Source organism: Xanthomonas hawaiiensis, from assembly GCF_031834635.1.
Lineage (GTDB): Bacteria > Pseudomonadota > Gammaproteobacteria > Xanthomonadales > Xanthomonadaceae > Xanthomonas_A > Xanthomonas_A sacchari.
On the sequence record NZ_CP115873.1, the window covers coordinates 1404182 to 1460364 of the forward strand.

General features: G+C 69.9%; 50 protein-coding genes and 1 tRNA gene (2 of these 51 running past the window's edge). 33 read left to right on the forward strand and 18 right to left on the reverse strand.

Going from position 1 to position 56183, the window contains the following annotated elements; translation table 11 throughout:
• Positions 1–671, reverse strand: the 5' portion of a protein-coding gene (locus PG878_RS06195) for a DUF3011 domain-containing protein (RefSeq protein WP_209029581.1). Its footprint begins 280 nt before the window's first position; the window shows 671 of its 951 coding nt (coding positions 1–671); its start codon is at positions 669–671; its stop codon lies off the left edge, out of view.
• A 157-nt stretch (positions 672–828) separates the two neighbouring features.
• Here PG878_RS06195 and aspS point away from each other — a divergent pair, with 157 nt between their 5' ends.
• The 5 genes from aspS (at position 829) to PG878_RS06220 (ending at position 4475) form a co-directional block, all read left to right on the forward strand.
• Positions 829–2580, forward strand: coding sequence for an aspartate--tRNA ligase (gene aspS, locus PG878_RS06200; protein ID WP_209029582.1), 1752 nt, complete (start codon positions 829–831; stop codon positions 2578–2580).
• Between the two features lie 33 nt (positions 2581–2613).
• Positions 2614–2910: a DNA primase gene (locus tag PG878_RS06205; protein WP_209029583.1), complete on the forward strand. Its 297-nt coding sequence runs from the start codon at positions 2614–2616 to the stop codon at positions 2908–2910.
• Positions 2911–2913: 3 nt separating this feature from the next.
• Positions 2914–3432 carry a GNAT family N-acetyltransferase gene (locus tag PG878_RS06210; RefSeq protein ID WP_209029584.1) on the forward strand — a complete coding sequence of 173 codons (519 nt, stop codon included), beginning with the start codon at positions 2914–2916 and terminating at the stop codon, positions 3430–3432.
• A gap of 97 nt (positions 3433–3529) precedes the next feature.
• Positions 3530–3841, forward strand: coding sequence for an I78 family peptidase inhibitor (locus PG878_RS06215; RefSeq protein WP_244667391.1), 312 nt, complete (start codon positions 3530–3532; stop codon positions 3839–3841).
• Positions 3804–4475, forward strand: coding sequence for an esterase/lipase family protein (locus PG878_RS06220; RefSeq protein ID WP_209029585.1), 672 nt, complete (start codon positions 3804–3806; stop codon positions 4473–4475). The genes PG878_RS06215 and PG878_RS06220 overlap by 38 nt, the downstream gene beginning before the upstream one ends.
• Positions 4476–4569: 94 nt before the next feature.
• Here PG878_RS06220 and PG878_RS06225 read toward each other — a convergent pair whose 3' ends face one another.
• Positions 4570–5472: a hypothetical protein gene (locus tag PG878_RS06225; RefSeq protein WP_209029586.1), complete on the reverse strand. Its 903-nt coding sequence runs from the start codon at positions 5470–5472 to the stop codon at positions 4570–4572.
• Positions 5473–5751: 279 nt separating this feature from the next.
• Between PG878_RS06225 and PG878_RS06230 the strand changes: the two genes are divergently transcribed.
• The 16 genes from PG878_RS06230 to PG878_RS06305 all read left to right on the forward strand — a co-directional run bounded on the left by PG878_RS06230 (position 5752) and on the right by PG878_RS06305 (position 19300).
• A complete protein-coding gene (locus tag PG878_RS06230) occupies positions 5752–6486 on the forward strand; it encodes a YebC/PmpR family DNA-binding transcriptional regulator (protein ID WP_010344319.1) in 735 nt (244 codons plus the stop codon).
• Between the two features lie 82 nt (positions 6487–6568).
• On the forward strand, positions 6569–7171 hold the full coding sequence (gene ruvC, locus PG878_RS06235) for a crossover junction endodeoxyribonuclease RuvC (protein ID WP_244672433.1): 603 nt from the start codon (positions 6569–6571) through the stop codon (positions 7169–7171).
• A 124-nt stretch (positions 7172–7295) separates the two neighbouring features.
• Positions 7296–7880: a Holliday junction branch migration protein RuvA gene (ruvA, locus tag PG878_RS06240; protein WP_017907444.1), complete on the forward strand. Its 585-nt coding sequence runs from the start codon at positions 7296–7298 to the stop codon at positions 7878–7880.
• A gap of 59 nt (positions 7881–7939) precedes the next feature.
• Complete coding sequence (locus PG878_RS06245) at positions 7940–9853, forward strand: potassium transporter Kup (RefSeq protein WP_425510496.1); 1914 nt, start codon at positions 7940–7942, stop codon at positions 9851–9853.
• Between the two features lie 183 nt (positions 9854–10036).
• Entirely contained in the window at positions 10037–11074 is a 1038-nt protein-coding gene (ruvB, locus tag PG878_RS06250) for a Holliday junction branch migration DNA helicase RuvB (protein ID WP_209029587.1), read from the forward strand.
• Positions 11075–11113: 39 nt separating this feature from the next.
• Entirely contained in the window at positions 11114–11587 is a 474-nt protein-coding gene (gene ybgC, locus PG878_RS06255; RefSeq protein WP_209029588.1) for a tol-pal system-associated acyl-CoA thioesterase, read from the forward strand.
• The gene (tolQ, locus tag PG878_RS06260; protein ID WP_209029589.1) at positions 11584–12360 is read left to right on the forward strand and encodes a protein TolQ; all 777 of its coding nucleotides are present in this window, start codon (positions 11584–11586) and stop codon (positions 12358–12360) included. The genes ybgC and tolQ overlap by 4 nt, the downstream gene beginning before the upstream one ends.
• A 37-nt stretch (positions 12361–12397) precedes the next feature.
• On the forward strand, positions 12398–12835 hold the full coding sequence (gene tolR / locus PG878_RS06265) for a protein TolR (protein WP_209029590.1): 438 nt from the start codon (positions 12398–12400) through the stop codon (positions 12833–12835).
• On the forward strand, positions 12825–13826 hold the full coding sequence (gene tolA / locus PG878_RS06270; protein WP_244672434.1) for a cell envelope integrity protein TolA: 1002 nt from the start codon (positions 12825–12827) through the stop codon (positions 13824–13826). The genes tolR and tolA overlap by 11 nt, the downstream gene beginning before the upstream one ends.
• Before the next feature lie 171 nt (positions 13827–13997).
• Complete coding sequence (gene tolB, locus PG878_RS06275) at positions 13998–15317, forward strand: Tol-Pal system beta propeller repeat protein TolB (protein ID WP_010344310.1); 1320 nt, start codon at positions 13998–14000, stop codon at positions 15315–15317.
• Positions 15318–15385: 68 nt separating this feature from the next.
• Positions 15386–15904: a peptidoglycan-associated lipoprotein Pal gene (pal, locus tag PG878_RS06280; RefSeq protein ID WP_010344309.1), complete on the forward strand. Its 519-nt coding sequence runs from the start codon at positions 15386–15388 to the stop codon at positions 15902–15904.
• Between the two features lie 6 nt (positions 15905–15910).
• Entirely contained in the window at positions 15911–16738 is an 828-nt protein-coding gene (gene ybgF, locus PG878_RS06285; protein WP_209029591.1) for a tol-pal system protein YbgF, read from the forward strand.
• Between the two features lie 46 nt (positions 16739–16784).
• The gene (gene queE, locus PG878_RS06290) at positions 16785–17462 is read left to right on the forward strand and encodes a 7-carboxy-7-deazaguanine synthase QueE (protein WP_209029592.1); all 678 of its coding nucleotides are present in this window, start codon (positions 16785–16787) and stop codon (positions 17460–17462) included.
• Positions 17463–17645: 183 nt separating this feature from the next.
• Complete coding sequence (gene queC / locus PG878_RS06295) at positions 17646–18311, forward strand: 7-cyano-7-deazaguanine synthase QueC (RefSeq protein WP_209029593.1); 666 nt, start codon at positions 17646–17648, stop codon at positions 18309–18311.
• 64 nt (positions 18312–18375) lie between these two features.
• Positions 18376–18451 (forward strand) — tRNA-Lys (locus tag PG878_RS06300).
• Positions 18452–18946: 495 nt separating this feature from the next.
• On the forward strand, positions 18947–19300 hold the full coding sequence (locus PG878_RS06305) for a hypothetical protein (RefSeq protein ID WP_209029594.1): 354 nt from the start codon (positions 18947–18949) through the stop codon (positions 19298–19300).
• Between the two features lie 271 nt (positions 19301–19571).
• On the opposite strand, the gene PG878_RS06310 is transcribed toward PG878_RS06305, so the two are convergent.
• Positions 19572–20189, reverse strand: a complete 618-nt coding sequence (locus PG878_RS06310; protein WP_209029595.1) for a LysE/ArgO family amino acid transporter — start codon at positions 20187–20189, stop codon at positions 19572–19574.
• Positions 20190–20294: 105 nt separating this feature from the next.
• On the opposite strand from PG878_RS06310, the gene PG878_RS06315 reads away from it, so the two are divergent.
• Complete coding sequence (locus PG878_RS06315; protein WP_209029596.1) at positions 20295–21203, forward strand: LysR family transcriptional regulator ArgP; 909 nt, start codon at positions 20295–20297, stop codon at positions 21201–21203.
• A gap of 183 nt (positions 21204–21386) precedes the next feature.
• Here PG878_RS06315 and PG878_RS06320 read toward each other — a convergent pair whose 3' ends face one another.
• The 4 genes from PG878_RS06320 to PG878_RS06335 form a co-directional block, all read right to left on the reverse strand.
• Positions 21387–22013: a TetR/AcrR family transcriptional regulator gene (locus PG878_RS06320; protein ID WP_209029597.1), complete on the reverse strand. Its 627-nt coding sequence runs from the start codon at positions 22011–22013 to the stop codon at positions 21387–21389.
• A gap of 593 nt (positions 22014–22606) precedes the next feature.
• On the reverse strand, positions 22607–23101 hold the full coding sequence (locus tag PG878_RS06325; protein WP_209029598.1) for a hypothetical protein: 495 nt from the start codon (positions 23099–23101) through the stop codon (positions 22607–22609).
• 150 nt (positions 23102–23251) lie between these two features.
• The gene (recQ, locus tag PG878_RS06330) at positions 23252–25060 is read right to left on the reverse strand and encodes a DNA helicase RecQ (protein WP_209029599.1); all 1809 of its coding nucleotides are present in this window, start codon (positions 25058–25060) and stop codon (positions 23252–23254) included.
• 401 nt (positions 25061–25461) lie between these two features.
• Entirely contained in the window at positions 25462–26028 is a 567-nt protein-coding gene (locus PG878_RS06335; RefSeq protein ID WP_010344296.1) for a Dps family protein, read from the reverse strand.
• Between the two features lie 93 nt (positions 26029–26121).
• Here PG878_RS06335 and hrpA point away from each other — a divergent pair, with 93 nt between their 5' ends.
• Positions 26122–30255, forward strand: a complete 4134-nt coding sequence (hrpA, locus tag PG878_RS06340) for an ATP-dependent RNA helicase HrpA (protein WP_209029600.1) — start codon at positions 26122–26124, stop codon at positions 30253–30255.
• Between the two features lie 494 nt (positions 30256–30749).
• On the opposite strand, the gene PG878_RS06345 is transcribed toward hrpA, so the two are convergent.
• The 7 genes from PG878_RS06345 to pqqA form a co-directional block, all read right to left on the reverse strand.
• Entirely contained in the window at positions 30750–32519 is a 1770-nt protein-coding gene (locus PG878_RS06345) for a chloride channel protein (RefSeq protein WP_209029857.1), read from the reverse strand.
• 17 nt (positions 32520–32536) lie between these two features.
• The gene (locus tag PG878_RS06350; protein ID WP_209029601.1) at positions 32537–33049 is read right to left on the reverse strand and encodes a hypothetical protein; all 513 of its coding nucleotides are present in this window, start codon (positions 33047–33049) and stop codon (positions 32537–32539) included.
• Positions 33050–33146: 97 nt separating this feature from the next.
• Complete coding sequence (gene pqqE / locus PG878_RS06355) at positions 33147–34268, reverse strand: pyrroloquinoline quinone biosynthesis protein PqqE (protein ID WP_209029602.1); 1122 nt, start codon at positions 34266–34268, stop codon at positions 33147–33149.
• Positions 34265–34543 carry a pyrroloquinoline quinone biosynthesis peptide chaperone PqqD gene (pqqD, locus tag PG878_RS06360; RefSeq protein WP_209029603.1) on the reverse strand — a complete coding sequence of 93 codons (279 nt, stop codon included), beginning with the start codon at positions 34541–34543 and terminating at the stop codon, positions 34265–34267. Before pqqD ends, pqqE begins: the two co-directional genes overlap by 4 nt.
• Positions 34540–35286, reverse strand: coding sequence for a pyrroloquinoline-quinone synthase PqqC (gene pqqC / locus PG878_RS06365; protein WP_209029604.1), 747 nt, complete (start codon positions 35284–35286; stop codon positions 34540–34542). Before pqqC ends, pqqD begins: the two co-directional genes overlap by 4 nt.
• Positions 35287–35320: 34 nt before the next feature.
• Positions 35321–36220, reverse strand: coding sequence for a pyrroloquinoline quinone biosynthesis protein PqqB (pqqB, locus tag PG878_RS06370; RefSeq protein WP_209029605.1), 900 nt, complete (start codon positions 36218–36220; stop codon positions 35321–35323).
• Positions 36221–36284: 64 nt separating this feature from the next.
• Positions 36285–36446, reverse strand: a complete 162-nt coding sequence (gene pqqA / locus PG878_RS20830) for a pyrroloquinoline quinone precursor peptide PqqA (RefSeq protein ID WP_193312570.1) — start codon at positions 36444–36446, stop codon at positions 36285–36287.
• 179 nt (positions 36447–36625) lie between these two features.
• Here pqqA and PG878_RS06375 point away from each other — a divergent pair, with 179 nt between their 5' ends.
• Positions 36626–38782 (forward strand): RelA/SpoT family protein, encoded by a 2157-nt coding sequence (locus PG878_RS06375; protein ID WP_209029606.1) that lies wholly within the window; start codon positions 36626–36628, stop codon positions 38780–38782.
• Between the two features lie 227 nt (positions 38783–39009).
• Complete coding sequence (locus PG878_RS06380) at positions 39010–40422, forward strand: hypothetical protein (protein WP_209029858.1); 1413 nt, start codon at positions 39010–39012, stop codon at positions 40420–40422.
• A 230-nt stretch (positions 40423–40652) separates the two neighbouring features.
• On the opposite strand, the gene PG878_RS06385 is transcribed toward PG878_RS06380, so the two are convergent.
• Positions 40653–42749, reverse strand: a complete 2097-nt coding sequence (locus PG878_RS06385; RefSeq protein WP_209029607.1) for a glycosyltransferase — start codon at positions 42747–42749, stop codon at positions 40653–40655.
• Positions 42750–42842: 93 nt separating this feature from the next.
• Between PG878_RS06385 and mrcB the strand changes: the two genes are divergently transcribed.
• The 5 genes from mrcB (at position 42843) to PG878_RS06410 (ending at position 49675) form a co-directional block, all read left to right on the forward strand.
• On the forward strand, positions 42843–45275 hold the full coding sequence (gene mrcB / locus PG878_RS06390) for a penicillin-binding protein 1B (protein WP_209029608.1): 2433 nt from the start codon (positions 42843–42845) through the stop codon (positions 45273–45275).
• A 23-nt stretch (positions 45276–45298) separates the two neighbouring features.
• Positions 45299–45820: a tetratricopeptide repeat protein gene (locus PG878_RS06395; RefSeq protein ID WP_010343249.1), complete on the forward strand. Its 522-nt coding sequence runs from the start codon at positions 45299–45301 to the stop codon at positions 45818–45820.
• A gap of 162 nt (positions 45821–45982) precedes the next feature.
• Complete coding sequence (gene yoaA, locus PG878_RS06400; protein WP_209029609.1) at positions 45983–47992, forward strand: DNA repair helicase YoaA; 2010 nt, start codon at positions 45983–45985, stop codon at positions 47990–47992.
• A 61-nt stretch (positions 47993–48053) separates the two neighbouring features.
• On the forward strand, positions 48054–48758 hold the full coding sequence (gene tsaB, locus PG878_RS06405) for a tRNA (adenosine(37)-N6)-threonylcarbamoyltransferase complex dimerization subunit type 1 TsaB (protein WP_209029610.1): 705 nt from the start codon (positions 48054–48056) through the stop codon (positions 48756–48758).
• Positions 48755–49675, forward strand: coding sequence for an ADP-ribosylglycohydrolase family protein (locus PG878_RS06410; RefSeq protein ID WP_209029611.1), 921 nt, complete (start codon positions 48755–48757; stop codon positions 49673–49675). Before tsaB ends, PG878_RS06410 begins: the two co-directional genes overlap by 4 nt.
• Before the next feature lie 59 nt (positions 49676–49734).
• On the opposite strand, the gene PG878_RS06415 is transcribed toward PG878_RS06410, so the two are convergent.
• From PG878_RS06415 to gshB, 3 genes are all read right to left on the reverse strand, one after another.
• Positions 49735–52737 (reverse strand): TonB-dependent receptor, encoded by a 3003-nt coding sequence (locus PG878_RS06415; RefSeq protein WP_209029612.1) that lies wholly within the window; start codon positions 52735–52737, stop codon positions 49735–49737.
• A 391-nt stretch (positions 52738–53128) separates the two neighbouring features.
• Positions 53129–54010, reverse strand: a complete 882-nt coding sequence (locus PG878_RS06420) for an energy transducer TonB family protein (RefSeq protein ID WP_209029613.1) — start codon at positions 54008–54010, stop codon at positions 53129–53131.
• Complete coding sequence (gene gshB, locus PG878_RS06425; RefSeq protein ID WP_209029614.1) at positions 54007–54957, reverse strand: glutathione synthase; 951 nt, start codon at positions 54955–54957, stop codon at positions 54007–54009. The genes PG878_RS06420 and gshB overlap by 4 nt, the downstream gene beginning before the upstream one ends.
• Positions 54958–55199: 242 nt before the next feature.
• On the opposite strand from gshB, the gene pilG reads away from it, so the two are divergent.
• The 3 genes in view from pilG to PG878_RS06440 are tightly spaced (at most 17 nt apart) and all read left to right on the forward strand, a layout consistent with a single transcriptional unit that may run on beyond the window.
• Positions 55200–55601, forward strand: coding sequence for a twitching motility response regulator PilG (gene pilG / locus PG878_RS06430; RefSeq protein ID WP_003472648.1), 402 nt, complete (start codon positions 55200–55202; stop codon positions 55599–55601).
• 17 nt (positions 55602–55618) lie between these two features.
• Entirely contained in the window at positions 55619–55981 is a 363-nt protein-coding gene (locus tag PG878_RS06435; protein ID WP_209029615.1) for a response regulator, read from the forward strand.
• A gap of 1 nt (position 55982) precedes the next feature.
• A protein-coding gene (locus tag PG878_RS06440) for a chemotaxis protein CheW (protein WP_010343241.1) crosses the window boundary here: on the forward strand, positions 55983–56183 show its start. 330 nt of this gene lie beyond the right edge of the window; 201 of the gene's 531 nt are visible here — the first part of the coding sequence; the start codon lies at positions 55983–55985; its stop codon lies off the right edge, out of view.

Sequence of the window (56183 nt, forward strand, 5' to 3'; positions counted from 1 at the left end):
CCGTCGCGCGAGCCCCAGGTACGGCCCTCGATGCAGCGGGTGTCCGACAGCTGCCGCACCAGCATGGCGTTGCGCCAGCCGGTCGGGCAGATGCGCTGGCGCTGGTCCTGGCTTTCGCAGCGCACGGTGCCGGCCACGCCGCCACTGCCGCCGCCACCCCAGTTGCCGCCCGGAGCGCCGCGGCCTTCGACGAAGCGGCCGCGGCAGCCCTGGTCCACCCACACCACGCCGGGCGCCGAGCCCCAGGTGCGGCCTTCGATGCAGGGCGAGTCGGATAGCGTGCCGACCAATCGGGCGGGCCCGCGGAACGGCGTGGCGCATTGCTGGCGGCGGCGGTCGTTGCTGGAACAGGCGACGGTGCGGCCGTCGAAGCCCGGTTCCTGCCGCCAGCCGCCGCCGCTGCCGCGCAGCGAGGTGGCGATGTCCTGCTGGATGTTGCCGAATCCCCAGCCGCGGTCGATCTGGTCGAGGTAGAACTCGAGCTGGTCGTCGGGGATCTGCCGGCCGCGCGACTGGTCGGCGTATTCGCGCTCGATCACCCGGACCCGGCCGGGGACCGACAGTTGCCGCAGGTCCTGCGGGGCATAGGCGCGGGCGCTCTGGGCCGCTGCCGGGGCGCTGGACAGGGCCAGCGCGGCGATCACCAGCCAGGTGCCAAGGGGCTTCAACATGGGTTCTCTCCTCCCCGTGAATGGTGCGCGGACTATAGCCGTAGGCCAACTTAAGCCAGGATGAGTCATGCGCGATTTGCCCGGGCCGACGCGCCGCCGCAGAATACCGGGCTTGCCGGCGCCTTCTGCGCCGGCCGCCCCCTGTTTGGAGCTAGCGATGCGTACCCACTTCTGCGGCCTGGTCGACGAGACCCTGATCGGCCAAACCGTCACCCTGGCCGGCTGGACCGACGTGGCCCGCAACCTCGGCGGCGTGTGCTTCATCGACCTGCGCGATCACGAAGGCATCGTGCAGGTGATGGTGGAGCCGGAGAACGCAGACGTGTTCAAGGTCGCCGCCAGCCTCGGTTACGAGGACGTGCTGCAGGTCGAGGGCGTGGTGCGCGCGCGGCATGCGGTCAACGACAAGCTGCGCAGCGGCAAGGTCGAGGTGATCGCCACCGCCATCACCGTGCTTAACAAGGCCGCGCCGCTGCCGTTCCACGCGCACGAGAACCCGGGCGAGGAAACCCGCCTGAAGTACCGGTATCTGGACCTGCGCCGCCCCGAGATGCAGCGCATGCAGCGCACCCGCATCAAGCTGGTGCAGGCGCTGCGCCGTTACCTGGACGAGCGCGGCTTCCAGGACATCGAGACCCCGATCCTGACCAAGGCCACCCCGGAAGGCGCGCGCGACTTCCTGGTGCCGGCGCGCATGCACCCGGGCGAGTTCTACGCGCTGCCGCAGTCGCCGCAGCTGTTCAAGCAGATCCTGATGGTGGCCGGCTTCGACCGCTACTACCAGATCGCGCGCTGCTTCCGCGACGAGGCGCTGCGCGCCGACCGCCAGCTCGAGTTCACCCAGCTCGACATGGAGTTCGCCTTCGTGCGCGAGCGCGACGTGCAGGACTTCGTCGAGGCGATGGTCCGCGCCATCTTCAAGGAGGTGGTCGACGTCGACCTGGCCGCCGAATTCCCGCGCATGACCTGGGCCGAGGCCATGCGCCGCTACGGTTCGGACAAGCCGGACCTGCGCATCGCGCTGGAGCTGACCGACGTCGCCGAGCTGGTCAAGGACAGCGACTTCGCGGTGTTCAGCGCCGCGGCCGCCGATCCCGACGGCCGCGTCGCCGCGCTGCGCATTCCCGGCGGCGCCAGCCTCTCGCGCAAGCAGATCGACGAATACGCCGCGCACGCCGCCAAGTACGGCGCCAAGGGCCTGGCCTACGTCAAGATCGCCGACAGCGGCGAGATCAGCTCGCCGATCCAGAAATTCTTCGGCGAGGCCGCCTTCGCCGCGCTGCTCGCCCACGTCGGTGCCGGCAACGGCGACATCGTGTTCTTCGGCGCCGGCGCCTACGGCAAGGTCTCCGACTTCATGGGCGCGCTGCGCCTGAAGGCCGGCAAGGATTTCAATCTGGTCGCCGACGGCTGGCGTCCGCTGTGGGTCACCGATTTCCCGATGTTCGAGTGGGACGAGGAGGCGCAGCGCTACGTGGCCCTGCATCATCCGTTCACTGCGCCGGCCGTGGACGACATCGCGGAACTGCGCACCCACGCCAAGACCGCGGTGTCGCGCGGCTACGACATGGTGCTCAACGGCAACGAGATCGGCGGCGGTTCGATTCGTATCCACCGCCCGGACATGCAGAGCGCGGTGTTCGAACTGCTCGGCATCGGTGCCGAGGAAGCGCGCGCCAAGTTCGGCTTCCTGCTGGACGCGCTGAACTACGGCGCGCCGCCGCACGGCGGCATCGCCTTCGGCATCGACCGCATCGCCGCGCTGATGGCCGGCACCGAGTCGATCCGCGACGTGATCCCGTTCCCCAAGACCACCGGCGCGCAGGACCTGATGACCGATGCACCGTCGCCGATCGCCGACGCGCAGCTGGCCGAAGTGCACGTACAGGTGCGCCCGCAGGCGCAGTGATCCCTTTCTTCCAACCGTAGCGCAGGCCGACACATGAGCGAGACCGCATTCAATCTGGAGTGGGAAACCCTCGGCAACGAGGGCGCAGTGGACGCTATCGTCACCCAGCGCGCGCGCGTGTTCGGCGGCTGGCTGGTGCGCGCCGGCAGCGGCGCCAACGCACCGCTGGCGTTCGTACCGGACCCGGAAGGCCGTTGGGACGGCGAGGACTTCGGCGAGGACGATTACGAGTACGAGGAAGACGACGAGGAAGAAGAGGACGAGGAAGAAGGTGACGACGAGGACGACGGCGAAGAGGCCGACGCCGACGCCGCGCATCCGGCGCGCTGAGCCGTGCTGATTCGCCGCGCCACGCCGGACGATGCCGCGGCGGTCACCCGCATCGCCACGGCCACCTTCTGCGAAACCTTCGGCCATCTCTACCCTGCGCAGGACCTGCAGGCCTTCCTCGAGGAGGCCTATTCGATCGAGCGCGCGCAGGTGGTGCTGGCGCATCCGGACTACGCGATCTGGCTGGTCGAGCATGACGGCGCGGTGGTGGGACACGCCGCCGCCGGCCCCTGCGGCCTGCCGCATCCCGAGGTGACACCCGGAGACGGCGAACTGAAGCGGCTGTACCTGCTGCGCGCGCACCAGAACGGCGGCTGGGGCGGCCGCCTGTTCGACACCGCTCTGGCCTGGCTGGAGCGCGACGGCCCGCGCACCCTGTGGGTCGGCGTCTGGTCGGAGAACCTGGGCGCGCAGCGTTTCTACGCGCGCCATGGCTTCGAGAAGGTCGGCACCTACGAGTTCCCGGTGGGGCAGGTGCGCGATCTCGAATTCATCCTGCGTCGGCCGCCGCGCGCGGACTGACGCCTGCCGCCGGACGTCGTCCGGGCATGCCGCGTCGACACAGCGGCAACGAGCGCGCGCTACAGTGCTGGCCTGTCCAGCTTGAGGAGAGCGCGCCATGTTCCGACCGTGGATGGGAGTCGCCGCCGTGTTGCCGCTGCTGGCCGCGTGCGCGCCGCCGGCGAAGTTGCAGCCGGCCAGTGGCGGGCCGAGCGTGCAGGGCGATGGCCGCTGCAACGTCGAGGCCGTGGCCTGGGCGGTGGGCCAGGAGGCCACCCAGGCGACCATGAGCCGGGTCTGGAAGGAAAGCGGGGCCGGTGTGGTGCGGCCGATCGCGCCGGGCCAGGCGGTCACCCGCGACCTGCGCCTGGACCGGCTCAACGTGTTCCTGGATGGCAGCAATCACATCGTCCGCACCACCTGCGGTTGAGCCGCACGTGGCCGCCGCGCCGCAGGTGTTGTTGCTGCATGGCATCTGGAACGCGCGGCCGTGGCTGCTGCCGCTGGCGTTGCGCCTGCGCCGCGAGGGCTGGCGCGTCGCCAGCTTCGGCTATTCGACCGCGTTCGGCGGTGCCGAGGCCGCGCTGCCACGGCTGCATGCCCGTATCGAACGTATGGCCGCTGCAGGTCCGGTGGCGCTGGTCGGGCATAGCCTTGGTGGCCTGATCGCGTTGCAGGCCTTGCAGCAGGCGCCGGCGCTGCCGGTGACCCGGGTGGTGTGCCTGGGCAGCCCCTTGGCCGGCAGTGCCGCCGCGCGCGCCCTGGCGCAACGGCGGCTCGGGCGGGCGCTGGGTCGCAGCGCGGCGCTGTTGCAGCAGGGCGTGGTGCGTTGGGATGGGGTGGCCGAGGTCGGCATGATCGCCGGTACGGTGGCCCGCGGCCTCGGCGCGCGCTTTGCCGCGCTCGGCCCGGAGTCCGACGGCAGTGTGGCGCTGGCCGAGACCCGCGTGCCCGGCCTGGGCGATCACTGCCAGGTCCGCGCCAGCCACAGCGGCCTGCTGTTCTCGATGGAGGCCGCGCGGCAGACCGCCGCGTTCCTGCGCGATGGCCGCTTCGCTGCCTGAGCTGGTCGCGATATCGAGCGGCCTGCGTCGGCCGGCGCCGCGTCGCGGTGTATGCCACGACTCACTTGGCGCCGGCACGGTGCGATGGCGTCGCTCAGGGCGTCACGAAGGTCTTCAGCCAGTCCAGCGTGGGGTTGAGCGCCCAGGCGGCGGTGCCGCTGCGGTAGTTGCCGTCGACCAGCACGCCTGCGCACTGGGTGCCCGGATAGCCGCCGAAGCCCATGAAGCAATGGTCGGCGTAGAGGTCCTGCACCTCGCGGTCCTTGACGACGTACCAGCCGCTGCCGTTGCTGCGGAAGCACGACTGCTGCCCGTCGCAGCGCAGGCCGGTGACCAGTTGCGCCTGCGTGCGGGCGATGTTCTCGGTGCCGCCGACGAACATGTCGCGCTCGCCGTTGATGATGCGCAGGCGATCGGACGGCAGGCTGTGGTTGCCGTCGGCGACGCAGGACGCCAGGTTGTAGTAGGCGGTGTAGGTCGTGCCGGTGCCCTGGCCGAACGAGGCGGCGACCCGGGGATCGTAGTCGTGCGCCAGCACCGAGATGATCGAGCCCTGGCTGAGGCCGCCGGTCACCACGCCCTTGGAGCAGTCGGCCTTGTCGCGGGCGCAGAGCTGGGCGATGGCGCTGTTGAGATTCTGCGCATCGAAGATGGCCTTGGCGCGGTTGCCGATGACGCCGCAGCTGCCGAAGCTGGCGTTGTCGTACTCCACCGAGGCGGCCACGAAGCCCTTGGCCGCGGCGGCATTCACCGCGGCCATCGCCCAATTGCTCTGATAGTTCTCGCCGGTGCCGCCGATATGCACGTACACCGGGTACTTGCCGGCTGCGCGGGGTTCCTGGCCGCTGATCGCATAGGTGCTGGCGCCGGCGCTGTAGCGTCCCCGGAAGGCATCGGTCTGGGCGCTGGCCAGGCCCGGGGCGGCGAGGGCGGCCAGGCCCAGGCAGCGCAGGGCCAGCGACAGGACGCGGGTGTGGGCGGGGATGTTGCGGGACATGAGGATCTCCTTCGGTGCGATGGAACGCTGGCGCGACCGGCGCGACCGGCGCGTTCAGCGTCCCGGTGGGGCGTCACAGTCTTGGCGGCAGCCCGCGCGCCGGGGTAGACAGCCTGCCAAGCCTTGACGGCCACCACGGGCCGGCGCGCGCCCGAGCGGGCGCCGCCGCAGGGAGCGGGACGCACGCGCGGCCGCGGTCATCGGCCCGCCTGGGCCGCGGGATGTGCGCTGCATCAGGTAAAATCCGCGCCTTGTCCTTACAACTGTCCGGAACGCCCCATGGGTAGAGGCCCCTCGATCGAAGCCCGCAAGAACGCATCCGATGCGAAGCGCGGCAAGATTTTCACCAAGATCATTCGCGAGATCGGCGTCGCCGCGCGCGCCGGCGGCGGCGATCCGTCCAACAACCCGCGGCTGCGCGTGGCGATGGACAAGGGGCTGGCCTCGAACATGTCCAAGGACGTGATCGAGCGCGCGATCAAGAAGGCCACCGGCGAACTGGAAGGCGTGGAGTACGAGGAAGTGCGCTACGAGGGCTATGCCCCGGGCGGGGTGGCGGTGATCGTCGATTGCCTGACCGACAACCGCGTGCGCACCGTGGCCGACGTGCGCCATGCCTTCAGCAAGTGCGGCGGCAACATGGGCACCGACGGCTCGGTGGCCTTCATGTTCAAGCGCCTGGGCGTGCTCAGCTTCGCCGCCGGCGCCGACGAGGAGAAGATCACCGAGGCGGCGATCGAGGCCGGCGCCGACGACATCGTGGTCTACCCCGAGGACGGCGCGATCGACGTGCTGACCGCGCCGGAGGCGTTCCAGGCGGTCAAGGATGCCATGGACGCGGCCGGCCTGGCCGCCGACCACGCCGAAATCACCTTCCGCGCCGACAACGACATCGCCGTGGACGGCGACACCGCGGTGCAGGTGCGCAAGCTGCTGGACATGCTGGAAGACCTGGACGACGTACAGAACGTCTATTCCAACGTGGACCAGGCCGCGCTGAGTGACGGGGGCTGAGACCATGAAACCCGGGGCCCGGGGCCCAAGACCCGGAACCCGGAACGGCGCCGTGCCGGTGCCGGAGGCATCGCAGACGTCGATGGCTGCCACGGGCATCTCTGCGCGCACGGGCGCTGCTTCCCCGATTCCCGATTCCCGAATCCCCAATCCCGGCTCCACCACCACGCGCATCCTCGGCATCGACCCCGGCTCGCAGCGCACCGGCGTGGGCATCATCGACGTGGATGCGGCCGGCCGTACCCGCCACGTGCACCACGCGCCGCTGGTGCTGCTGGGCGAGGGCGACTTCGCGCTGCGGCTCAAGCGCCTGCTGCACGGGCTGGACGCGCTGATCGAAGAGTACCGGCCGCAGGAAGTGGCGATCGAACGCGTGTTCATGGGCAAGAGCGCCGACGCGGCGCTGAAGCTCGGCCATGCCCGCGGCGCGGCGATCTGCGCGGCGGTGCTGCGCGAACTGCCGGTGCACGAGTACGCGGCAAAAGAGATCAAGCTCGCCGTCGTCGGCAAGGGCGCGGCGGAGAAACAACAGGTGCAACACATGGTCGGTCTCATGCTGAGCCTGACCGGCAAACTTCAGGCCGACGCCGCCGACGCACTGGCCGTCGCCATCACCCATGCCCACGTGCGCGCCACCGCGCAGCGCCTGGGCGTCAGCACGCAGCAGGCGTGGAGTAGAAAATGACAAAGGCCGGGAATCGAGAGTCGGGAATCGGGAATCGGAACAGCAGAAGCGGCGAAGCGGCCCCCCGCTTTTCCCATTCCCCATTCCCCATTCCCCATTCCCGGCGCCTCGCACGAGGCGCCAAGTGATCGGCCGTCTGCGCGGGATCCTGGCCTACAAGCAGCCGCCGTGGCTGGTGATCGACGTGGGCGGGGTGGGGTATGAGCTGGAGGCGCCGATGAGCACCTTCTACGACCTGCCCGACGTCGGCCGCGACGTCATTCTGTTCACCCACTATGCGCAGAAGGAAGACAGCGTGTCGCTGTACGGCTTCCTGCGCGAGGGCGAGCGGCGCCTGTTCCGCGACGTGCAGCGGGTCAGCGGGATCGGCGCGAAGATCGCGCTGGCGGTGCTGTCCGGGGTCAGCGTCGACGAGTTCGCGCGGCTGATCACCGCCGCCGACGTCACCGCGCTGACCCGCATCCCCGGCATCGGCAAGAAGACCGCCGAGCGCATGGTGGTGGAATTGCGCGACCGCGCGGCCGACTTCAGCGGCGGTGCGCCGATCACCGGGCAACTGGGCACCGACGCGGTCTCCGAGGCCACGGTGGCGCTGCAGCAGCTCGGCTACAAGCCGGCCGAGGCGGCGAAGATGGCGCGCGACGCCGCCGCTGATGGCGACGAGGTCGCCACGGTGATCCGCAAGGCCCTGCAGGCGGCGCTGCGCTGACCGCCCGGTCGGCTCGGATCCCCGCTCTTTCTTCACGTTCTGGCGCTACTCTTCCCACCATGTCCAGCTCCTCCAGTTCCGCCGCCCGCCCGGGCAGCCACGATCCGCATGCCAAACCGGGCCTGGGGGTGATGCTGACCGCCATCGGCGTGGTCTTCGGCGACATCGGCACCAGCCCGCTGTACACGCTCAAGGAGGCGTTCTCGCCGCACTACGGGCTGAGCCCGGACCACGACACCGTGCTGGGCATCCTGTCGCTGGTGTTCTGGGCGCTGATGCTGGTGGTCACGCTCAAGTACGTCACCGTGATCATGCGCGCCGACAACGACGGCGAGGGCGGCATCATGGCGCTGACCGCGCTGGCGCAGCGGACCCTGCCGGGCGGCTCGCGCTCGATGTACGTGGTCGGCATCCTCGGCATCTTCGGCGCCTCGCTGTTCTTCGGCGACGGCGTCATCACCCCGGCCATCTCGGTGCTGTCGGCGGTGGAAGGCCTGGAGGTGGCCGCGCCCAAGCTGGAACCGTTCGTGGTGCCGATCACCCTGGTGGTGCTGGGGATGCTGTTCATGGCCCAGCGCTACGGCACCGAGCGGGTCGGCAAGGCATTCGGCCCGATCACCCTGGTCTGGTTCTTGGCGCTGGGCGCGATCGGCATCTACAACATGACGCGGGCGCCGGAAGTGCTGCACGCGCTGAACCCCTGGTGGGGCGTGCGCTTCTTCGCCGAACACAACTGGCATGCGGTGTTCGTGCTCGGCGCGGTGGTGCTGGCGGTGACCGGCGGCGAGGCGCTGTATGCGGACATGGGCCATTTCGGCGCCAAGGCGATCCGCCGCTCGTGGAATTTTCTGGTGCTGCCGATGCTGACCCTGACCTACCTGGGGCAGGGCGCGCTGGTGCTGCGCGACCCGGCCGCGGTCAGCAATCCGTTCTACGAGGCGGTGCCGGAGTGGGCGCTGTACCCGATGATCGTGCTGGCCACCGCGGCCACGGTGATCGCCTCGCAGGCGCTGATCACCGGTGCCTATTCGGTGGCCAGCCAGGCCATGCAGCTGGGCTACATCCCGCGCATGCACATCCGCCACACCTCGCACTCCACCATCGGCCAGATCTACGTGCCGGCGGTGAACTGGTGCCTGCTGGCGCTGGTGGTGGTGGCGGTGATCGGCTTCGGCGACTCGACCTCGCTGGCCACTGCCTATGGCGTCTCGGTCACCGGCACCATGCTGATCACCACCGTGCTGATGATCATCTACGCGCGCGCCAACCCACGCGTGCCGGCGCCGCTGCTGTGGCTGTTCGCGCTGGTGTTCCTGGCCGTGGACTGCGCGTTCTTCTACGCCAACATCATCAAGTTCCTGGACGGCGCCTGGTTCCCGCTGCTGCTGGGCCTGATCCTGTTCACCCTGATGCGCACCTGGCGCCGCGGCCGCAAGCTGCTGCACGACGAGATCCGCAAGGACGGCATCAAGCTCGACACCTTCCTGCCTGGGCTGATGCTGGCGCCGCCGGTGCGCGTGCCCGGCACCGCGGTGTTCCTGACCGCCGACCCGATGGTGGTGCCGCACGCGCTGATGCACAACCTCAAGCACAACAAGGTGCTGCACGAGCGCAACGTGTTCCTGACCGTCGAAACCCTCCAAGTGCCGTACGCGGCGGCCGGGCAGCGCTTGAAGATCGACGCGATCGGCGACGAGTTCTACCGCGTGTACGTGCGCTTCGGCTTCATGGAGACCCCGGACGTGCCGCTGGCGCTGATGCGCTCCTGCGACCAGGGCGGGATCTACTTCGACCCCATGGACACCACCTATTTCGCCAGCCGCGAGACCATCGTGGCCAGCGCCAACCGCGGCATGCCGATCTGGCGCGACAAGCTGTTCGCGGTCATGCACCGCAACGCCGCCCCCGCCACCGGCTTCTTCCGCATCCCCGGCAACCGCCTGGTGGAACTGGGCGCGCAGGTGGAGATCTGAGGCCGCGACGGCGTCGCGGCCTTGGGAATGGGGAAGCGGGAATGGGGAATAGGGAAAGGCGACGGCAACGGCGTTCGGCCTGAAAACTCGGCGGCGACCTCAAAAATAGGCGCCAGCCCCGCCACCAACCGCTACTATTGTCCGCTCGATTCCCCATTCCCGATTCCCCCATCCCGGCTTTCCATGGACCGCATCATCGCCAGCAGCGCCACCCGCGAGGATGAGGTCGCCGAGGCCAGCATCCGCCCCAAGCGGCTGGACGACTACCTCGGCCAGCAGCCGGTGCGCGAGCAGCTGTCGATCTACATCGAGGCGGCCAAGGCGCGTGGGGAGGCGATGGACCATGTGCTGATCTTCGGGCCGCCGGGCCTGGGCAAGACCACGCTCAGCCACGTCATCGCCAACGAGCTGGGGGTGAACCTGCGGGTCACCTCCGGCCCGGTGATCGAGAAGGCCGGCGACCTGGCCGCGCTGCTGACCAACCTGCAGCCGCACGACGTGCTGTTCATCGACGAGATCCACCGCCTGTCGCCGGTGGTCGAGGAAGTGCTGTACCCGGCGATGGAAGACTTCCAGATCGACATCATGATCGGCGAGGGCCCGGCCGCGCGCTCGATCAAGATCGACCTGCCGCCATTCACCCTGATCGGCGCCACCACCCGCGCCGGCCTGCTGACCGCGCCCTTGCGCGACCGCTTCGGCATCGTCCAGCGCCTGGCGTTCTACACCCCGGAGGAACTGGCGCAGATCGTGCGCCGCTCCGCCAGCATCCTCGGCATCGCCTGCAACGCCGACGGCTGCGCCGAGATCGCGCGCCGCGCGCGCGGCACCCCGCGCATCGCCAACCGCCTGCTGCGGCGGGTCCGCGACTTCGCCCAGGTCCGCGCCGGCGGGCAGATCGACCTGGCGGTGGCGCAGGCCGCCACGCAGATGCTCAAGGTCGACGCCGAGGGCTTCGACGAGCTGGACCGGCGCATGCTGCACACCATCATCGAGTACTTCGACGGCGGCCCGGTCGGCGTCGAGTCGCTGGCCGCCTCCCTGTCGGAGGAGCGCGGGACCCTGGAGGACGTGATCGAGCCCTACCTGATCCAGCAGGGCTACCTGATCCGCACCGCCCGCGGCCGCATGGCCACCAACAAGGCCTATCTGCACTTGGGCTTGCAGCCCAAGCACCGGGAACTGGGAATCGGGAATGGGGAATCGGGGGCGCTGTTCTAGGATGTTCTGGTTGACCAGCTACCGACAGGAGCGCCGCTCTTGACTGCCGATTCCCCATTCCCTGTTCCCGATTCCCGGCTATTCAGTTGGCCGACACGCGTCTACTGGGAAGATACCGACGCCGGTGGCGTGGTCTACCACGCGCGCTACGTGGCCTTCCTGGAGCGGGCGCGCACGGAGTGGTTGCGGGCGCTGGGGTATGGTCAGGAGCGTCTGCGCCTGCAACACGATCTGGTGTTCGCGGTGCGGGCGATGCAGCTCGACTTCCTGCGCCCGGCACGCCTGGACGATTCCCTGCAGGTCGGCGTCGCGCTGTCGCACTGCAAGCGCGCCAGCCTGGTGTTCGCGCAGTCGATCCGCCGCGACGACGGGGAGCTGCTGTTGCGGGCGCAGGTGCGGGTGGCGGCGCTCAGCGCCGGCAGCTTCCGCCCGCGCGGCATGGACGACGCGCTGCACGATGCATTGAAAGTTCTTGAAATCACTGAAGCCGAATTACTGAGGAACGACGGATGATCGCATTGCTCCTGGCCCTGCAGGACACGGTGGTGGAGGCGCTGCCGCAGGACGTGACCCAGACCGCCACCCAGGCCGTCGCCAGCACCGCTGCCCATGGCGGCATCAACTACCTGGACCTGATGGTCAAGGCCAGCCTGCCGGTCAAGGTGATCGTGTTGCTGCTGCTGCTCGGCTCGCTGATCAGTTGGGTCATCATCTTCCGCAAGGGCAAGGTGTTCAAAACCGCCAACCGCGAGGCCGACGACTTCGAGAACCGCTTCTGGTCCGGCACCGACCTGAGCAAGCTCTACGCCGGCGCCACCGACCGCAATCGCGTGGTCGGCGGGTTGGAGGCGATCTTCGAGGCCGGGTTCCGCGAATTCACCCGCCTGCGCGACAAGCGCCGGCTCGATGCGCGCATCCAGTTGGAAGGCGCGCAGCGGGCGATGCGCGCCACCTATGCGCGCGAGGTCGACCGCCTGGAGCGCAACCTGGAATTGCTCGCCAACATCGGCTCGACCGCGCCCTACGTGGGCCTGGTCGGCACCGTGTTCGGCATCATGGTGACCATGCACGACATGATCAACAGCGGCCAGCAGGCGGGCATCGCCGCGGTCGCGCCGGGCATCTCCGAAGCGCTGTTCGCCACCGCCATCGGCCTGTTCGTGGCGATCCCGGCGGTGTGGGCCTACAACCGCTTCACCACCCGGGTCGAGCGCCTGGCCGTGCGCTTCGAGACCTTCTCCGAAGAGTTCAGCTCCATCCTGCAGCGCCAGGCCAGCGGCGACTGAGCGTCGCCCGCCTGCCCACGACTCCCAGGATTCCCGCATGACTGCCGCCATTTCCCGCCGCAAGCGCCGCAAGCTCAAGTCCGAGATCAACGTCGTGCCGTACATCGACGTGATGCTGGTGCTGCTGATCATCTTCATGGTCACCGCGCCCTTGCTCAGCCTGAGCGTGGACGTGGACCTGCCCGATTCCACCGCGCGCTCGGTGGAGAGCAAGAAGGACCCGGTGATCGTCACCGTCGATGCCCAGGGCCAGTACACGCTGACCCTGCAGGACGGCAAGCCGGAGAAGATCGGGAAGGCAGAACTTGACGCAAAGATCCGAGCCTTCGTCGGCCAGAACAAGGACGTGCCGGTGTTCGTCGCCGCGCCCGGCACCTCGAACTATCAACTGGTCATGGACACCATGGTCCTGCTGCAGCAGGCCGGCGTGCCCAAGGTCGGCCTGATGAGTCAGCCCGGAAACAATGCACGCTGAAGCCGATTCCCGCCCGCCGCAGCAGCGCGGCGACGACAAGGGGCTGATCTTCGGGGTCGCCCTGGCGTTGCTGGTGCATGTGCTGATCGCGTTGCTGTTCTTCCTGGCTTGGTGGTGGTCGCCGGTGCGCCAGGTCGAACCCGCCGCCGGTTCGCCGATGGTCGAGGCCTCGCTGGTGGTCTCGGCCGCCGACGTGCGCTCGGCGCAGAAGGCGGTGAAGGACGCGCCCAAGCCCTTGCCCGAGCCGCTGCCCGAACCGGTCAAGGACGTCGCCGAGGAAGACACGGTGCCGCCACCGCAGCCGCTGCCCACGCCCAAGCCGCAGCAGGCGCCGACCCCGCAGCAGCAGAAGGCCCAGGACTTCGTCCCGGTGCCCGACAAGGTCGACCAGGACCGCGCCACCCGCACCGCGATCTCCCAGGAAAAGGAGAAGCAGGAGCAGGAGGCCAAGCGCCGCCAGGAACAGATCGACCTGACCGAGCAGAAGCGCCAGCAGGAGGCCGAGCAGAAGCAGCGCCTGGCCGCGCAGCAGGAGGAGGAGCGGCAGAAGAAGATCGCCGACATCCGCAAGCAGCGCGAGAAGCTGGAGCGCGAGGCCCAGTTGGCCCAGCAGAAGCTGCAGCAGATCGCCGACTTGAACGCCAAGAAGGCATCGGCGGCCGCGGCCACCACGCCGCAGCAGGCGCCGGGCCAGAACGGCACCAACACCGACCTGCAGGCCAAGTACGCCGCGGCGATCCAGCAGGCGGTGCTGAGCCAGTGGGTGCGCCCGGATTCGGTGCCGCTGGGGCAGAAGTGCAAGATCTCGATCACGCAGATCCCCGGTGGGCAGGTCATGCAGGCCAAGGTCAGCCCCGACTGTCCTTACGACGAGGCCGGTCGCCGCTCGATCGAGGCCGCGGTGCTGCGCGCCCAGCCGTTGCCCTATCGCGGCTTCGAGACCGTGTTCTCCCGTAATTTGACCTTCAACTTCACCGCCCAGGATCAATGACCCCGGAGGCGGCCGCTGCGTCAGCGCGCGAGCGGCCCTCCACCGGGCAGGCGATGGGCGATAATGGAGAGCGTCCTGCCATCGGCTTCACATGGCGATGGTTCATGATTGCGAATACGTTCACCCGCGCATTGCTATCTCTTGCGCCTTTCCGATCCTGCTGAGCGACCCATGAAGAAACTGCCGCGCTGGCTTGCCGTTCTCACCGCCCTGTTGTTGCCGCTTGCCGCGTCCGCGCAGGACAAGGGCCTGGAAATCGACATCGTCGGCGGCAATGCCTCGGCGACCCCGATCACCGTGGTGCCGATGCCGTACCAGGGCTCGGCGACCCCGCCGAGCACCGACGTCGCCGCCGTGGTGCGCGCCGATCTGGATCGCTCAGGCCAGTTCCGCAACCTGCCCGAGTCGCAGATCGTGGAGCGGCCGACCCGCGGCAGCGAGGTGCAGTTCGCCACCTGGCGTGCGCTGAAGCAGAGCTACCTGGTCGTCGGCCGGGTGATGGACGCCGGCGAAGGCGCCTACCGCGTCGAGTACGAACTGTTCGACGTGGGCAAGGGCGAGCGCATGCTCGGCCTGGCGATGACCGCCCGCGCCAACGCCATGCGCGACGTCGCCCACCAGATGGCCGATGCCATCTACGAAAAGATCACCGGCGTACGCGGCGCGTTCTGGACCCGCATCGCCTACGTCACCGCCAGCGGCAAGGGCGGGGCGATGCGCTATGCGCTGATGGTGGCCGACTCCGACGGCTACAACCCGCAGACCATCGTCCGTTCGGCCGAGCCGCTGCTGTCGCCGAACTGGAGCCCGGACGGCAAGAAGCTGGCCTACGTGAGCTTCGAGCGCGGCAACTCGTCGATCTACATCCAGGACATCGCCACCGGTGCGCGCCAGCTGGTCTCCAGCTTCCGCGGCATCAACGGCGCCCCGTCGTTCTCCCCGGACGGCAAGAAGCTGGCACTGGCGCTGTCGCGCAGCGGCAACCCGGAGATCTACGTGATGGACCTGGGCAGCAAGCAGCTGACCCAACTGACCAACCACTTCGGCATCGACACCGAGCCGACCTGGGCGCCGGACGGCAACAGCATCTACTTCACCTCCGACCGCAGCGGCCGCCCGCAGATCTACCAGGTCCCGGCCACCGGCGGCAGCGCCACCCGCATCACCTTCCAGGGCAACTACAACGCGACCCCGAGCGTGTCCTTCGACGGCAACAAGCTGGTCGTGGCCCAGGGCAGCGGCAACACCTACAAGATCGCGATGATGGACCGCAGCCTGGGTTCGCCGCGCTGGAGCACGCTGTCGACCGGCTCGCTGGACGAGTCGCCGAGCTTCGCCCCCAACGCCAGCATGGTGCTGTATGCGGCGCGTGAAGGCGGCCGTGGCGTGCTGTACGCGGTCTCGGCCGATGCCCGCGTGCGGCAGCGTCTGGTGCTCGCCGATGGCGACGTGCGCGAGCCGTCCTGGTCGCCGTATCGCACCGCACGTTGACATGTAAGTTTGGTGTTAATATTTCGCTGTTGAACCCCTCATCGGCCCAGGAGCCACAAGGTATCCCCATGAACAAGACCACCCGCGTTCTGCTTGTTTCGCTGTTGTCCGTTGCAGCTCTGGCCGGCTGCGCCAAGAAGGTCAAGGAACAGCCCCAGACCGACACCACCGGCACCACCGGTACCACCGCCCCGACCGGCCCGTCGACCTCCGGTCTGTATGGCCCGGGCGACCTGGATACCGATTCCTGCCTGCGTCAGCGCGTGGTCTACTTCGACCTGGACAAGGACACCGTGAAGCCGGAGTTCCAGGCGATCATGGCCTGCCACGCCAAGTACCTGCGTGACCGTCCGTCCTCGCGCATCACCCTGCAGGGCAACACCGACGAGCGCGGTTCGCGCGAGTACAACATGGGCCTGGGCGAGCGTCGTGCCAACGCCGTGTCCTCGGCGCTGCAGGCCAACGGTGGCTCGGCTGCGCAGCTGACCGTCGTCAGCTACGGCGAAGAGCGTCCGGTCTGCACCGAGTCGAACGAGTCCTGCTGGTCGCAGAACCGTCGCGTCGAGATCGTCTACACGGCGCAGTAAGAAAAGATGCGTATCGGTGTCCTTACATCGATGATCGTCGCGGCGGCCCTCGTGGCCGCCGCGCCGGCTCATGCGCAGCGCGCAAGCCTGGCCGACCGCGTTTCCGCGCTCGAGCAGCAGGCCATGAATACCCAGGCCAACACCGACATGCTGAACCAGCTCAATCAGCTGCGGACGCAGATGCAGTCGATGGAGGCCACGATCGAACAACTGCAGCACAGCAACGACCAGCTCAAGCAGCAGATCAAGGACCAGTATCTGGACCTGGATGGCCGCGTGGGCCGGCTCGAGAATGGTGCAGGGGCAGGGGCGACGCCGCCGTTGCCGCCGGCCAATGGCGCCGCACCGGCTGCTGCGCCGGCCGCGCCTGCAGGCAAGCCGTCCGCCGTTGCCGAGCCGCCGCCGTCGGTGCACGGCGACGCCGGCACCCTGGCTGCCGCCGGCGACGAGCGTGCCGCCTACAATGTCGCCTTCGATGCCCTGAAGGCGGGCAAGTACGCCGACTCGGCAAACCTGTTCCAGGCCTTCCTGCAGGCCTACCCGAACGGCGTGTATGCGCCGAACGCGCTGTACTGGCTCGGCGAGAGCTACTACGCCACCAAGAACTTCCAGTTGGCCGAGGCCCAGTTCCAGGATCTGATCGGCCGCTACCCGACCCACGACAAGGCGCCCGGTGCGCTGCTCAAGCTGGGTCTGTCCCAGTACGGCGAAGGCCGCGTCCAGGACGCCGAGCAGACCCTGCAACAGGTCGGCGCGAAGTATCCTGGCTCCGATGCCGCGCGGACCGCGCAGGACCGCCTGCAGTCGATCCGTCTCGGCCAGCAACTGCGCTGAGCCCCTAACGCTGCCGCCGCCGTCGCGGGAGCACTCTTCTCCCGCCATGGCCGCCGTTCCCAGCGATATCGTCCAAAGCCCGCTGCCCCGCCTGAAGCTGACGGAGATTTTCCTGTCGCTGCAGGGCGAGGCGGAGAGTGCCGGCTGGCCGACCGTGTTCGTGCGCCTGACCGGCTGCCCCCTGCGCTGCAGCTACTGCGACACCGCCTACGCCTTCCATGGCGGGCAGTGGTGGGACATCGACGCGATCCTCGACGAGGTGGCGCGCCATGGCGTGCGCCATGTCTGCGTCACCGGCGGCGAACCGCTGGCGCAGAAGCGCTGCCTGCAGCTGCTGCAGCGCCTGTGCGACGCCGGCTACGACGTGTCGCTGGAGACCTCGGGCGCGCTGGACATCGCTGAGGTCGACCCGCGCGTGTCGCGGGTACTCGACATCAAGACCCCGGCGTCGCAGGAAGCGCACCGCAACCGCTGGGAGAACCTGCCGCTGCTGACCGCGCGCGACCAGATCAAGTTCGTCCTGTGCGGCCGCGCCGATTACGAGTGGGCGCGCACCGTGGTCGCCGAACACCAGCTGGACACCCGCTGCACGGTCTGGTTTTCGCCGAGCAAGAGCGAACTGACCGCGCGCGACCTGGCCGACTGGATCGTCGCCGACCGCCTGCCGGTGCGGTTCCAGATGCAGTTGCACAAGCTGCTGTGGAACGACGAGCCTGGCCGGTAGTTGCGCGCTTGCGCGCAACTGGGAATCGGGAATGGGGAAACGGGAATCGGCAAGGCGCCGCACGTTAGGCGTGGCGCTACCTGACCCGCTTTCGCTTCCCGAAGATCTTCGACCTTCCCGGTCCAGGCTGGCTGCTACGCTCTTCCCATTCCCGTATCCCCATTCCCCACTCCCGGCACCCAGATGAAAAACGCCGTCGTCCTTCTCTCCGGTGGCATGGACTCCGCCGTCGTCGTCGCCATTGCCCGTGCGCAGGGCTTCGCCGTGCATGCCTTGAGCGTGCGCTACGGTCAGCGCCACACCTCCGAACTGGATGCCGCCGCGCGCGTCGCCTCGGCGCTCGGCGCGGTGGCGCACAAGACCGTCAACGTCGACCTGCGCAGCATCGGCGGCTCCGCGCTGACCGATGACATCGAGGTGCCGGACGCCGGCGGCGACGGCATCCCGGTCACCTACGTGCCTGCGCGCAACACCATCATGCTGTCGGTGGCGCTGGGCTGGGCCGAGGTGCTGGGCGCGGTCGACATCTTCTGCGGGGTCAACGCGGTGGACTATTCCGGCTATCCCGATTGCCGCCCCGAGTTCATCGACGCGTTCCAGACCCTGGCCAACCTGGCGACCAAGGCCGGGGTGGAGGGCGCCGGGCTGCGCGTGCACGCGCCGCTGCAGCACATGAGCAAGGCCGACATCGTGCGCGAAGGCGTGCGCCTGGGCGTGGATTTCGGCCTGACCGTGTCCTGCTACCGCGCCGACGACGCCGGCCGCGCCTGCGGCCACTGCGACGCCTGCCGCCTGCGCGCGGCCGGCTTCGCCGATGCCGGCGTCGCCGACCCGACCCGCTACGCCTGATTTCGCGAAACGCCCCGTGCTGGGGTAGACTACGCGCCCCGGTGCAACGCCGGGGTCTTGTTTTGGGCCGTTAGCTCAGTCGGTAGAGCAGAAGACTTTTAATCTTTTGGTCGATGGTTCGAATCCATCACGGCCCACCAGTGATCTCAAAGAGTTAGGCGTCGCCTTTGCTGGTTTTTTCCGCCAGCTCCTGAAAACTCTCTCGAAAACGACGGCGATTCCGCTGGTCACACGGTCGATCGGCACCGCAGTCGTCGCCTTGCCACCTCGCCTCTGTCTTTGACCAGCCCGGGTTCTCTCATCCACATGTGAGCTGCCCAGATGCTTCATGCAGCGCCGTTCAGCGCAACGCGGTCGCCCGCGGCGATCACGCTCTCCGTGATCGAGCGTTTCGTCGAGTGCTGCCGTTCGCTGTCGAAGCTGCGGTTCGGACGCCTGTCGCGGCTTTCGTTTGCGATACGTGTGCGATCTTCTGGCTGCACCGATCGCGAGGCCGCTGCATGCGTCTGTCAGTGTCGGATCGCCGGCCACGTCAGCTGCAGATGCCCGGAGCCGCCAACCGAAACCGGGCGCATCGGGCATCTGAATGCGCTGTTGCATTGCTATGCTAGAAGCTGTCTACAGGGGAATTTGCTGTGCGATCGAACGTTTTGATTCTTGCCGCCGTCCTGGCGGTTCTTTCCGTGCCGGTGCACGCCGCCCAATCCGGCCGCTATGTGGTCGTGCGCAAGCAACTCACGATTGCGAGCCTGCCGGACGATGACATGCGGCCGCAGATCGTCGGGACCGTGGTCGCCGTGAGCGCCGAAGGCACCACCCTGAAAGGTGGTGCCCGCGTACCTGCCACGGGTGCGAAGACCGGAGACTTGGCGACGTTCGCCTGCCGCTCAATCGACGCCGATCACCCGCCGGTCTCGACCGACTGCGAACTGGTCAGCTCCCAGGCGCCAGACAAGAAGGCGCGCGACTACAACAACTTCTGGGACTGACCCGACGCCGTAGGCGTCGCCACGATCAGTACCATCCAAACCCCGGCCACGCGCCGGGGTTTTTTGTTGCTGACGTCTGATGCGCGCCGGCGCGGGCGGCTGAAGCGCCTGCACCCGCGCCATCATCGGTCGGGTCGAGTTTGCCCTCGCCGTCTTGAAGCGCAGGGCGATCCGCAGTGGGCGATGCTGGCAGTGCCTGGCGGCCTTGGACCTCGGCGTAGTTGCATCGGCGCAGAGTCGTGCTGTGTCGGTGGTCAACGCTCCCGAGCGCTTACCCCAAAGGCTGCAGGAGCAACGCGAGGCACAAGCCCAGCATGAACAGCGCGACCGCCGCATCCAGCAGGCGCCACGCGGCGGGTTTGCGGAACACCGGCTGCAGCAGCCGCGCGCCGTAGCCCAGGCTGCTGAACCAGATCGCGCTGGCCAGGCAGGCGCCGAGCGCGAATGCCCAGCGCAGTTGTTCCGGGTAGCGCGTGGAGAGGCTGCCCAGCAGCACCATGGTGTCCAGGTAGACATGCGGGTTGAGGAAGGTGAAGGCCAGGCAGGTCAGCAGGACGCGCTGCCAACGTTGCGGATCCTGGCCTTGTGCCAGCAGGCCGCCCGTGCCGCGCCAGGCACGTCGTGCCGCCAGCAGCGCGTAGGCACCGAGGAAGGCCGCGCCGCCGAAGCGCAATGCCTGCAGCACGCCGGGCCAGGCATCCGCCGCGGCACCGATGCCGGAGACGCCGAGGACGATCAGCGCGATATCGCTGGCGGCGCACACGGCCACGACCAGGCCGACATGTCGACGTTGCAGTCCCTGGCGCAGCACGAAGGCGTTCTGCGCGCCGATGGCGACGATCAGGCTGGCGCCGGCGACCAGGCCGGCCAACAGTGCTTGCAGCCACATGCGCGATGTCCTGGTAGGTGGGGCGAGCATGCTGCACGCATGGCCGTGATTAGCCAAACTCATTTTTCTGTAGGATGTGAAGCATTTCTAATCTGCCTCGCTGCCATGGATCTGCTTCATCCCCAACTGTCCGCCTTCGCCGCCGTGCTGGAAGAAGGCAGCTTCGAGGCCGCCGCGCGCCGCCTGGCGCTGACGCCGTCGGCGGTCTCGCAGCGGATCAAGGCGCTGGAAGACCGGCTCGGCCAGGTGCTGATCGTGCGCCAGGCCCCCTGCCGGCCGACTCCTGCCGGCGAGCGCCTGCTGCGCAGCGTGCGGCCGATGCAGGTGCTGGAGGCCGAGGCGGTGACCGACCTGCTGCCTGCGCCTGCCAGCAGTGCGGCGGCCCGCAGCATCGCCATCGCGGTCAACGACGATTCGCTGCAGACCTGGTTCCTGGACGCGCTGGCGGCCTTGCACGACACGCATGGCTATCTGTTCGACATCCGGGTCGACGACCAGGACCACACGCTGGAACTGCTGCGCAGTGGCGCGGTGCTCGGCGCCGTCACCTCCGTCGGCAAGGCCTTGCAAGGATGCAATGTGCTGGCGCTGGGTGCGATGCGCTACCGGGCGATCGCCTCGCCGGCCTTCTTCGCCCGCCACTTCGCCGATGGCCTGGACGCCGCGGCGCTGGCCCGCGCCCCGATGCTGGTCTATAACCGCAAGGATGCGCTGCAGGCGCGCTTCGTGCGCCGCATCACCCGCGCGCGCTTGCACCCGCCGATCCATTACCTGCCGACCTCCATCGGCTTCGTCGAGGCGGCCGCGCGCGGCCTGGGCTGGTGTCTGGCGCCGGAGCAGATGCTGGTGGCGGCGCTGCGGCAGCGGCAGATCGTCGTCGTCGACCCGCAGCGCTGGCTCGACGTACCGCTGTACTGGCAGCACGTGGCGGTACGTTCCAGCACCCTGCAGCACATCGGTCAGGCGCTGCGCAACGCGGCGGGGCAGATGCATGCGCCAGCAGCGCCTGCCTGAGCGATTCTCGCGACGATTGCTCGCGTCGGTCATGGCCGTTGCGGGGATGACGTCGCTTGCGTGCCGTTGCGGGCTGGAACGTGGCGCTCCCCGTCCGCTACGGCGGCGTCGGCAGGCTGCAGCAGGCGCTGCGTCGATGCGGATGGACGATCGGCGGGACGCAGGAGCGGCGGATGGACGGCGTCAGGTGCGTGCCGTGCTGAAGATCCCGGCCAGGCTTTCGCTGAGGATCAACTGCAGGTGCATGCGGTTGAGCTCCACGCCGGTGGTCATCATCAGGTGCAGGCCCCCGCACATCGCCGCGACCGCGTAGACGCGGGCCTGGAACTCCGTTTCGCCGCCGCTCCAGCCGTGGTCGCGCAGCATGCGTCGCAGCAGGTCGCCCAGGTTCTGCACCAGGGAGACGTTGAGCCGGCGTGCGTACTGCGCCAGTTCGGGATCGCGTGCGGCGGCCAGGTCCATCTCCAGGTCCAGGCGCCGCCGGCGCTGGTTGGCATCGGCCACCAGCCAGTCTTCCAATGCGCCGGCGATGAACGTGGTCGCGTCCTGGTGCGGCGGCGGTTGCAGCAGCCACATCGTGCGGATCGCGCGCTCGTAGCCGCGTTCCATCAACGCCTGGACCAGGCCGCGCTTGTCGTCGAACTGCCGGCGCACCGCGCTGCAAGGGACGTCGGCGGTTCCAGCGATCAGTTCGAAGGTGGTGGCGCCGAGGCCGTTCTCGACGATGCAGCGCTCGGCCGCATCGAGGACGTCATCGTGCAGGCGCTGCTCGCGTTCGCGGGCGCTGTGCAGCCGGACTACGTTGGACATGGCGTGGGCTCGGGGGGAAGCGATGCCACATGAAGGGAATATCCGCCGGGCGTCTGTCCGCAGCGCGGACGCTGTAGCGCGTGCCGCCGCCGCATGTGCAGATGCCGGTGCAGCGCGATTGTAGACGCGATGCGCTGCCGCGGCGCGTGCGGCGGCGGGTTGTTCGATCTCGTCGCCACGCGCGTGACGGCCGCCACTCCTGGATGCGGGCACTGGTGCACGCTTCGCGCGCCATGAGCAGGACAGGCATGGCGGCATGATCGGGGGAGGGGGCTGCGTGCAGAAGAGCGCGAGTTCGGTCGTGGCGGTTTCCGTGGCGCTGGCACGACATGAAGCACCGCGGGGCGCTGCGACTAAGGACGTGAACAGGGGGGGCGTGCTGCCGGAGAGTTCCAGGCCGCGTGCGCACCCGGCCGGTCGATCGGCGGGCGCTTGGCAACCACTTCGGGACGTGCGCGGTAGGAGCGGCTTCAGGCGCGATGAGGCGTTAACGGGAAAGCCCGGTCGCGGCTGAAGCCGCTCCTACGAGGTAACGCGCATCGGTTCGACCGTGGCGGGAGCGGCTTGTTGGCGCCGCCCTCGCGTCGCCGCGCTTACCAGCCGAACGGCGGCGGGCCGTAGGCACCGGGGTAGTAGCCGCGGCCGAACACCGGGCCGTCGCCACGGCCGACGCTGATGCTGATGCCCATCTGCCGCGGCTTGCCATCGTCGGTGTAGGAGGTCTTGCACAGATTCAGATTGGCGGCCTGGTAGTTGCTGTTGCCGCCATGCGTGGAATAGCCGATGCCGGTGGCGACGCTGCCGTGCACGTCGCCGTTGCAGCGGTCCGCCTGCGCCTGCAGGGCCTCGGCGCGGGCCTGCGCGGCGGCGGCCTTCTGCGCCGAGGCGGAGGTGCCGCTGGTGTCGCCGTAGTAGGTGCCCGGCGGATCGGCCTTGGTGCCGGGATCGGCATAGGTGATCGGCTGCTGCGGGACGCTCAGGTCGAGCTTGCGCTTGGCGGCCTCGCTGTCGCTGGTGGCATCGGCGGTCTGGGCCAGGGCGGGGCCGGTGAGCAGGGTGCAGGCGAGAAGAAGGAGGCTGCGGTTCATCGGGCATCCGCCAGGAGAGAGAGGGGCCGGGCGGAGTCGGTGGAGTGCCCCGCCATGACGCTGACGCTATCAATACCACGTTGAACCCGGCCTGTCGGCGTCGCCGGCCGCGCGGCGGCGCCCGAGCGCGGCGGACGCCGATGCCCGCGTTCAGCCCTGGGCGTGCACCACCTCGAGCAGTTGCTGGCCGTAGCGCGCGAGCTTGCTGCCGCCGATTCCGCCGACCCGCGCCAGTTCGTCCAGGCTGGTCGGGCGCTGCTCGGCGATGTTGCGCAAGGTGCTGTCGTGGAAGATCACGAAGGCCGGCACGTTCTGCTCCTTGGCCAGGCCGGCGCGCAGGTCGCGCAGCGCGTTGAACAGGGGCAGGTCCTGCGCCTGCACCGGCACCCCGGTGCGCGGGCTGCCGCTGCGGTCGCCGCGTTCGCGGCCACGGCTGGGCAGTTCGCGGCGCATCATGATCTTGCGTTCGCCCTTGAGCACCTGGCGGCTGGCGTCGGTGAGGCGCAGGCCGCCGTAGGCGTCGCTGTCCACTTCCAGCAGGCCGGTGGCGACCAGTTGCCGGAACACGCCGCGCCAGGCGCGCGCGTCCAGGTCCTTGCCGATGCCGTAGGTGCTGAGCTGGTCGTGGCCGAACTGCTTGATCTTCTCGCCTTCGTTGCCGCGCAGGATGTCGATCAGGTGGCCGACGCCGAAGCGCTGGCCGCTGCGGTACACGCAGCTCAGCGCCTTCTGCACCGCGACCGTGGCGTCCCAGGCGTCGGCCGGCTGCAGGCAGTTGTCGCAGTTGCCGCAGGGCTGCGGATAGGTCTCGCCGAAGCCGGCCAGCAGCACCTGACGGCGGCACTGCATCGATTCGCAGTAGCCCAGCAACTGGTCGAGCTTGCGCCGTTCCACGCGCTTGCGTTCTTCGCCGGCCTCGCCCTGCTCGATCATCTGCTTGAGCAGCACCACGTCGCCCAGGCCGTAGCACAGCCAGGCCTCGGCGGCCTCGCCGTCGCGGCCGGCGCGGCCGGTCTCCTGGTAGTAGCCCTCCAGCGACTTGGGCAGGTCGGTGTGGGCGACGAAGCGCACGTCGGGCTTGTCGATGCCCATGCCGAAGGCGATGGTGGCGCACATCACGATGCCGTCCTCGCGCAGGAAGCGGCGCTGGTTGTCGGCGCGTACCTCGGCCGGCAGGCCGGCGTGGTAGGGCAGGGCGTTGAGGCCCTCGCGGGCCAGGAAGTCGGCGGTTTCCTCGACCTTGCGCCGCGACATGCAGTAGACGATGCCGGCGCTGCCGCGGTGCGCGCGCAGGAAGTCCAGCAACTGGCGCCGCGCGTTGTCCTTCTGCACCACGGTGTAGCGGATGTTGGGGCGGTCGAAGGAGCTGACGAAATGGCGGGCCTGCGCCAGGTCCAGGCGCTCGGCGATCTCGCGCTGGGTCGGCGGGTCGGCGGTGGCGGTGAGGGCGATGCGCGGGGTCTGCGGCCAGCGCTCGTGCAGGACGGTGAGCTGGCGGTACTCGGGGCGGAAGTCGTGGCCCCATTGCGACACGCAGTGCGCCTCGTCGATGGCGAACAGGGCGATGCGGCTGCGCTCGATCAGCGACAGGAAGCGCGGGGTCAGCAGCCGTTCCGGGGCGACGTACAGCAGGTCCAGTTCGCCGGCCAGCAGATCGCGCTCGACCCGCTGCGCGGTCTCGCCGTCCAGGGTGGAGTTGAGGTATTCGGCACGCACGCCGAGCTGGCGCAGCGCCTCGACCTGGTCCTGCATCAGCGCGATCAGCGGCGAAATCACGATGCCGGTGCCGTCGCGCAGCAGCGAGGGGATCTGGTAGCACAGCGACTTGCCGCCGCCGGTGGGCATCAGCACCAGCGCGTCGTAGCCGGCGGCGACGTGTTCGACGATGTCCTGTTGCAGGCCGCGGAACTGGTCGTAGCCGAAAACGCGGCTGAGCAAGGCGTGGGCGGGGGAAGACATCTGTGTAGGATACCGCGCCGCGCTAGGGCGTTTGCCTTCCGGAAGTCCGCAAGCGAGTATCAGGCGAACGCGCGGCTTTGGGTAGGACTTTAGGGTCCTGTGGTCGTGACGAACCCGGCTCGCCTGCCTGACCTTGCAAGGCGTCGGGACTGAAGTCCCTCCCACAATACAGTCTGCTAGGGCCTCGCAGGTTCCGGTGGAAGCGGCCTGTCTCCTTTCGGGGTCAGTCGCGACGGGGCTTGGTCATGAGGGCCCGTCGCGGCTGAAGCCGCTCCTACAAGGGGAGCCGGGCGTGACGACGCAGCGGTCGGCGTGCCGAGTCGCACAATCCAGGGGGACGCAGCGCACAGCGTCGCCCCGGTTGGTCCGCCCTGCCTGCCAGGCAGGCAGGGCGGCACCGCTTACTGCAGCAGCGAGCGCAGCATCCAGGCGTACTTCTCGTGGGTCTGCAGGCGCTGGGTCAGCAGGTCCACCGACGGGTCGTCGCCGGCGTCGTCGGCGGTCTTGAGCACCTTGCGCGCGGTGCGGCACACCGCTTCGTTGCCGACCACCAGCTGGCGCACCATTTCGCGCCAGTCGGCGCTGTCGCTGAGGCCTTCCTCTTCCGGGATCGAGGTCAGCGCCGCGTATTCCTTGTACGAACCGGGAGCGTTGAAGCCCAGGGCGCGGATGCGCTCGGCGACGTCGTCCAGCGCCGCCCACTGCTCGGTGTACTGGGTCTCGAACATCAGGTGCAGCGAGTTGAACATCGACCCGGTCACGTTCCAGTGGAAGTTGTGGGTCTTCAGGTACAGGGTGAAGGCGTCGGCCATGTAGTGCGACAGGCCGTCGGCGATCTTCTTGCGATCGCCGCCGCCGATCCCGATATCGATGTTGGGCGCGGACGGCGCCAGCCCGGCCAGCGGCTGGCCGGCGACGGCCTTGCTGGCGGCGTTCTTGGTCTTGCCGGGGGTCTTGTTCTTGGCCATGAGAGTTCCTCTTTGGGGGTTACAGACGAGATGGCGTCACAATAGACAGACTAAAGCATGTGCTGTGATTCAACGTTCAATGGCATCCGATTGATGAACGCTATCGAAAAACCTTCCGTGCCGGCACGCCTGCGCGACCGCCGCGCCGCGATCGACGGCGCGCTGACCCGCGACCGTGGCCGCCTGCTGGGCCTATGGTCGCGCTGGCAGGCCGCGCCCGGCAATGCCGCGCTGGAGACGGCGTTCGAACAGGCGCTGCAGGCGTCGCAGGCGCGTTGCGCCGCGCGCGCGGCGCAGCAGCCGGCGATCACGTTGGATCCGCAACTGCCGATCGCGCGCGAGGCCGAGCGCATCGTCGCGCTGATCCGCGAGCACCAGGTGGTGGTGATCGCCGGCGAGACCGGTTCGGGCAAGACCACGCAGTTGCCGAAGCTGTGCCTGGCCGCCGGACGCGGCGCCGCCGGCATGATCGGCTGCACCCAGCCGCGGCGCATCGCCGCGCGCGCGGTGGCCAGCCGCGTGGCCGAGGAACTGCGCACGCCGGTGGGCGAGACGGTGGGCTTCCAGGTGCGCTTCAACGACCGGGTCGGGGAGCAGACCCGGATCAAGTTCATGACCGACGGCATCCTGCTGGCCGAGATCGCCAGCGACCGCTGGCTGTCCAGCTACGACACGATCATCGTCGACGAGGCGCACGAGCGCAGCCTCAACATCGATTTCCTGCTCGGCTACCTGAAGCAGTTGCTGCGCAAGCGCCCGGATCTGAAGGTCATCGTGACCTCCGCGACGATCGACACCGCGCGCTTCGCTGCGCATTTCGACGATGCGCCGGTGATCAGCGTGGAAGGCCGTACCTATCCGGTGGAAGTGCGCTACAGGCCGCTGGAAGAGCCGGGTGGCGAGGAGGCCGACGCCGAGAGTGGCGACAACGCCGGCGACCGCACGGTCAACCAGGCGATCGTGGCGGCGATCGACGAAATCACCCGGCTGGATCCGCGCGGCGACGTGCTGGTGTTCCTACCCGGCGAGCGCGAGATCCGCGATGCGCACCATGCGCTGGAACGGCGCAAGTACCGCGAGACCGAGGTGCTGCCGCTGTACGCGCGGCTCTCCAACGCCGACCAGGACCGGGTGTTCAATCCCGGCCCGCGGCGGCGGCTGGTGCTGGCCACCAATGTGGCCGAAACCTCGCTGACGGTGCCGCGGATCCGCTACGTGGTCGACCCCGGCTATGCGCGGGTCAAGCGCTACAGCCCGCGGCAGAAGCTCGACCGGCTGCACATCGAGCCGATCTCGCAGGCCAGCGCCAACCAGCGCAAGGGCCGCTGCGGCCGCATCGCCGAGGGCATCTGCTACCGGCTGTATGCCGAGGCCGATTTCCAGGCGCGGCCGGCGTTCACCGATCCGGAGATCCGCCGCTCCAGCCTGGCCGGGGTGATCTTGCGCATGCTGCAGCTGGGGCTGGGCCGGATCGAGGATTTCCCGTTCCTGGAACCGCCCGACGAGCGCGCGGTGGCCGATGGCTGGCAGCAATTGGTGGAACTGGGCGCGGTCGGCGAGCCGGACCGCCATGGCCTGCGCAAGCTCACCGAGATCGGCCGCAAGATGGCGCGGCTGCCGGTGGACGTGAAGCTGGCGCGGATGCTGGTGGCGGCGCAGCAGCACGGCTGCCTGCGGCCGATGCTGGTGATTGCCGCGTTCCTGGGCATCCAGGACCCGCGCGAGCGTCCGCCGGAGGCGCGCGAGGCCGCCGACAACGCGCACGCCAAGTTCGCCGATGCGCGCTCGGAGTTCGTCGGCATCCTGCGCCTGTGGGACGGTTACCGGCAGGCGCACGAGGACCTGACCCAGTCCAAGCTGCGCGATTGGTGCGGACGGCATTTCCTCGGCTTCCTGCGCATGCGCGAGTGGCGCGAACTGCACCGCCAACTGCATCTGCTGTGCGCGGAACTGGGCTGGACCGAGGAGCCGGCGGAGGCCTCCCTGCGGCCTCTGCTGGCCGGCGCTTCCGCACCCGCGCCGGCGCGTGATGCCGAGACCGCGGCGCGCGCGACCCGCGGGCAGTTGCACCGCGCCGCTCGGCTGGCGCGCGAAGGCCGCGGCACCGGCACGCCGTCGCCCGTGCCGGCGGCTCAGCCCGCGCCCCCGGCGCCTGCCGAGGCAGACGAGGCGCCGCGCGCCAGCGAACGCGAGCGTGCCGCGGCCTACCAGGCGCTGCACCGCGCGCTGCTGGCCGGCCTGCCGACCCAGGTCGGCCACCGCACCGAAAAGGGCGATTTCCTGGCGCCGCGGCAGCGTCGCTTCCTGCTGTTCCCCGGTTCGGCGCTTGCCCGCAAGCCGCCGCCGTGGGTGCTGCCGGCGACGCTGCTGGACACGCAGAAGGTGTGGGGCCTGACCAATGCCGCGATCGAGCCGGATTGGGTGATCGCCGAGCTGCCGCATCTGCTGGCGCGCAAGCATTTCGATCCGCACTGGTCGCGCGCGCAGGGGCAGGTGCTGGCCTCCGAGCAGATCAGCCTGTTCGGGCTGGTGCTGGCGCCGAAGAAGCCGGTGCATTACGGCCGCATCGATCCGTCCGGCGCGCACGAGCTGTTCGTGCGCCAGGGCCTGGTGCCGGGCGAGATCAACACCCGCGCCAGCTTCGTCGCCGACAACCAGAAAGTGTTGGCGCAGGCGCACGAGGAAGAGGCCAAGCTGCGCCGTGCCGGCATCGTCGCCGACGAGGACTGGCAGGCGCGCTGGTACCTGGACCGGGTTCCCGGCGAGATCCACTCCGCCTCGGGCCTGGATGCCTGGTGGAAGGCGCTGGCGCCGGAACAGCGGCGCGCGCTGCACTGGTCGCTGGCCGACCTGCTGCCGGGCGAGGGCAGCGCGGCCGAGCGTTATCCCACGTACTTCCCACTGGGCGATGCGCGGCTGCCGCTGCATTACCGTTTCGAACCGGGCGCGGCCGACGACGGCGTGACCCTGGAGGTGCCGGTCCATCTGCTCAACGCCCTGGATCCGGCGCGGCTGTCGTGGCTGGCGCCGGGCTTCGTCGCCGACAAGGCGGCGGCGCTGATCCGCAGCCTGCCCAAGGCGCTGCGCCGCAACTACGTGCCGGCGCCGGACTTCGCCCGCGCGTTCTACGAGGCGTTCCCGCAGCCCAGCGCCGACGACCTGCGCGGCGAACTGGCGCGCTTCCTGCAGCGCGCCACCGGTGCGCCGCTGAGTGCGCTGGAGTTCGACGAGGGCACGCTGGAGCCGCATCTGCGCATGAACCTGCGCCTGCGCGACGACGCCGGCAAGGTGCTGGCCGAATCGCGCGATCTGGACGCGCTGCGCGCGCGCTTCGGCGAGCGTGCCGGGCAGGCCTTCGCGGCGCGGGCCGGCCGTGCCATGGCCGCGACCGGGCTGCGCGAATTCCCGGCCACGCCGATCCCGCTGCAGGTGCCGGGCGAAGCCGGCGTGCCGGCGTATCCTGCGCTGGTGGACGAGGGCGACAGCGCCGCGCTGCGCATCTTCGCCGACCGCGCGCAGGCCGAAGCCGCGCATCCGCGCGGCGTGCGCCGGTTGCTGGAGATCGCTCTGGCCGACAAGGTCAAGCAGGCGCGCAAGCAGTTGCCGGTGTCGCCCAAGACCGGGCTGCTGTACGCGGCGATCGAGTCGCAGGAACGCCTGCGCGGCGACCTGGTGGAGGCGGCGTTGAATGCGCTGCTGGAGCAGGGGCTGGAGGCGATCCGCGATGCGGACAGTTTCGCCCAGCGTCGCGATGCCGCTGCCAAGCAGCTGTTCGGCGAGGCGATGGAACGGCTGAAGCTGGCCGAGGCGATCATGGGCGCGGCGGCGGAGCTGAAGCCGCAACTGGAATCGCCATTGATGGGCTGGGCCAGCGGCAATCTCGACGACCTGCGCGCGCAGTTGGCGGCCTTGCTGCATCCGGGCTTCCTGCGCGAAACCCCGGCCACCGCGCTGGCGCAGTTCCCGCGCTATCTGCGCGCGATGATCCTGCGTGCCGAGCGCGCCAAGCGCGATCCGGCCCGCGACCAGGCGCGGATGCTGGAACTGAAGCCGTTCGTCGATGCACTGGCCGACGCGGCCGCGGCCGGACGCGGCGACACGCCGGAGTGGCAGGCGCTACGCTGGGATCTGGAAGAACTGCGGGTGTCGCTGTTCGCCCAGGAACTGGGCGCCCGTGCCGGCATCTCGGCGAAGAAGCTGGCGCAGCGGGTGGCGCAACTGCGGTGATGACCAGCCGTTCGGCTGTGGAAAAGCCGGGAGTGGGGAGTGGGGATTGGTGGTGGGATTCCCATGCTGTTCCCATAGCATCCCCGTGAGCAGCATTCTTGTGGGAGGGACTTCAGTCCCGACGCGTTCAGCGGCAGGCGTCGGGGCTGAAGCCCTTCTTACAAGGGATGCGCCGTGTGGACGGTCAAGCATTTGCGCTGCAACGGCGTGTGATGTTTGGTGCAACGCACCGACGCAGTCGCGTCTTGTCGTGTCGTAGGAGCGGCTTCAGCCGCGACCGTTTCGCGCCAATGCGTCGCGGCTGAAGCCGCTCCTACGCGTACGCTCCAGGGCTATTGGAGGTGCCCTGTATTCCCGCTGCTCTGACGTTCATGCGTCGGGGCTGAAGCCCCTCCAACAGCAGCTGCTCCTACGACATGCGATCACGGCCCTCAGCGTTGCAGCCCGCAGCCATCCAACGAATCCCCACTCCTTAACTCCCCAATCCCCGCCCCTCAATCATCCACCCGCTCGCCCATCAGCTCGCGCTGGCGCTTGTCCAGTTCCTCGGCATAGCGCTTGCGCACGAAGCTTTCGCTGAGCACGCCCAGCACCTTGCCCTGCTCGTCGACCACGGCCAGTTCGTCGCTCTGGGTCAGGTCGAACTGGCGCATGGCGGTGACCACGTCGGTGTCCGCGGGCAGGGCCACGTCGCGGTTGCCGGCGTAGTCGACGATGGCCGCGTCGGCGTTGACGCCGTCGGCGTAGGCGGCGGCCAGGGTGACCAGGCCGGCGTAATGGCCGCTCTCGTCCTCCAGCACCACGCGCGTGCCCGAGCCGAGCGGGAAGCGGCGGCGGAATTCGGCCACGCTGGTGGTGGCGGCCAACGGATGCACGTCCTTCTGCATCATCCGCCCGGCGCTGAGGTGCTTGACCCAGCCGACGTCGCGCGCGCTCTTGATGGTCTCGCCGCGCAGGTGCAGGCGCCAGGTCGAGAACGAGTAGCCGAAGATCTGCCGGACGATGGTGTTGGCCACCAGCACCGCCACCATCACCGCACTGGCCAGCACGAAGTCGTGGGTGCCTTCCAGCACCAGCATCGCCATCGTCATCGGCGCGCCGATCACCGCGGCGGCCATCGCCGCCATGCCGGCCAGCGACGCGGCGGTGCCGTCGACCAAGGCCATGCCGCTGCCGAGATTGAGCACGCCGGCGAACAGCCCGCCGACCAGCGAGCCCATGAACAGCGAGGCGAAGAACAGGCCGCCGCGGAAGCCGAAGCCCAGCGAGATGGCCGAGCCCAGGCACTTGAGCAGCAACAGGATGCCCAGCCAGCGCAGCGAGGTCGGGCTAGTCAGGTCCAGGTGCAGCGCGCCGTGCCCGGAGGACAGCACCTGCGGGGTGATCAGCGCCAGCGGTATCAGCAGCAGGCCGCCGGCCACCGGGCGTGCCCAGCGCGGCAGCGGGCTGCGGTTGATCGCCTGTTCGATCGCGCCGATCAGGCGCATCACCGCCACCGCCAGAAGGGCGCAGAGCACGCCCAGCAGCGCGTACAGCACGTAGTCGCGCGCTTCCAGCGCCGAGGCCGCCGAGGCCGGCAGCAGGTACGGCTGCACCCCGGCCAACTGCGACACGAACACTGCGCCCAGCGAGGCCACCGCCACCGGTGCCAGCGCCGACGGCGAGTAGGCGCCGATCACGATCTCGAAGGCGTAGAACGCGCCGGCCAGCGGCGCGCCGAACGCAGCGGCGATGGCCGCGCCGGCACCGGCGCCGACCAGGGTGCGGATGTCGGCGCGGCGCAGGCGCAGCACCCGGCCCAGGTGCGAGCCGCTGCCGGCGCCCATCTGCGTGTACGCCGCCTCCAGGCCGACCGAGGCGCCGACGCCGTTGGAGAACAGCGTCTGCACGGAGACGATCAGGTTGTCGCGCATCGACATGCGTCCGCCGTACAACGCGTTGGCTTCGACGGCGTCGACCAGTTGCCGCTTGCGCGCACGTGCGGCCATGCCCAGCAGGCCGACCAGCAGCCCGCCCAGCGGCAGCACCAGCAACTGGTGCACGCTCAGTTCGGACATGGCGCTGAGCCGCTCGTCGGCCTCCAGGCCGTACAGCAGGGCCTGCGCGCCGTGCGCCAGGCTGCTCTGCAGCAGGGTCAGCAGGCCGGCGATCACGCCGACCAGCAGGGCCAGGGCGATGAACCAGACATCGCTAGCGCGCAGGCGCCGGCGCAGCGCGTCGGCGAGGCTGTGCGAGGCGTCGGCCAGTCCCGGCCGCGGGCGCATGTTCACGGCGCGTGACCCTATTTGACGCGGCGGACCTTGGCGCGGGTGTTGTAGGTGCCGACCTGCATGTACCAGACGCCGACGATGCCGGGAGTGATCTTCACCTTGGGCGCGGTGAGGTGCACGCTGGACAGGCTCGCCGCCTCGGTCTGTTCCCATTCCTGGCCGTTGGCCAGCACGTACTTGCGGCCCTTGCCGAAGCCGGTGAAGTCGCCGACCAGGGTGCTCTCGATCGGCTCGGCGCTGCCGAAGTCGAAGAAGCCGCGGTTCTTGGTGATCACCTCGCGGCGGCCCTCTTCCTTGGCCTTTTCCAGCGCCACCGCGGTTTCCTTGGCGACCCTGCCCTGCAGCCAGTCGTTCAGCGCGGCCAGTTCCTGTGGCGAGAGCTTGTCCAGCCCGGCCGCCTTGAACTCCTGCGGCGACATCTGCGTCTGCAGATCGCCGGAGACGGTGCGCTGGGCGAGCGCCGGGGCGGCGGACACGGCGAGCGCCGCGCACAGGACCAGGGGAGCGAGACGCGCAAGGGACATGGCGGGGATCCGGGCAGTGGGATGCGCGGTAGTGTAGTCGCAAGCGGTGACCGCGCACGGCATGCCGGGCGCGCCCGGGACCGGGCCGGCGCCCGGCTCAGTCGTCGGCGGAGGCGGGCACGGCGGTGGCGCGTGGCGGCCGCCGGTACACGAAGTCCGGGGCTGGCGCGGCGGCTTCGCGCTGTGCCAGCGCCTGCAGCGCCGCGTGCGCCGGGGCGCGTTCGCAGACCGGGTCCAGGGTCGCGGCATCGCCGCTCAGCGCCAGCGCCTGGCAGCGGCAGCCGCCCCAGTCGACCTCGCGTTTCGGGCAGCCCTGGCACACCTCGGGCATCCAGGCGCTGCCGCGGAAGCGCACGAAGGCCTCGCCGTCTTCCCAGATCGCCGCCAGCGGGCGCGTGCGCAGGTTCTCGAAGCGCATGTCCGGCAGGGTCTCGGCGGCGTGGCAGGGCAGCACGTCGCCGCGCGGGGAGATATTGACGAAGCGCTGGCCCCAGCCGCCCATGCAGGCCTTGGGCCGGTGCGCATAGTAGTCGGGGGTGACGAAATCGATGTGCAGGCGGTCCTGCAGGCGCAGGCGGGCGGCGTCCACCGCGGCCACGGTCGCGTCGATCTGCGCACGACTGGGCATCAGCGCGGCGCGATTGCGCAGGCCCCAGCCGTAGTACTGGGTGTGCGCCACTTCCAGGCGTTCGGCGCCGAGTTCCAGCGCCAGCTCGATCATCGCCGGCACGCGTTCGGCGTTGTGGCGGTGGATCACCGCATTGATCGTCAGCGGCAGGTCGAGCGCGCGCACCGCGGCGGCGAAGGCGCGCTTCTTGGCCAGGCTGTCGCGGTAGCCGGCGATGCGGTCGGCGCCGGCGGGGTCGGCGTCCTGGACGCTCAGTTGCACGTGTTCCAGCCCGGCGGCGGCCAGATCCGCCAGCATCGATGCGCCGCCGGCCACGCCGGAGGTGATCAGGTTGCTGTACAGGCCCAGCGCACGCGCATGTGCCACCAGCGCGGGCAGGTCCTTGCGCAGCATCGGTTCGCCGCCGGAGAAATGCGCCTGCAGCACGCCCATCGCCGCGGCCTGATCCAGCGCCGAGCGCCAGCCGGCGGTGTCCAGTTCCTCGCGCAGGCCGGCCAGTGCGATGGGGTTGGAGCAGTATGGGCAGGCCAGCGGGCAGCGATGGGTCAGCTCCAGCAGGATCGACAGCGGCGGCGGCACCGAGGCGTTCATGCGCGCAACAACCGCTTGGCGTGCAACTGCTGCGCCAGCTCGCGCACGTCGCGTTCGACCTCGTCCGGGTCGGCCTCGAAGTCGGCCGCCAGTTCCGCCGCGATCGCCGCCAGGCTGCGCACGCCGTCGCAGCGCGAGACGATGGCGTGGGCGATCTCGTCCAGTTCGATCACCCGCTCCGGCGCCAGCAGCACCCACTGCTCGCGCGCGCGGTCGTGCTGCAGGCGCACGCCGGCAGCGAGCCGCGGCTGGCTGCTGGCGTCCAGCGTACTCATGCCGCGGCCTGCACGGCGTCCGGCACGAACGCGTCCGGCCAGGCGACGCCCGGCTGCACGTAGGCGAAGTGCAGTGCATCCAGTTGCGACCACAGCACGCCGCACTTGAAACGCAGGGCGTCCTGCACCAGCTGCTGCTTCTCCACGGTGTCGGCGTGGCGTTTGACGTAGTCCAGGGCGAAGTCCGAATCGCGCGGCGCCTCGTGCAGGCGATGCTCGAAGTACGCCAGTGCCTCGCGCGAGACGAAGTCGTAGTGCTGCAGCATGCCGGCGACGCGGTGGCCGATGATGCCGGGCGCGAACAATTCGGTCAGCGACGAGGCGATCGCTTCCAGCAGGCTCTTCTCGCGCACGAAGTGCAGGTAGGCCTGCACCGCGAAGCGGGTGCCGGGCAGCAGGCCGCGGCCGGACTGCACCAGGTCGCGATCCAGCCCCAGCGCGTCGGTCAGGTGCAGCCAGCGGGCGATGCCGCCTTCGCCGTCGGCGCTGCCGTCGTGGTCGACGATGCGCTGGCGCCAGATCCGGCGCAGCGCCGGGTCGTCCATCCGCGCCAGGATCGCCGCGTCCTTCAGCGGGATGCAGCGCTGGTACTCGTAGCGGTTCAGCGCCCAGGCCTGGACCTGGCCACGGTTCAGGCGGCCGCTGTGCAGCAGGGCGTGGAAGGGGTGCTGGTCGTGGTACAGCCGCGCGCCGATCCCGCGCAGCGCCGTTTCCAGTTGTTCGGGACTCAGCAGTGTGGTCACGGGCGCGGTCTCGCAGGTGCTGCGTGAGTGGGAGTCACAGCGCAATCTCCATGCCGTCGTGGGCCACGTCCCAGCCATGCGCGGCGACCGTGGCGCGCTCGGCGGAGCCGGCGTCGAGGATGGGGTTGGTGGTGTTGATGTGGATGAAGACCTTGCGTGCCACCTGCAGATCGGCAAAAGCGCGCAGGGTGCCGGCCTCGCCGTCGATGCTCATGTGGCCCATGCGCTGGCCGGTCTTGGCGCTGATGCCCAGCTGCACCAGTTCGTCGTCGCGCCACAGGGTGCCGTCGAAGAACACCAGTTCGGCGCCGCGCAGGCGCTCGCGCAGGGCATCGGTCAGCGCCGCGCAGCCGGGGATGTAGTGCAGGCGGTGCGTGCCGTCGTCAATGGTCAGGCCCAGCGTCTCCTCGGCCGAGCCGGCCAGATCGCCGCTGTGGCGGGACTCCATGAACAGCGGCACCTTGCCCGGTACCGCGAACGGCGTGACCTGCAGGCCGAGCAGCGACAGCGGCGTGTCCAGGGCGAACGGATGGCGGTGCACGTAGGCCGGGTGCAGCGCGTCGAACACCGGGTTCTGCGCCAGCAGGTCTAGCACGCGGCTGCTCGCGTACAGGTCGAAGCGCTGGCTCTCGCGCATCGACAGCAGCCCGGCGATATGGTCGATCTCGCCGCTGGTCAGCAGCACCGCCTCGATCGGCGAATGGCGCTGGTCGCGCTGCGGCCACAGCGCGGGGGTCGCCAGCACCTGCTGGCGGAAATCGGGCGACGCGTTGATCAGCAGCCAGCGCTGGCCATCGACGCTGACCGCGATGCTGGCCTGGGTACGGCGTTGGGCACCCGGGTGTTGCTGCCACGCGCGTCGGCTCGCGGGCGTGTGGCAGTTCCACTGCGGATGCCCTCCGCCTGCCGCCGATCCCAATACGATGAGGTGCATCCGGTCTCCGTCTTTAGCGCATGGCCGGTCGCGCGTCGGTCGCGGGAAGGGAGGAGTGCGCGGGTCAGAGCTCGCCGGAGGCGTAGCAGTTGATCTCCGCGCCGACGCAGATTTCGCGGATCACAGGCTTGTTCCACTTCTTCATGTGCGTTCCTCTTCGAGTCGGTCTAGGGACGACGGCAGCGGCGCATGCAGACAGCAGCGGGTCGCCGTCGCGTTCGAGCATAGGCGCGGGGGTTGGGGCGGTTGTGAAATTCCGGTAAAACCGCCGCAAGTCGCAACCGGATCACAGTGACGCGGCGGTGCGTATCCGCCAGGCGCCCCCGGCGCGCGGCCGGCGCAATTGTGAGAACGCGCACAAGCGCGTTAGTGTAGGCGGCATCGTTTCGTCGACTGCGTCCGTCCTTGAACCACACCGTCCACTCCGGCCTGGAGGCGTTGCTGCAGCGCCCGTCGGCCGCGACCCTGGCGCCCGCCCTGCGCGCGGCGCTGCTGCAGGCCTGGCAGGCACAGGCCGAGCCGCTGCCGCGGCTGCCGTGGCCGGTGCTGGCCGACACCCTGGACGCGCTGGCGCTGCTGTCGGCCGACGAGGCCTCGCTGCTGGCCGCGCTGCTGTTCGACCTGCCGGACCTGCGCGCGCAGTTGCCGGAGCTGCCGGTGGCGCCGCCGGCCCGGGCGCAGGCGGTGGCCGGGCTGCTGGAGGCGCAGGATGCCGCCGATCCGGTGTGGGCGCTGCACGCCGGGCGCGAGGCCGGGCGCAACAGCGAGGGCCTGCGCCGGCTGCTGCTGTCGATCGTGCAGGACCTGCGGGTGGTGCCGATCCTGTTGGCGCGGCAACTGGCGCAGATGCGCGTGGCCGACAAGGCGCCGGAGGCGCAGCGCCGCGCGCTGGCGCAGCTGACCCGCGACATCCATGCGTCGCTGGCCAACCGCCTGGGCATCTGGCAGCTGAAGTGGGAGCTGGAGGACCTGGCGTTCCGGCACCTGGAGCCGGACACCTACCGGCGCATCGCCCGCGAGGTCGACGAGAGCCGGGTGGCGCGCGAGCGCTACATCGAGGCGGTCAAGAAGATCCTGTCCAAGGCGCTGGCCGAGCAGGGCCTGCGCGCGGAGATCAGCGGGCGGCCCAAGCACATCTACAGCATCTGGCGGAAGATGCAGAAGAAGCGGCTGGCCTTCGACCAGCTGTACGACCTGCGCGCGGTGCGGGTGATGGTCGACGACGTCGCCGCCTGCTACGCCGCGCTCGGCGTGGTGCACGCACTGTGGGCGCCGGTGCCCAGCGAGTTCGACGACTACATCGCCCGGCCCAAGGCCAACGATTACCGCTCGCTGCACACCGCGGTGGTCGGGCCGGAAGGGCGCACGATCGAGGTGCAGATCCGCACCCACGACATGCATGCGCAGGCCGAGCTGGGCGTGGCCGCGCACTGGAAGTACAAGGAAGGCGGCAAGGGCGCGGAGAAGGCCTTCGACCGCAAGATCACCTGGATGCGCCAGCTGCTGGAGCAGTCGCAGGACGGCGAGCAGGGCGGGCTGGCCGGGGCGCTGGACGCCGAACTGGTCGAGGACCGGGTGTATGCGCTGACCCCGATGGGCGAGGTGATCGACCTGCCGCAGGGCGCCACCCCGCTGGATTTCGCCTACCACGTGCACACCATGGTCGGGCACCGTTGCCGCGGTGCCAAGGTCAACAACCGCATCGTGCCGCTGACCCACAAGCTGCGCAGCGGCGACCGCGTGGAGATCCTCACCGGCAAGGAGGCCGAGCCGCGCCGCGACTGGCTGCTGCCGGCCAACGGCTACCTGGCCAGCGGGCGTTCGCGCGACAAGGTGCGCGCCTGGTTCCACAAGCTGGACCGCGCGCGCAACGTGCAGGCCGGCAAGGACCTGCTGGAGCGCGAACTCAAGCGCCTGGGGCTGCAGCAGGCCGACCTGTTGCCGGCGGCGAAGAAGTTCCATGCCGACGGCGTGGAGGAGCTGTACATCCAGGTCGCGCTGGGCGACGTCGGCCCCAGCCAGGTCGGGCGCGCGCTGCACGAGGCCGAACGTGCCGCGGCGCAGCCGGCGGCGCCGGCCATGCCGCGGCCGACGGCGCGGCGCACCGGCCTGGGCAAGTCCAAGTTCACCGTGCAGGGCGTGGGCAATCTGCTGGTGCAACTGGCGCGCTGCTGCCAGCCGGTGGCCGGCGAGCCGATCGCCGGGTATCTCACCCGCACCCGCGGCGTCACCGTGCACCGCAGCGACTGCGCCGCGTTCGCCCGGCTGGCGGCCAGCCATCCGCAGCGGGTGCTGCCGGTGGAGTGGGGCCAGGCCGGCGGCGGCTACGAAGTCGACGTGCTGGTGCGCGCGGTGGACCGGCGCTGGCTGCTCAAGGACATCACCAACCTGATCGCCCAGGAGGAGGCGCACGTGCTCGAGATCAACAGCGAGAACGTGCGCGACAGCGGCCTGGCGCAACTGCGGCTGCGGCTGAAGGTGGGCGATTACGGGCAATTGTCCACCTTGCTCGGCAAGCTCGACGCGCTGCCGGGCGTGCACGAGGCGCGGCGGCTGGGCTGAGGGGCGGCGGCGCGGAGCCCGGAGGTGCGCCGGCGGCGGGGCCGCCCGCCGTGCCGATGGTCGGTGCCATGCACAGCTGTTCGTCATCGGGCCGACGCTAAGCTTGCGCGGTGAGCATGTCGCCGGATCAGGTCAGGGACGCACCCAAGCGCAGGCAGCGGCCGGTGCCGCTGTGGCGCGATCGGCGTGTCTGGCGCTGGGCGTTGGCGGTACTGCTGGTGCTGGGGATGGCCGTGGTGGTGTTCCGCCGCCCGCTGGCCGACCTGATCTGGCCGGAGACGCGCATCCAGCAATTGCTCGACCAGGGCCACGCGGCACTGCGCGCGGGCCGGCTCAGCGCCGCCGACGGCAGCGGCGCGCGCGAGCGCTTCGAGGCCGCGCTGGCGCTGGACGGCGACCGCATGCAGGCGCGCGTCGGGTTGGCCGCGACCGGGCGCGCGGCACTGGGGCAGGCGCGTGCGGCGTTGGCCGCCGGGCGCTATCCGCAGGCGCGCGAGGCGCTGGCGCTGGCGCGCGCGCTGCAGGTGCCGCGCGCCGATGCCGAGCGCATCGAGGCGGCGCTGCGAACGCGCGAGGCCGCGCATGCCGGCATCGATCAACTGCTGCAGCGGGCGGCGCAGGCGCGCCGCGACGGGCATCTGGACGATGGCCCGGACGCGGCCCTGCCGCTGTACCAGCGGGTGCTGGAGTACGCGCCGGAACGCACCGCGGCGCTGGAAGGCCGCGAGGATGCGCTGTCGGAACTGCTGCAGCACGCGCGCAGCGCGCTGGCACGCGGCGACCTGGCCGCTGCCGCGGCGTTGGTGGAGCGCGCGCGCGGCTACGACGCCGGGCATGTCGACCTGCCCGAGACCCAGGCGGAACTGAACCGGGCGCTGGAGCGCCTGCAACGCGAGGCCGAGCAGGCCCTGCGCCGGCAGCGCCTGGACGCGGCGGCACACGCATTTGCGCAGTGGCACGCGGCGGTGCCGGATGCGCCCGGCGCCAGCGATGGCCTGGAGCGGGTGGCAGCGGCCTACGCCATGCAGGCGAGCCGCGCCGCCGCCGATTTCCGTTTCGGCGAGGCCGAGCGCGCCTTGCGCAAGGGCCAGGCCCTGGCACCGGACAGCCGTGCACTGGCCGACGCGAAGCAGGCGCTGCAGCGCGCCCGGCAAAGCCAGGCCACAGCGCCCTCGCGGGTATCGCCGGCCGAACGCGAGCGGCGCCTGCAGCGTCTGCTGGCCGATCTGCAGGCGGCCGAGGCGCGCGGCGACTGGCTGACCCCGCCCGGCGCCAGCGCCTACGACACCTTGCTGGCGGCGCAGACCCTGGCGCCACGCGATGCGCGGGTGCGCGCGGCCGAGCAGCGCGTGCTGGCGGCGCTGCGGCGCTGTTTCGACGATGCCATGCGCGGCAACCGGGTGCTGGCGGCGAGCGCCTGCTACGACGCCTGGCGCGCGCTGGCGCCGAGCGGCAATGGGCTGACCACCGCGCGGCGGCGCCTGGCGCAGCGCTGGCTGGCGGTCGGCGACGAGCGCCTGAGCGGCGGCGATGCTGCGTTCGCACGGCAGGCGCTGCAGCGCGCCCGCGCGATCGATTCGGCGACTCCGGAACTGGCCGCCTTCGAGCGCCGTTTGCGCAGCCTCAGTCCGGGGCGCTAGCGCATGCAGTGCGGTTAGGCTTTTCTGCTGGCTGAGGCTGCAACGCGTCGGGGCTGAAGCCCTCCCACAGGTGCACTCGGACAGCGCATGTGTCGTGAACTTTTTGCGGCGCGCGCGTCATCTGCTCAGCTTATCTGCTCAGCACGGCATGAGTCAGCGGCGATGCCTGCAACACCGTTGTGGGAGGGACTTCAGTCCCGACACGATCGACCACAGCGCGCCACTAGGGGCTAGGCCAGGAACGCCTCGCGCACCGTGGCGCGGGCGGCGTCCAGCGAAAAATGGGTTTCGATGTTGCGCAGGCCGTTGTCGGCCAGCCGCTGCCACAGCGCCGGATCGGCGTACAACTGCGCGATGGCGTCGGCGAACGCGGCGGGGTCGTCGGCGATCAGCACGTCCTCGCCGTCGCGCAGGTGCATGCCTTCCACCGCGCACGCAGTGGCCACCACCGGTTGGCCATGCGCCATGCTCAGGTTGACCTTGCCCTTGACGCCCGCGCCGAAGCGCAGCGGCGCCACGGCGATGCGCATGCCGTCCATGTAGGCGGCGATCTCGGGGACGTGGCCGAGCAGCTCGACGCCGGCGGTGGCCTCGCCGAGGCGGCGGATGTCCTCCGGCATGTCCGCGCCGATGCAGTGGAAGCGCACCTCCGGCAGGCGCATGCGCACCGCCGGGAACACCTCCTGCAGGAACCAGCGCACCGCGTCCACGTTGGGCGCATGGCGGAAGCCGCCGACGAACACCAGGTCGCTGCGCTGCGCCCACGGCAGGCCGGGGCCGGCGACCTCGTGCAGGTTCGAGATCAGCGCCGTGCGCACCTGCGGCGCCTCGCGCTGCAACTGTTCGCGTTCGACTGCGCTGACCAGCACGGTCACGTCCACCTGCGCCATCACCTCCAGTTCGCGCGCGCGGGTGCGCTCGGCCTCGCGCAGCAGGCGCGCGTCGCCGGCGAGTTCGGCACCACGGCGCTCGCGCAGGTAGTGCAGGTCCACGGTGTCGAACAGGCGCCGTGCCTGCGGCGCGAACCGGCGCAGCAGCGGCAGGCAGGCATGGGCGACGTGGTGGCGTACCAGCAGCACGCTGTGGAACCGCGCGCCGTGCTGCTGCAGGAACCAGGTCAGGTTCTTCAGGTACGGCGCGTACCACACCTCCACGCCGAGCCGTTGCAGGGTCTCGCTATGGCGGCTGGCATAGCTGCGCTCGCTGGGCACGAACACCACGTGCGCGCCTTCCTCGAGCAGCAGGCGGATCAGGTTGAGCTGGCGCAGCGAGGCGGAATCGCGGTCCGGCTGCGGCAGCGCTTCGTCCAGGATCAGCACCTGGCGCTGCCGGTGGTGCAGCAGCGCCGGCGTCGGTACCTCGCCGGGCTGCAGGTGCTGCGACAACACCTCGGCCCACTTGGCGGCGAAGACCGCGCGGTTGCGCACCTGGTAGGCCTTGATGCCGCTGCCGGTGTCGGTGCCGTTGCTGGTGCCCTCGTCGTGCACCACGCGGCTGGCCGGTTGCACCAGCGTGCGCAAGCCGGCGGCGCGCACCGCGAAGGCCAGGTCGGTGTCCTCGTAGTAGGCCGGCATGTAGCGCGTGTCGAAACCGCCCAGCGCCAGGAAGCGCGCGCGCTCGATCGCCAGCGCCGCGCCACTGCCGTAGTCGACGTCGCGCAGGTAGGCATAGCGCGGGTCGTCGGGCGATTCGAAGCGGCCGTAGCTCCAGGCGCTGCCATCGGCGAAGACCACGCCGCCGGCATCCTGCAGGCGGCCGTCGGGATACAGCAGTTGCGCGCTGACCAGGCCGGCCTGCGGCAGCTGCGCGAAGGTGTCCAGCAACGCGTCCAGCCAGCCCGGTTGCGGCACCGTGTCGTTGTTGAGGAACACCAGGTAGCGGCCCTGCGCGCGCGCGGCGCCGTCGTTGCAGGTGGCGATGAAGCCGCCGTTGCGCTCGCGCACGTGGTAGTGCAGGCCGACCACCTGCGGCAGCCACTGTGCCGTCTCGTCGCTGCTGCCGTCGTCGATCACCAGGATCTCGCAGGGCGCGACCGGCGGATGCGCGGCCAGCGCGCGCAGGCAGGCGAGGGTATGCGCGACGTGGTTGTAGACCGGGATCACGATGCTGACCAGCGGCGCAGGGCTGTTCGGCACCGCGAACGGCGCGAACGGCGCCGCGTCCACCGCGAACAGCGCGCGCTGCGGCGGCGGCAGCGGTTGCGCATGCACGCGCAGGCGCTCCCAGGTGCTGCGCCAGCCGCGTGTGCGCAGGCTGGTCAGACCGCGCCGGACCAGGCCGGCCAGGCGGTTCAGGGCGTAGCGCGCATTCGCCCACGACATCGACATCCGGCACCACTCCAACTTAAACGAAGAGGCCGTCGTGCCGCGCTGCCCGCTGGGCTGCGCTAGACTCGGCGGAATTTACATTCTCGCATTCCCGTGCCCCGACGCTACGACGATCACGACACCGACGATCAGGACGACGCCCTGGACAGCCCCGCCGCCGTATGGCGCAGGCGCCTGCTCACCTGGGGCCTGGCCGCCGCCGCACTCGGCCTGGGCTTCCTGATTCCGTACACGGTCTATCTGAACAAACAGGTCACCCAGCGCTTCGGCGAACTGCGCTGGCAGATTCCCACCCGCGTGTACGCACGGCCGCTGGTGCTGGCGCCGGACACGGCGATGGACCCACAGACGCTGAAGACCGAACTGGATGCGGCCAGCTATCGCGCCGACGCCGGCGCCGAACGTCCCGGCAGCTACCAGCAGGACGGCAGCCGCTTCACCATCGCCAGCCGCGGCTATGTCGACGTGGATGGACGGGTCGCGCCGCGCCGCATCGAGGTCGGCCTGGCCGGCGGGCGCGTGGTGGCGCTGCGCGATGCGCAGACGCGCAAGGCGCTCAAGGCCGCGCGGCTGGATCCGGCGCGCATCGCCACGCTGTACGGGCAGAAGCAGGAAGAGCGGCGCCTGGTGCGCGTGGACGAGGTGCCGGAACTGCTGGTCACCGGCCTGCAGGCGGTCGAGGACCGCGACTTCAATTCGCACCACGGCGTCGACCTCAGCGGCATGGTCCGCGCGGCCTGGGTGATGGTGCGCTCCGGCGGCAAGAGCCGGCAGGGCGCCAGCACCCTGACCCAGCAGCTGGCGCGCAGCGGCCTGCTCGGCATCGGCAAGGAACAGACCGTCACCCGCAAGTTCAACGAGATCCTGTACGCGCTGATCATGGAAGCGCGCTACGACAAGCGCACCATCCTCGAGGCGTATCTGAACCAGGTGTACCTGGGCCAGCGCGGCAGCCAGGCGGTGCACGGCGTGGCCTCGGGCGCGGAGTTCTGGTTCGGCCGCGAACTCGATGCGCTGGCGCCGGAGCAGGTGGCGTTGCTGATCGGCCTGGTCAAGGGGCCGTCCTACTACGACCCGCGGCGTTATCCCGAGCGCGCCCTGGACCGGCGCAACTTCGTGCTGGGCAAGCTGCGCGAGAGCGAGCTGATCGACGAACCCACCTACCGCAAGGCGCTGGCCGCGCCGCTGGGTGTGCCGGCCGAACCCGGCCTGGTCGCGGCCAACCGCTTTCCGGCCTATGTCGACCTGGTACGGCGCCAACTGGCGCGCGATTACCCTGAAAGCGCGCTGCAGGGCGCCGGCCTGAGCGTGCTCACCGGCATGTCGCCGTCGGCGCAGGCGTATGCCGAGGGCGCGGTGACGCGCACCATCACCTCGCTGGAGACCAACAAGAAGCGCCCGCCGCTGCAGGCCGGGCTGGTGCTCACCGACACCCACAATGGCGAAGTGCTGGCGGTGGTCGGCAGCCGCGACGTGGCCCAGCCCGGCTTCAACCGCGCGATCGAGGCGCAGCGCCAGGTCGGCTCGCTGCTCAAGCCCTTCGTGTACCTGCTGGCGCTGGCGCAGCCGGACCGCTTTTCGCTGGCCAGTTGGGTCGACGACACCCCGGTCACCGTGCAACTGGGCCGCGGCCGCACCTGGAGCCCGGGCAATTCCGATGGCCGCAGCCACGGCACGGTGCGCGTGGTCGATGCGCTGGCGCATTCCTACAACCAGGCCACGGTGCGCGTCGGCATGCAGGTCGGGCCGGAGCGCGTTGCGCAACTGGTGAAGGTGCTGGCCGGCATCGAGGCCGAGGTCAATCCCTCGCTGATCCTCGGCGCCACCGACCAGAGTCCGTATGCGATGGCGCAGCTGTACCAGTTCCTGGCCTCCGGCGGCGAGATCCAGCCGCTGCATGCGGTGCGTGGCGTGCTCGATCCGCAGGGCAAGCTGCTCAAGCGCTACGACAAGACCCCGGCGCCGGCGCAGGAGGGCGACTCCATCGCCGCCAACCTGGTCGGCATGGCACTGCAGCAGGTGGTCAGCAACGGCACCGCGCGGCAGTTGCTCAACGATGGCCTGGGCAAGCTGTCGCCGGCCGGCAAGACCGGCACCAGCAACGACGGCGTGGACAGCTGGTACGCCGGCTACACCGGCGATCACCTGGCGGTGATCTGGATCGGCAACGACCAGAACAAGCAGACCGGCCTGTACGGCGCCACCGGCGCGATGCGGGTGTGGTCGGGCATCTTCTCGCGGCTGCCGAGCGCGCCGCTGCAGGTGCAGGGCAAGGGCATCGACTGGCAGTGGATGGACCCGGTGGGGTACAACAGCACCGACCCGAGCTGCCCCGGCGCGCGCCAGTTCCCGTTCGTGGTCGGTTTCGTGCCGGCGTATGCCGCGTGCACGCCGCCGCAGGCGCTGCCGGAAGAGGCCGCGCCGGCCGAGGGCGAACACCAGGGCGGCGGCTGGCGTAGCTGGTTCGGCCTGGACAAGAAGAAAGACCCGCCTGCCGACGCGGCCGCGCCGCCGCCGGCGCATTGATCCCCGGATCCCGGATACCGCCCATGACCCCACGTCTTCCCGCCATCGCCGCCCTCAGCCTGCTGCTCGCCTCCTGCGTCAGCGCACCGCCGCCGCCGCCCCCGGCTGCGCCGGTGGACACCACCACGCCGGCGCAGCGCATCGCCGCGATCGACGCCAGCGGCGGCGCCGACGACACCGAACTGAGCGTGCAGCCGCTGCGCGATCCGGAAGTGGAGGACCTGCGCGAGAGCGCCAAGCGCAAGCGCAGCGCCGGCGACCTGGCCGGTGCCGCCGCGGCGCTGGACCAGGCGCTGAAGCTGGTGCCGGACGACCCGGCACTGCTGCAGGACCGCGCCGAAGTGGCGCTGCTGCAGAAGGACGATGCGCAGGCCGAAGCCTTCGCCAAGCGCGCCATCGACCTCGGCTCGCAGACCGGCCCGCTGTGCCGCCGCCACTGGGCGACCATCGAACAGGCGCGCCTGGCCCGCGGCCAGAAGGAAAACGCCGCCTCGGCGCACGCGCAGATCGCCGGGTGCACGGTGCCGGGGATCAAGAGGTACTAAAGGCTGGGAATGGGGAGTCGGGAATGGGGAATGGGTAAAAGCTGCGTTTCTGGCGGCTCGTCACGCTGGCGGCGCTCGGTCTTCCCGCTCTGCCGGCGGCCGTGACAGTGAGCGGGTAGCGCTGCTGCTCTAACCATTCCCTATTCCCGACTCCCCATTCCCATGTCGTTAGCCCACGCAAGCACCGAAGCGCTCAGCGAAGGCGGGGCGCTTGCGCGTCAGCTCGATGCGTTCGTGCCGCGGCCGGCGCAGTTGCGGTTGACCGCGGCGATCGCCGAGGCGTTCGAGCAGCGCGACGTGCTGCTGGCCGAGGCCGGCACCGGGACCGGCAAGACCTATGCGTACCTGGTGCCGGCGCTGCTGTCGGGGCTCAAGACCATTGTCTCCACCGGCACCCGCGCGCTGCAGGACCAGCTCTACCACCGTGATCTGCCGCGGGTGCGGGCGGCGCTGGGCGTGGGCCTGAGCAGCGCGCTGCTGAAGGGGCGCGCCAACTATCTGTGCAAGTACCGCCTGCAGCAGGCGCGCGGCGAGCCGCGCTTCACCGCGCGCGAGCAGGTCGCGCAGTTCCAGCGCATCGTCGCCTGGAGCGGGCGCACCCGCTTCGGCGACATCGCCGAGCTGGACGCGCTGGCCGACGACTCGCCGCTGCTGCCGCTGGTCACCTCCACCGTGGACAATTGCCTGGGCACCGAATGCCCGTTCTGGGGCGAGTGCTTCGTGGTGCAGGCGCGGCAGCGCGCGCAGGCCGCCGACCTGGTGGTGGTCAACCATCACCTGCTGCTGGCCGACCTGGCGCTGAAGCAGGAAGGCTTCGGCGAGATCCTGCCCGGCGCACAGGCCTTCGTGATCGACGAGGCGCACCAGTTGCCGGAGCTGGCGGCAAATTTCTTTGGCGAAGGCTTCGGCATGCGTCCGCTGCAGGAGCTGGCGCGCGACTGCCTGGCCGAGAGCCGCCATGTCGCCGGCGCGCTGGCCAGCCTGCAGGCGCCGGCGCAGGCGATCGAACAGACCCTGCGCGAACTGCGTGCGGCGATGGAGGGGTTGCCGGCGCGCGGCACGCAGTGGCGGCTGCTGGCCAAGCCGCAGGTGCGCGACGGCTTCGATGCGCTGCTGGCCGATCTGGCGCGGCTGCAGGAACCGCTGGCGGTGTTGCGCGAGGCTTCGCCCGGTTTCGACGCCTGCGCGGCGCGTGCGCGCGAACTGCGCACGCGGCTGGGGCGCTGGCTCGGCGAGGATGCGCCGATCCCGGATTTCGAGGCCGAGCCGGAGGCGGAGGCGCCGTCGAACGACGTGCTGTGGTACGAGCTGACCCCGCGCGGCTTCCGCTGCCAGCGCACGCCGCTGGACGTGTCCGGGCCGCTGCGCGCGCACCGCGAGGCCTCGCACGCGGCCTGGGTGTTCACCTCGGCGACGCTGGCGGTGAAGGGCGAGTTCGAACACATCGCCACCCGCCTGGGTCTGAGCGACCCGATGACCTTGCTGCAGCCCAGCCCGTTCGACTGGGCGCGGCAGGCGCTGTGTTACCTGCCGGCACTGCCCGATCCGGCGGCGCGCGGTTTCGGCACGGCGTTGATCGCCGCGCTGCAGCCGGTGCTGGAGGCCTCGCAGGGCCGCGCCTTCCTGCTGTTCGCCTCGCACCGCGCGCTGCGCGAGGCGGCCGAGGCGCTGCGCGACGGACCCTGGCCGCTGTTCGTGCAGGGCGAGGCGCCGCGCGCGACCTTGCTCGAGCGCTTCCGCGCCTCCGGCAACGGTGTGCTGCTCGGCTCGGCCAGCTTTCGCGAGGGGGTGGACGTGGTCGGCGATGCGCTGAGCGTGGTGGTGATCGACAAGCTGCCGTTCGCCGCCCCCGACGATCCGGTGTTCGAGGCGCGCCTGGAGGCGATCCGCCGCGACGGCGGCAACCCGTTCCGCGACGAGCAGCTGCCGCAGGCGGTGATCGCGCTCAAGCAGGGTGTGGGTCGCCTGATCCGCAGCGAGCGCGACCGCGGCGTGCTGGTGCTGTGCGACCCGCGCCTGCTGAGCAAGTCCTATGGCCGCACCTTCCTGGAGTCGCTGCCGCCGTTCGCCCGCACCCGCGACGTGGAGGACGTGCGCCAGTTCTTCGCCGCCGAGGCCGCGCCGCTGGGCGATAATCCCGAGGCCGCGACGCCACCGGCCGCGTCAGACTAGCCGCCGCGCCGCTCTTGCTTTTGCGAATCCCCAATCCCGAATCCCCAATCCCGGCTCCTCAATGAACCTCCTCGCCTTCGAAACCTCCACCGAAGCCTGCTCCGTCGCCGTCATGGTCGGCGACCGCGTGCTGGAGCGCTTCGAGTTGGCGCCGCGGCGGCATGCCGAACTGGCGCTGCCGTGGGCCGAGCAACTGCTGGCCGAGGCCGGCATCGGCCGCCGCCAGCTCGATGCGGTGGCCTTCGGCCGCGGCCCCGGCGCGTTCACCGGCGTGCGGCTGGCGATCGCGGTCGCGCAAGGCATCGCCCTGGCCCTGGACCTGCCGGTGCTGCCGGTGTCCACGCTGCAGGTGCTGGCGCTGCGCGCGCCGGCCGATGCGCCGCGGGTGCTGGCGGCGATCGATGCGCGCATGGGCGAGGTCTACACCGCGGCCTACGCGCGTCAGGCCGATGGCGGCCTGCAGGCGCTGATCGCCGAGCAGGTGCTGAATCCGGAGGCCTTCGAGCTGCCCGAGCCGGAGGCGGCCTGGGCCGCGGTCGGCACCGGTCTGGCGGCGGTCGATGGCACCTTGCAGCGGCGTTTCGGCGCGCACTGGCGCAGCGCCGATGCGCAGGCGCTGCCGCATGCGGCCGATGTGCTGACCCTGGCCGCGGCCGCCTACGCGCGCGGCGAAGGGATCGCGCCGGAACGCGCCGAACCGGCCTACCTGCGCGACAACGTCGCCCTGACCCTGGCCGAGCAACAGGCGCAGCGGGCCGCGCGATGAACGCCGCGGTGACGCCCGGCGACCGCTTCCGCGGTTGCCTGCTCGGGCTGGCAGTCGGCGACGCACTGGGGACCACCCTGGAATTCAAGGCGCCCGGCAGCTTTACGCCGATCGACGACATGGTCGGCGGCGGCCCGTTCGAGCTGCAGCCGGGGCAGTGGACCGACGACACCTCGATGGCGCTGTGCCTGGCCCACAGCCTGCTGTACCGGCAGGGCTTCGACGCCGCCGACCAGATGAACCGCTACTGCAACTGGTATCGGCACGGCTACCTGAGCAGCACCGGCACGTGTTTCGACATCGGCAACACCGTGCGCGCGGCGCTGGAGCGCTACCTGCAGGGCGGGCCGGCGTTCAGCGGCAGCGACGATCCGCGCGCGGCCGGCAACGGCGCGCTGATGCGACTGGCGCCGGTGGCCATGTTCTACGCGCAGCGCCCCGACGAACTGGCCGAGCGCGCCGCCGACAGTTCGCGCACCACCCATGCCGCGGCCGAAGTGCTGGACGCCAGCCGGCTGTTCGCCTTCCAGTTGCGCGCCGCCTTGCTGGGCGAGGACCGTGCGCAGGTGCTGCAGCCGACGGATGCACCGCCGATGCAGACGCCGGCGCTACGTGCACTGGCCGTGCGTGACCATGCTGTGGTGCCGGCAACGCAGATCCGTGGGACTGGTTACGTGGTCGATGCGCTGTCGGCGGCGCTGTGGTGCTTCGCGACTACCGACAATTTTGCCGATGCGGTGCTGCGTGCGGCCAATCTCGGCGACGACGCGGATACCACGGCCGCGATCTGCGGGCAGTTGGCCGGTGCTTTCTATGGCGTCGAAGGCATCCCCGCGCCCTGGCGCGCGCGGGTGCAGGATGCCGCGGAGATCGTGGCGCTGGCCGAGCGGCTGCAGGTGGCCAGTCTGGTGCAATGAGACCGCGCACGGGTGCCGAACCGTCAGCGGCCGGCACCCATGCGCGTCTCCAGCGCGCCTCAGTAGTCGTAGCTGACGCTCAACCGCAGCGAGCGCGGTGCCTGACGCAAGAGTGCCGCGCCGTACACCGGGTCCAGGTCCGAGTTGCCCGGGCCTGTCTCTGAATACGGATACTTCCAAAGTGTGGCTTGGCCGTTGAAGACGTTGAACACGTCCAGGCTGAAAGCCAGTTTGCGTTCCGCATAGGACGGGCGCCACGTGACCCCGAGATCGAGCTGCTGCAGCCATGGCAGGCGCCCCTGGCTGCCGGGAGGCGCCGGTTGGCCCTGGTAGTAGTGGTAGGCGATGCCGTACAAGGTAGGGTCGCTGTGGTCTGGGCCGTAGGAGCCAAGCGCACTGAATGGCGAGCCGGAGATGAGCTTGAAGTTCGCCGACACCAGCCACGCGGGGTCGATCTGGTAGTAGCCGTAGAACTTGAACTGATGGGTGTGGTCGTTGCTCTGCGGGCCGTTGGTGTGCTCCATCAACTGCGCGAAGTCCCAGGCCTGGGTGGTGGATACCGCGGTCTGGCCGATGCCCGACAGCAACTGGCCCTCGGTGGTGCCGTAGCTGCGCGACCAGGTGTAGTCGAGGCGGCCGTACCAGCGCTGGTCGAACGGATGCTCCAGCGACAGGTTGAGCCCGTAGTAGTTGCGCTTGAACGCCGGGAAGCCGAACTGCGCGTTGCTCAGCGGCACCTTGACGTAGTTGCCCGAGGTGTCGACCAGGGTGAAGGTGTTGGCCCGGCCCGGGTTGATCAGCCAGCAACTGACAGGGTTGCTGGCCAGGGTCACCGTATGCCCTTGCGCCGCGGCGGCGGCGAACACGGTATCGCTGTCGCAGTAGTCGTCCACGCCGCTGCGCAGGACGCGGTAGGTGCCCTTGGCGCCGTAGACCCAGCTGTCGCCCCAGGCCCTGGTGAAGCCGAGGATGAACTCGTCCTGGAAGGAGGGCTTGATGCCTTGTGTGGCGACGGTCTTGGGATCGGGCAGGATGCCGTAGTTGTTGTTGGCCGAGACCGCGCCGGAGATCTGGGTCAGGCCAGTCGGATAGCCATTGGCGTCGATGCCGCCGTAGGTGTAGTAGGTCGAAGTGGCCAGGGTGGCGCCGGCGGCGTTGAACGCCGGGTTCAGCGGCAGCGCCAGGTAGTAGCGGCCGGCGTTGCCGTACACCTTGAAGCGCGCATCGCCGTCGACGTCCCAGCTGAAGCCCAGCCGCGGCGCCCATTGCCCGCTGGTCTGCTTGATGTACGGCGCGCCGTCGCGGTTGTAGTTGGTGAACTGGTCCAGGCGCAGGCCCAGGTTCAGCAGCAGCCGGTCGTTGACCTGCCAGTTGTCCTCCACGTACTGCGCGCGCTGCGCCGAGCGCACCGAGGCCAGTGCGCTGTAGATGTACTTGCGCACGTAGTAGCCGTCCTGGCCATTTGGGTAATTGCCGGTCGCTGGCACGAGGTCGGCATTGATCGGCACGTTGGGCTTGGCTTGGCCATATATCCAGTAGTAGCCGTCGCCCGATGCCACCGAGCCGCGGTTGAGTGCGCGCGCGTTCTGGTTGTCGATGCCGATGGTGATGCTGTGCGCGCCGATGGCGTAGTTCAGGTCCAGGCGCAGGTTGTCGGTGCGGTTGCCGCGCGCCGGGTCGACCAGGAGCGAGGTGGTCTGGGCATTGGTGATGGGCGTGCCGCCGGTGTAGGCCGGGTTCTGAAAGTTGGAGCTGGAGATGTAGGTCAACGCGCCGTTGTAGCTGGGATTGCGGCTGTAGTCGTCGGTGCGCTGCTGGCCGTACAGCGCGCTGAAGGTCAGGCGGTCGGTGAGGTAGCCGGTGTACTTGGCGCTCCACAGGTCGCCGCCGGTCTTGGTGGTGTCGGCATCGCCGCGCAGGGCACCGATGTCGCGGCCGCTATATAGATAGTACTTGCCTCGGGTGACATAGCGGCTGGAGGCGCCAGTGATCTCCAGCAACTGGCTGTCGCTGATGTTCCAGTCGAGCTTGGCGTACCAGCTCGGCCGGCGGTACTGGTAGTCGTAATAGTAGTTGCCAGGGGTGGTCTCGCGGGTGCCGTAGAAGCGGTCGCCGTCCTGGCGTTGCAGCTCGTAGGCGCCGAAGAAGAACAGCTTGTCCTGGATCAGCGGGCCGCCGGCGTAGACGCTCTGGGTGCTGAGCGTGGAGCCGCTCTTGCTGTCCGGCCGATACAGCGCGCCGTTGCCGGGCGCGTACACGTCCTTCTGCGCGGAGCGCAGGCCATCCGGCTCCCAGGTCGCCTGGCCGCCGAAATGCCATTCGTTGCTGCCGCGCTTGCCGACCGCGTTGATCACGCCGCCGTCGGAACGCCCGTACTTGGCGCTGTAGCCGCCGGTGTAGACCTCCAACTGGTCGATGCTGCCGTAGGGCAGGGTCAGTCCGCCCAGTCCGCGCAGCGGGTCGGTGGTATTGAAGCCGTTGATGTAATAGGCGTTCTCCGCGGCCGAAGAGCCGCCGAAGCTGAGCAGCTGCGCGCCGGTCGGGCCGATGTAGGTGCCGCTGCCGCTGTTGCCGGCCACGCCGGGCGCCAGCTGCGCGATCGCCTCGGCCGAGCGGCCCAGCGGCAGGCGCTGCAGCTGTTCGGCATTGATCACCGTGCGCGAGTCCACGCTGCTCACGTCGATCGCGGCGGCGGCGCGGTCGGCGCTGACCTGGACGCCGGCCAGGCTGGTGGTGGCGGGGCTGAAGGAAACTTCGGTGACGCCGCCGACGGTGAGGCCGACGCCGTCGCGGCTACCCAGCACGCTGCCGTCGGCGCCCTTGGCGATGATGGTGTAGGTGCCCAGCGGCAACTGGCCGACGCTGTAGCGGCCGCGCGCGTCGACAGTGACCTCGCGGCTGAGGCCGCTGTCGCTGCGGACCAGGATGCGCTGGGCATCGGCCGGCGCCTGGCCGGCGACGGCACCGGTGGTGGACTGGGCCTGGGCCGGCGGCAGGGCGAGTGCAGCACTCAGTGCCAGGGCGAGCAGGGCGGGCCTGCGGAGGGAACGATAGTTGTGCATGTACGGGGCGGCTCGGGTGGTGGTGGGGCGGGGGCACGCCGCGCCGACTCGAATCCGCCCGTCCTGGATGATGCGGTGCGCGGTAACGTTCCCCCGCTCCATTAACCTTAATGGGCCGCCATCACAGAAATGCCGCGTCGTTATGTCGGCGGCACCAATGGTTATGTCGCTTGCCGCCGGGTGTTCCGTGCGGGCGTACCCTCACCCCAACCCCTCTCCCGATGGGAGAGGGGCAGCGCTTTCCTTCTCCCCTCGGGAGAAGGTGCCCCGAAGGGGCGGATGAGGGTCCGGGCGGAGCCTCGTGCGCCCGAACTTCGTGGGTCGCTATGCGCCGTACCCTCACCCCAACCCCTCTCCCGAGGGGAGAGGGGCTAGCGCTTTCGCTCGCCGCTCAGCGGTCGTCGATCAGGCTGCCGCCGGGCAGGAACACCCAGGTGCGGGTCACCTGCAGGATGTCGACGTTGTCGTCGGTGCGCGGCAGCGGTGGGAACGGTTGCGCCAGTTGCACGATCCGCAGCGCGGCGGCGTCGAGCATCGGCACGCCGCTGGAGCGCAGGATGCGGCTGCTTTCCAGGCTGCCGTCGCGGCGCACGCCGACGCTGATCACCACCTGGCCGCCAAGCCGGCGCCGCCGCGCTTCGTCGGGGTAGTTGAGGTTGCCGACGCGCTCGGCGCGGTCGACCCAGGCGCGCAGGTAGTTGGCGTAGGCGTATTCGCGGGTGCTGGCGGAGACGAACTTGCGGTTGGGGCGCTTGGCGTACTGCTCCGAGCGCAGGTGCACTTCGGCGGCCAGCCGCGCCATCTCGGCATCGCGCTGTTCGCGCTGCGCGTCCACCGGCCGTTGCGGGTCGTCGGTGCGCGGCTGCGTCTGCGCCGCCGGCAGCGGGTGCTCGCCGCGCGCGCTGCTGACCACGCGCGGGGTCGGTTCCGGCGCGGCGGCCGCGGTCTGCGCGCGCAGCGCTTGCGGCGCCAGCCCGTCCTGGCGCTGCGGCACCACGCCCGGCTGGCTGTCGCGCGGGCGCTGGGGTTTGTCGTGGTCACCGCCGCCCTGCTGGTTGGCCTGGGCCAGGAAGTCGGCCTGTTTCGGCGTCAGTGGCGTGCTGGTCTGGCTGAAGATCACGTCCAGGGTCGGCACCAGCGGCGCGTCGTCGTCGATCGCAAAGCCCACGCCGAGGATCACCAGCCCGTGCACGATCAGCGACAGCACCAGGGTGGCGCTGAGCCGTTCGCGCTCGCCGATGCGCGGCGCGGGCGTCGCGGCGGCCGCGCTCATCGCGCCGGGTAGGCCTCGATGGCGTCGAACAGCAGCCCGGCGATGTTGAGCCCGAACTGCGCGTCCAGTTCGCGCACGCAGGTGGGGCTGGTGACGTTGACCTCGGTGAGGTAGTCGCCGATCACGTCCAGGCCGACGAAGCGCATGCCGCGCCGCTTCATCTCCGGGCCGACCTGGGAGGCGATCCAGCGGTCGCGCTCGCTCAGCGGGCGGCCTTCGCCGCGGCCGCCGGCGGCCAGGTTGCCGCGGAACTCGTCGCCCTGCGGAATCCGCGCCAGGCAGTAGTCCACCGCCACGCCGTCGACCAGCAGGATGCGCTTGTCGCCGGCGCTGATGTCCGGGATGAAGCGCTGCGCCAGGGCCAGCTTGCGGCCGCCGTCGGTCAGCGTCTCCAGGATCACGTTGAGGTTGGGGTCGCCGGTGCCGCTGCGGAAGATCGAGCGCCCGCCCATGCCGTCCAGCGGCTTCAGCACCGCCTGGCCGTGCTCCAGCACGAAGGCCTTGAGCGTGGCGGCGTCGCGGCTGACCAGGGTCGGCGGACAGCACTGCGGGAACAGCAGGGCGGCCAGCTTCTCGTTGAAGTCGCGCAGGCCCTGCGGGTCGTTGACCACCTGCGCGCCGGCGCGCTGGGCCACGCTGAGCACGTGGGTGTCGTACAGGAACTCGGCATCGAACGGCGGATCCTTGCGCATCAGCACCACCTGCCCGGGGCCGAAGGTCAGTTCGGCGAAGGCGTCCAGCTCGAACCAGCCGGCCTTGTCGTCGCGTACCCGCAGCGGCGCCGCCTGGGCCAGCGCGCGGCCGTCGCGCAGGGTCAGCCCGCCGGGGCGCACGTAGTGCAGGCGATGCCCGCGCCGCTGCGCTTCCAGCAGCATCGCGAAGGTCGTGTCTTTGGCGATCTTGATGCTGGCGATGGGATCCATCACCACGATGACATCGAACGGCATGGGGGCACCTGTGGGGCTGAGCGGAAGATGGTAGCGGGTCGGCGGGGGCGCCGCGCACCGGGCGTCCGGCGCGGTCGCACGGTGTCGCACGTGATCCGCCAAACTGTGACATAGTTTGTGCTGTTACGCGGTTCAACGCGGACCCGTCGCGGCGGCCTTGACAGTCGCAGCGGGTCTTGGGATACATGTCGTTTCGCAGCGAAGCCGGATCCGATGAAGCGTCGCGCGCTTGGGGGCAAGTGATGAGTGAAAACACGACTGCGGGTGGGGAACTCGCAGGCTTGCGGGTGATGGTGATCGACGATTCGAAAACAATCCGTCGTACCGCCGAAACGTTGCTGAAGCGCGAAGGGTGCGAAGTGGTAACGGCGACCGACGGCTTCGAGGCCCTGGCCAAGATCGCCGATCAGCAGCCGCAGATCATCTTCGTGGACATCATGATGCCGCGGCTGGACGGCTATCAGACCTGCGCGCTGATCAAGGGCAACCAGCTGTTCAAGGCCACGCCGGTGATCATGCTGTCCTCCAAGGACGGCCTGTTCGACAAGGCGCGCGGGCGCATCGTCGGGTCCGAGCAGTACCTCACCAAACCCTTTACACGCGAAGAGCTGCTGGGCGCGATCCGTACATACGTCAACGCCTGACCAGGGGGAAAGGCAGCATGGCCCGTATCTTGTTGATCGAGGACTCACCGACCGACCGGGCGGTGTTCACGCAATGGCTGGAAAAAGCCGGGCACCAGGTCCTGTCCACCGACAATGCGGAGGACGGGATCAAGCTGGTGCGCGAGCAGGCGCCGAGTCTGGTGCTGATGGACGTGGTGCTGCCGGGCATGAGCGGCTTCCAGGCCACCCGCGCGCTGTCGCGCGACGAGGCCACCCGGCACATCCCGGTGCTGATCATCAGCACCAAGAGCATGGAGACCGACAAGGTCTGGGGCATGCGCCAGGGCGCCACCGACTACATCGTCAAGCCGCCGCGCGAGGACGAACTGATCGCCCGCATCAAGCAACTGGTGGGCTGACATGCGCTCGCCCTTCGACATTCTCGAAGCCTACGAGCGGCGCAGCCTGGCGCATGCCGTGCAGATGCCCGAGCGCGCCTTCGACGACGACGTCTGGCGCGGGGTCGGCTACCGCGTCGGCACGCGCCACCTGGTCTCGGACTTCCGCGAAGTGGTGGAGATCGTGCGCATGCCGCCGGTCACCCCGGTGCCGGGCGCGCAG

What these genes read in the sequence shown, in the direction of transcription:
- aspS (WP_209029582.1), top strand. Translation starts at nt 829, where the DNA reads ATGCGTACCCACTTCTGCGGCCTGGTCGACGAGACCCTGATCGGCCAA.
- PG878_RS06205 (WP_209029583.1), top strand. Translation starts at nt 2,614, where the DNA reads ATGAGCGAGACCGCATTCAATCTGGAGTGGGAAACCCTCGGCAACGAG.
- PG878_RS06215 (WP_244667391.1), top strand. Translation starts at nt 3,530, where the DNA reads ATGTTCCGACCGTGGATGGGAGTCGCCGCCGTGTTGCCGCTGCTGGCC.
- PG878_RS06220 (WP_209029585.1), top strand. Translation starts at nt 3,804, where the DNA reads ATGGCAGCAATCACATCGTCCGCACCACCTGCGGTTGAGCCGCACGTG.
- PG878_RS06225 (WP_209029586.1), bottom strand. Translation starts at nt 5,472, where the DNA reads ATGTCCCGCAACATCCCCGCCCACACCCGCGTCCTGTCGCTGGCCCTG.
- PG878_RS06230 (WP_010344319.1), top strand. Translation starts at nt 5,752, where the DNA reads ATGGGTAGAGGCCCCTCGATCGAAGCCCGCAAGAACGCATCCGATGCG.
- ruvC (WP_244672433.1), top strand. Translation starts at nt 6,569, where the DNA reads ATGGCTGCCACGGGCATCTCTGCGCGCACGGGCGCTGCTTCCCCGATT.
- PG878_RS06245 (WP_425510496.1), top strand. Translation starts at nt 7,940, where the DNA reads ATGTCCAGCTCCTCCAGTTCCGCCGCCCGCCCGGGCAGCCACGATCCG.
- ruvB (WP_209029587.1), top strand. Translation starts at nt 10,037, where the DNA reads ATGGACCGCATCATCGCCAGCAGCGCCACCCGCGAGGATGAGGTCGCC.
- tolQ (WP_209029589.1), top strand. Translation starts at nt 11,584, where the DNA reads ATGATCGCATTGCTCCTGGCCCTGCAGGACACGGTGGTGGAGGCGCTG.
- tolR (WP_209029590.1), top strand. Translation starts at nt 12,398, where the DNA reads ATGACTGCCGCCATTTCCCGCCGCAAGCGCCGCAAGCTCAAGTCCGAG.
- tolA (WP_244672434.1), top strand. Translation starts at nt 12,825, where the DNA reads ATGCACGCTGAAGCCGATTCCCGCCCGCCGCAGCAGCGCGGCGACGAC.
- tolB (WP_010344310.1), top strand. Translation starts at nt 13,998, where the DNA reads ATGAAGAAACTGCCGCGCTGGCTTGCCGTTCTCACCGCCCTGTTGTTG.
- pal (WP_010344309.1), top strand. Translation starts at nt 15,386, where the DNA reads ATGAACAAGACCACCCGCGTTCTGCTTGTTTCGCTGTTGTCCGTTGCA.
- ybgF (WP_209029591.1), top strand. Translation starts at nt 15,911, where the DNA reads ATGCGTATCGGTGTCCTTACATCGATGATCGTCGCGGCGGCCCTCGTG.
- queE (WP_209029592.1), top strand. Translation starts at nt 16,785, where the DNA reads ATGGCCGCCGTTCCCAGCGATATCGTCCAAAGCCCGCTGCCCCGCCTG.
- queC (WP_209029593.1), top strand. Translation starts at nt 17,646, where the DNA reads ATGAAAAACGCCGTCGTCCTTCTCTCCGGTGGCATGGACTCCGCCGTC.
- PG878_RS06310 (WP_209029595.1), bottom strand. Translation starts at nt 20,189, where the DNA reads ATGTGGCTGCAAGCACTGTTGGCCGGCCTGGTCGCCGGCGCCAGCCTG.
- PG878_RS06315 (WP_209029596.1), top strand. Translation starts at nt 20,295, where the DNA reads ATGGATCTGCTTCATCCCCAACTGTCCGCCTTCGCCGCCGTGCTGGAA.
- PG878_RS06320 (WP_209029597.1), bottom strand. Translation starts at nt 22,013, where the DNA reads ATGTCCAACGTAGTCCGGCTGCACAGCGCCCGCGAACGCGAGCAGCGC.
- PG878_RS06325 (WP_209029598.1), bottom strand. Translation starts at nt 23,101, where the DNA reads ATGAACCGCAGCCTCCTTCTTCTCGCCTGCACCCTGCTCACCGGCCCC.
- recQ (WP_209029599.1), bottom strand. Translation starts at nt 25,060, where the DNA reads ATGTCTTCCCCCGCCCACGCCTTGCTCAGCCGCGTTTTCGGCTACGAC.
- PG878_RS06335 (WP_010344296.1), bottom strand. Translation starts at nt 26,028, where the DNA reads ATGGCCAAGAACAAGACCCCCGGCAAGACCAAGAACGCCGCCAGCAAG.
- hrpA (WP_209029600.1), top strand. Translation starts at nt 26,122, where the DNA reads ATGAACGCTATCGAAAAACCTTCCGTGCCGGCACGCCTGCGCGACCGC.
- PG878_RS06345 (WP_209029857.1), bottom strand. Translation starts at nt 32,519, where the DNA reads ATGCGCCCGCGGCCGGGACTGGCCGACGCCTCGCACAGCCTCGCCGAC.
- PG878_RS06350 (WP_209029601.1), bottom strand. Translation starts at nt 33,049, where the DNA reads ATGTCCCTTGCGCGTCTCGCTCCCCTGGTCCTGTGCGCGGCGCTCGCC.
- pqqE (WP_209029602.1), bottom strand. Translation starts at nt 34,268, where the DNA reads ATGAACGCCTCGGTGCCGCCGCCGCTGTCGATCCTGCTGGAGCTGACC.
- pqqD (WP_209029603.1), bottom strand. Translation starts at nt 34,543, where the DNA reads ATGAGTACGCTGGACGCCAGCAGCCAGCCGCGGCTCGCTGCCGGCGTG.
- pqqB (WP_209029605.1), bottom strand. Translation starts at nt 36,220, where the DNA reads ATGCACCTCATCGTATTGGGATCGGCGGCAGGCGGAGGGCATCCGCAG.
- pqqA (WP_193312570.1), bottom strand. Translation starts at nt 36,446, where the DNA reads ATGCTCGAACGCGACGGCGACCCGCTGCTGTCTGCATGCGCCGCTGCC.
- PG878_RS06380 (WP_209029858.1), top strand. Translation starts at nt 39,010, where the DNA reads ATGGCCGTGGTGGTGTTCCGCCGCCCGCTGGCCGACCTGATCTGGCCG.
- PG878_RS06385 (WP_209029607.1), bottom strand. Translation starts at nt 42,749, where the DNA reads ATGTCGATGTCGTGGGCGAATGCGCGCTACGCCCTGAACCGCCTGGCC.
- PG878_RS06395 (WP_010343249.1), top strand. Translation starts at nt 45,299, where the DNA reads ATGACCCCACGTCTTCCCGCCATCGCCGCCCTCAGCCTGCTGCTCGCC.
- yoaA (WP_209029609.1), top strand. Translation starts at nt 45,983, where the DNA reads ATGTCGTTAGCCCACGCAAGCACCGAAGCGCTCAGCGAAGGCGGGGCG.
- tsaB (WP_209029610.1), top strand. Translation starts at nt 48,054, where the DNA reads ATGAACCTCCTCGCCTTCGAAACCTCCACCGAAGCCTGCTCCGTCGCC.
- PG878_RS06410 (WP_209029611.1), top strand. Translation starts at nt 48,755, where the DNA reads ATGAACGCCGCGGTGACGCCCGGCGACCGCTTCCGCGGTTGCCTGCTC.
- PG878_RS06415 (WP_209029612.1), bottom strand. Translation starts at nt 52,737, where the DNA reads ATGCACAACTATCGTTCCCTCCGCAGGCCCGCCCTGCTCGCCCTGGCA.
- PG878_RS06420 (WP_209029613.1), bottom strand. Translation starts at nt 54,010, where the DNA reads ATGAGCGCGGCCGCCGCGACGCCCGCGCCGCGCATCGGCGAGCGCGAA.
- gshB (WP_209029614.1), bottom strand. Translation starts at nt 54,957, where the DNA reads ATGCCGTTCGATGTCATCGTGGTGATGGATCCCATCGCCAGCATCAAG.
- pilG (WP_003472648.1), top strand. Translation starts at nt 55,200, where the DNA reads ATGAGTGAAAACACGACTGCGGGTGGGGAACTCGCAGGCTTGCGGGTG.
- PG878_RS06435 (WP_209029615.1), top strand. Translation starts at nt 55,619, where the DNA reads ATGGCCCGTATCTTGTTGATCGAGGACTCACCGACCGACCGGGCGGTG.